The sequence below is a fragment of the Truepera sp. genome (assembly GCA_032027045.1).
Classification (GTDB): Bacteria; Deinococcota; Deinococci; order Deinococcales; family Trueperaceae; genus JAAYYF01.
This window is the reverse complement of record JAVSMU010000001.1, coordinates 337877-395126: the sequence shown is the minus strand read 5'-3', so window position 1 is coordinate 395126 and position 57250 is coordinate 337877. Positions and strand designations below refer to the sequence as shown.

Here is a 57250-nt window from a genome sequence, read left to right as displayed (position 1 = left end):
CACCCACACACCACGCGCGACGCTGGTGTTGTCACCGGTCATGCCGAGCAGGACCGTCGCCGCGCCGATGAGCGCCTCCAGCACCACGAGAGCGAAGCCGAAGCCCGCGTAGGCCGCGAGCCCCGGGTTCTCGCGGCGGGTCCTCAGGGCCCTCGTCAGGAGCCACGCCCCGAGGATGAGGACACCAGCCGACAGGAGGCGGTGGCTGAACTCGATGATCGTGCCGGCAGATGGGTCGAGCGGCACGACCTGGCCGTTGCACGTGGGCCAGTGGCTGCCGCAGCCGGCGCCCGAGCCGGTGCTACGCACCACGGCGCCCTGCAAGATGACGACACCGTTACCTATCAAAGCCGCCCAGGCAAGGTGCAGACTGCGCAGATTCACCCTGAACTACTACCTACTTTCTGTGGGCCCGTGCTGTGGACCCTTTCTGTGGGCCCTGGTCGGAGGCACCGGCCGCTCGTGCCCGCTGCGGTTGGTAACCGGAAGGGTTCCGACGAACTGTCGGCGACCGGCCCATGCTAGCAAAGTAGGCCGCAAGGCACTAGCCGCTGGCCGAGGTACGTTGCGCTGGCCAAGGCACACGGCGCTCTCACACATTTTGGCGATGATGAAGCCCGTTGAGACGCAGTGGAGCGACAACACGTCGGCCACCTGCTTTCGGCCGCTAGCTGCGGTGTTAGACTCGCGGCACCGAATAAGGTCTTCGGAGGACACGTTGATCAGCTTCAGGCTCACAAGCACCACTCTGTTGAGGTACGCGGTCACCGCGCTGCTGGTGGCATTCGCGAGCGGGGCGTTCGCGCAGGACGCCGAACCCGCCACGCTCGACGCCGCCACGTTGATCGAGAACGGTGCCTTCTACCTCGACCGTGGCGATTGCGCGCTAGCGCAGTTCTTCTACCAGGAGGCTCTGCGCACCGAGCCCAAGAACGCCGCGGGGCTCGTGGGCAAGGGCCGCGCCCTGGCGTGCCAGGGGGCGTACCCGGCCGCCATCGAGGCGTTCCAGGCCGCCCAGGCGGCCGACCCGAACTTCGTTGACGCCCACATCTACTTGGCGATCGCCTACCAGAACCAGTACCAGTCCGATCCGACCGCCTACTCCGGCCGGCTCGCCGATGCCCTCGACAGCATCCAGCGCGCCGAACGCCTCAAGCCGGACGACTGGCGGGTTCAGAACACCAAGGGCGTGATCCAGTACCTGCTCGGCGACCTCGCGTCGGCCCGCACGACGCTCGAGCGCGCCTCCACCCTCGTGGCCGCCGACACCTCTAGCGCGCCCCTTGCCGCCAACGAGAAGAGCACGGTTCAGGTCAACCTCGGGCGCGTCTACCGCGACCTCGACGAGCTCGAGCTGGCCCAACAGGCCTTCCGGCGCGCCGTCGTCCTCGACCCGTCCAATGCCACCGCGCACAACAACCTTGGCAACATCGCCTTCCGGCTTGGCGACTGCGCCACCGCCGAGTACGAGCTATCGCAGGCGGCCAGCCTCTCCCCGGACTCGGTCTCGGCCGTGTCTCAACTAGGCATCGCGCTCTTCGAGTGTGGCGACGTGGCCGGCAGCGTGCCGAAGCTCGAGGCAGCCATCGCCCTCGACGGTGCCGTGTTCCTTCCGCCCCTTTACACCTACCTGGCCCGCGCCTACATGAGCGTCGGCCGCGTGGACGACGCCGTCAAGTACGCCCAGTACGGCGCGCTGCTACCGCCCCCGAGCGCCGACGCCTACTACTGGCTCGGCAAGGCCTACCAGCGCCGCGGCGCCAGCGGCGACACCGACAACGCCAAGCGTGCCTTCGAGCGGGCCCTCGAGCTCGACCCGAACTACGCCGACGCCCGCAAGGAACTCGGCCAGTAGCCCCGCACTACTCGCTGTCCTCGTGCGGGCGCCCGAGCCGAAAGGCCGGGCGCCCGCCCCTTTGCGCACTTCACCGCTCAGGCGGCTGGACGAACCCACGCCGCGGCCTGTATACTCGGTAGGTTTGGTCGGCGGCAGCGGGATGTCCGTCATCACCAGAGCGATAGCTGGGCGCAGCCGGGGGATCCCCCCAGCCACCGAGGTGGCGCGGCTCACCGATATCGACCTCAACATCCCGCCATGGAGGAAAAGTGTCTTACCTTGGAATGAAGCAACTGCTCGAAGCCGGCGTGCACTTCGGCCACGAGACCAAGCGCTGCAACCCGAAGATGAAGCGTTACATCTTCGCCGAGCGCAACGGCATCTTCATCATCGACCTGCAGAAGACCCTCGTCGAGAGCGAGAAGTCGTTCGACTTCCTGCGTGACCTCGCCGGCCGCGGGGGAATCATCCTCTTCGTCGGCGCCAAGAAGCAGGCGCAGGAGATCCTAGCGGCCGAGGCGAAGCGTTGCGGCATGCCGTACATCAACGAGCGTTGGTTGGGCGGCCTCCTGACGAACTTCAAGACCATCCGCACGCGCGTCGAGCGCCTGCGGGAACTCGAGGCCATGTTCGAGGACGAGTCGATCCTGCGGTTCACCAAGAAGGAGCAGATCGACCTCGGCAAGGAGCTCCAGCGCCTCCAACGTTACCTGGGCGGCATCCGCGACCTCAACCGCCTGCCCGACGCGCTCTTCATCATCGACCCGGCCAAGGAGGCCATCGCCGTCAAGGAGGCCAACAAGCTCGACATCCCGGTAGTGGCCCTTGCCGACACGGACTCCGACCCCGACGTCCTCGACTTCATCATCCCGGGCAACGACGACGCCATCCGCTCCATCCAGCTGGTGACCGCGCGCTTGGCCGACGTGATAATCGAGATGCGCGGTGGGGAGGACGTCGCGGTCGCCCCCACCACGGAAGACCGTGCGACGCTCCGCATGCCCATGTCGGGCCCGGAACGCGCCATCCAAGAGGCGGCCGCCGCGGCCGAGGGTGATGGCAGCAGCGCTGAAGGCACCGAGGGCGGCGGGGCACCTGCTGCCACCAAGGCCGGCGAGGGCGACGCGCCCGCGGGTGCAGCCGCCACCGAAGTTGCAGCAGTCACTGAAGCCGCAGCCGCCGGCGAGAGTGCCGAGAGCACGACCACGGCGAGCACGACTCCCGAGGGCGGCGACGCGGAGGGCGGCGCCGAAGCCGCAGACGCCGAGGAAGCCTGAGGAACCGCGGGAGCCGCCAAGGCACCCGATTTCGAAGTCAATAACCGGTGAGGACGGCCAACAGACGGCTCCTCGACCGGCACGTTCCGCCGCCAGGCGGTACCGAAGGGAAGATGCGAGATGGCAGTTTCCACCGACCTTATCAAGCAGCTGAGGGCCATGACCGGCGCCGGCATGTTGGATGTCAAGAAGGCCCTGGAGGACACGGACGGCAACCTCGAGAAGGCGGCCGAGCTGCTCCGGGAGCGCGGCATCGCGAAGGCCGACAAGAAGGCCGACCGCGCTGCCAAGGAGGGGCTCGTCGGCTCCTACGTTCACCATAACGGCAAGATCGCCGTGCTGGTCGAGGTGAACTGCGAAACCGACTTCGTGGCGCGCAACGAGGTCTTCCAGGACCTCGCGCGTAACCTCGCCATGCATGTCGCCATGGCCAGTCCCGCCTATACCCGCACGGAGGACGTACCCGAAGAGGTGGTCGCCGCCGAGAAGCACGCGCTGTTGCGCCAGGCGGCCGAAGAGGGCAAGCCCGCGAACGTGGCTGAGAAGATCGTCGAGGGACGCCTGCGCAAGTACCTCTCCGAGATCGTCTTGCTCGAACAGTCATACATCAAGGACGACAAGAAGACCGTTGACGAGGTCGTCAAGGAAGCCGCCGCGACCCTCGGCGAGAACATCCAGGTGGGCCGCTTCGCGCGCATCGCCATAGGCGAGTAGAGTCGGCATGAAGCGGGTCCTGCTCAAGCTCTCTGGTGAGTTCCTGGCCGGGCCGGGGGGCTTCGGCGTGTCGCCCGACGCGACCACTTCGTTGGCGGAGGAGATCGCCACGGCCCTGGGCCGCGGCGTGCAGATCGCCATCGTGGTGGGGGGCGGGAACTTCTGGCGTGGGGCGCAGCACGGCAAGCACATGGACCCTGCCACGGCCGATTACGTCGGCATGCTGGGCACCGTCATGAACGCGATGGCCTTGCAAGACGCCCTCGAGCGCAGGGGCGTGGATACCCGCGTGCAGACTGCCATCACCATGCAGGAAGTCGCCGAGCCGTACATCCGGCGTCGTGCCCTGCGCCACCTGGAGAAGGGTCGGGTCGTCATCTTCGGAGGCGGTACCGGCAACCCGTTCTTCACGACCGACACCACGGCGGCACTGCGCGCCCTCGAGATAGAGGCCGACATGGTCCTGATGGCCAAGAACAAGGTCGACGGGGTGTATGACGCCGACCCGAACCGCACCGCGGGGGCCCGCCGCTACCGCACCCTGTCGTACCGCGATGTGCTTAACGCCGGCCTGGCCGTCATGGACGCGACCGCAGTCAGCCTGTGCATGCAGCGCGACATGCCCGTCATCGTGTTCGACATCTTCCGCGGCGGCAGCCTCGGACGCCTGCTCGCCGGGGAGCAAGTGGGCACGCTCATCGCCTCCAACATCGCCACCGAGTTCGCAGACCAGTAGGCCGACGGCCCGCACCCTAGCGAGCGCGGTAGACTCTCCCCAGACGCCAACCTGCCCGGAGGGATCGGCCATGAACAACAGTCTCAACGACAGCCGCGAGCGCATGCAGAAGAGCGTCGACGCCTTCGCGACCAACCTTTCGACCGTACGCACGGGCCGCGCCAACCCGGCGGTTCTCGGGCGCGTCGTGGTCGAGTACTACGGGTCGATGACGCCGCTCACTCAACTCGCGAACATCTCGAGCCCCGACCCGCGCACGTTGCTCATATCCCCTTTCGACAAGAGCATCTCCAAGGGCATAGAGAAGGCCATCCTCGAGGCCGATCTCGGCTTCAACCCCAACAACCAGGGCGACAGCATCTTCATAGTGGTGCCACCACTGAACGACGAGCGGCGCCGCGACCTCGTGAAGTCCGTCCACCAACTGGCGGAGGAAGCGCGCGTCGCCATCCGGAACATCCGCAGGGACGCCCTGAGTGACCTTCGCGCCCAGGAGAAGGATGGTGACATCGGCGAGGACGAGCTGCACCGGGCCGAGGCCGACGTGCAGAAGCTCACCGACGAGTTCATCGCCAAGATCGACGCGCGAACCAAATCGAAGGAGTCGGACATCCTCGCGGTGTGAGACCCTTGGCGCCCGACAACGCCGGTGCTGCCGAGCCGACCATGGGCGGCGGCTCCCCGGAGGCTGACGGCGCCAAACAAGGCGCGCGCCGTCGGCACCTGCCCCGCATCGCCTCGGCACTCGTCGCGTTCGCCATCACGCTGCTCGTACTCTGGGTGGGCCTACCGCTCCTTGCGCCCGCCTACCTGGTTCTCACCCTGATCGCGATCCAGGAATACACCTCCCTCATGAACCTGCGCGGCATTCCCATCCGCAGGCGCAGCCTGTGGGTGGCCACCGTGTTGACGCTGCCTGCTTCATTACCCATCAGTTATCCGGGCATGCAGCCGCTCATCGCCGGGGTCAGTTGGCGCGAGGCCATGATCGGCCTCTTCGCGCTCTACTTGGTGGGCCTCGAACTAGCCAACCCGAACCGCAACTCCTTGCAGGCCGTGGTCTACTCGCTCTTCGGCTACCTCTACATCCCGTGGCTCTTCGGGTTCATCATCACGCTGCGCTACACCCCGGACGGCGTCCTTGGCCTCTGGTACTTGACCCTCCCCGCGCTGGCGGTGGTCGCCACCGACGTCGGCGCGTACACGTTCGGCACCCTCTTCGGCAAGCGCAAGTTGGCGCCGGCGATAAGCCCCAACAAGACGGTCGAGGGCTCCATCGGCGGCCTGATACTCGCCGCGGCGGTCGTCGGCGGGGCGCTCGTCTTCCTCGAACACCGCACCGGCCTACACGTGAACGTGTACGACGGGCTCCTTTTCAGCCTGCTGGTGTCGAGCGCCGCGCAGCTGGGCGACTTGTTCGAGTCGCTCCTGAAGCGTTGGGCGGGCGTGAAGGACGCCGGCGTCTTCCTGCCGGGCCACGGCGGCGTGCTGGACCGAATCGACAGCGCACTGATAGCTTTTCCGGTCACCTACTTCTTCGTGACCCTCGTCATCTTGCGCTGAGGGCGCGCCCAGGGGAGGCCCCGGGGTAAAGTGGTGCCGGTCTCACGGTGGCGCTGGTGATGCACCCCGCTCCCACCGGACCACCCTAGGAGCCTAGCGATCGTGGAAGCCCTTCCAAAGCCGCGAGTACCCGCGTCCGACGACGAACGGACCGTGAGCCCGAACTTCATCACCGACATCATCGACCGCGACATTGAGAGCGGCGCCGTCAGCCAGGTCGTCACGCGCTTCCCCCCAGAGCCAAACGGTTACCTGCATATCGGGCACGCCAAGGCCATCTGCCTCGACTTCGGCATCGCGCGCGATTACGGCGGCATCACGTTCCTGCGCTACGACGACACCAACCCGGTTACCGAGGACCCCGAGTACGTGGCGGCAATAGAACGAGACGTGCGTTGGCTCGGTTTCGAGTGGCACGACGTTCGCCACGCCAGCGATTACTTCGGTCAGCTGTACGACTTCGCGGTACGCCTCATCGAAAGCGGCGACGCCTACGTAGACAGCCTCGACGAGGACCAGATCCGCGACTACCGCGGCACCGTCACGGAGCCCGGGCGCAACAGCCCGTTCCGGGGCCGGAGCGTGGAGGAGAACCTGGACCTGTTCTCGCGCATGCGTGACGGCGAGTTCGGCCCCGGCGAGCACGTTCTACGCGCCAAGATCGACATGAGCGCGGCCAACATGAAGCTCCGCGACCCGATCCTCTACCGCATCGTGGACGCGGTTCACTACCGCACGGGCAGCGAGTGGCCGATCTACCCCATGTACGACTTCGCGCACCCACTGTCCGATGCCATCGAGGGCGTATCGCACAGCCTCTGCACCCTCGAGTTCGAGAACAACCGCGACGTCTACGACTGGGTCCTCGATCACCTCGTCGAAGGACCACGGCCGCACCAGTACGAGTTCGCTCGCCTCGTCCTCGACCACACGATCGTCAGTAAGCGCAAGCTCATCCGCTTGGTCAGGGAGGGCGTGGTAGCGGCCTGGGACGATCCGCGCATGCCCACCCTCTCGGCGTTGCGCCGCCGCGGCGTCAGGCCCGAGGCGATCCGCGAGTTCACCAACCGCGTGGGCGTGGCGAAGGCGAACAGCCGCACGGACATGGCGCTCCTCGACTCGAGCATCCGCGACGACCTGAGCCCGCTCGCGCCGCGCGTGATGGCGGTCCTCGAGCCCCTCAAGGTGGTGCTGACCAACCTTGCGGAGGACACCGACGTCCAGCTCGACGCCCCCTACTGGCCCCCCGACGTACCCGGTGAGGGCAGCCGCGAGGTACCCCTCACCCGCGAGGTGTTCATAGAGCGCTCCGACTTCGAGGAACACCCGCCCGCGGGGTTCAGGCGCCTGGCGCCCGGCCGCTCGGTCCGGCTCCGCCACGGCCCCGTCATCCGCCTGGACGAGGTAGTAACGGACGCTTCGGGCGCGCTGCTGGAGTTGCGGGCCCATGCTTTCGACGAGGAGCTGGGCGCCAACCCTGAAGGTGTCAAGGTCTGGGCCGCCATCCACTGGGTGTCGGCCACGAAGGGCGTGCCCATGACGGCGCGCCTGTATGATCGCCTGTTCTCGCCGGCCGACCCCGAGGCAGCGGAGGGCGACCTCCTAGACCACGTGAACCCGGACGCCCTGACCGAGGTGCGCGGCTTCGTGGAGCCTAGCGTGGTCGAAGACCCCCTCGACCAGCGCTACCAGTTCGAGCGCCTCGGCTACTTCTGGCGTGACCCCGCCGACGGCCGACTTCCTGGCAAGCCCGTGTTCAACCGCATAGTGGCCCTCAAGGCCTCTAGGTCCAAGCCTGCCGGGCGCGGCACCCGGCACCCGGAGCCTGCCGCCATCGAGCCCGCGGCGCCGGTCGGCGTCGGTAGTGAGCCGGCCGCCCCTGAGTTCGACCCCGCCGAGCTGGAACCGGTTGCGCGCCGGCGCTATGACTCGCTGACGGCGAACCAGGGACTCCCTGACCACGACGCCGCCATCCTAGCTCGGCACGACGACCTGTACGAGTTCTACGCCGCAACGACCGACGCCGGGGCCGCGCCGGGGACGGCCGCCAACTGGGTCATCAACGACGTGGCGCGGGCGCTGAAAGCTCAACCCGAGTCGCGCTTGACGCCCACCGCGCTCGCCGAACTGTTGCGCCTGGCGGATGACGGGACGATCACGAACCGCGTGGCCAAGGAGCTCTTCGAAGAGGTGGCGAGCGCGGGCAGCTCGCCCGCGGCCCTGGTGAGGGAACGCGGCCTGGAGACGCTCGCCGACGAAGGCGCCTTGCGCGCGGTCATCGGCTCCGTGCTGAGCGCCCACCCGGCAGAACTCGCGGCGTTCCGCGGCGGCAAGCTCGGACTGAAGGGCTTCTTCATGGGCCAAGTCATGCGGGCAACCAGCGGCCGCGCCGAACCAGAGTCGGTCCGGCGCCTGTTGGACGAGGCATTGGCGGGCTAAGGGCGCAGACCGCCGCTCAGCACGACCCGGGCACCGCTCAACGCAACCGGCGGCCCGCCACGTACACGTCCTGCACCCGCAGGTCCGCGCCCAAGACGACCAGGTCGGCGCGCCTGCCTACGGCGAGCTCGCCCCTGTCGGCCAGACCCAGGTAGCGCGCGGGGACCCCGGAGAGGGCCCGGCTGGCGGTGGGCAGGTCCACGCCGCCGAACTCCACGGCGTTGCGTAGCGCCTGATCCAGCGTCAGGACGCTCCCCGCCAGGTTGCCGCTTTCGAGCCGCACGGCGCCGTCTTTCACCATTACCCTCTGCCCCCCCAGTTCACTGACGCCCTCGGCCATGCCACAGGCGCGCACCGCGTCGGTGATCAGGTGGAGATGCTCCGGTTTCGCGGCGAGCGCCGCGCGGAAGCTGGTCGGGTGAACGTGGTGCAGGTCGAGTATCAGTTCGGCGTACGCTTCCGCGTCGGCCAACGCGGCGCCCACCGCTCCCGGTTCGCGGCTGCCGAGCTGGCTCATGGCGTTGAACAGGTGGGTGAACCCCACGGTGCCGCGGCTGCCCCGCACGACCTCGGTGACGAGAGCGACCTGCTCGGCCGTGGCGACCGTGTGCCCGAACGACACGCGCACGCCCGCGGCGGCGAAGCGGGCGGCGGCCGTGGAAGAGTGCTCGAGTTCGGGAGCCAACGTCACGAGCCGCACCACCCCCGTTTCCAGCACTTCGTCGACCAGGTCGGGCGTGGGCACGAGCGCGAACGGGGGTTGCGCGCCAAGCCGGTGCGGGCTGATGAAGGGCCCCTCCAGGTGGACGCCGGGCAGGTCGGGCATGACGTGGCGGCTCCCACCTGCCTTGACCTCTGCCACCCCCGCGAGAGCACCCATGACCTCTCTCCACGGGTTGGTGATGGTCGTGGGCAGCAAGGTGGTCACGCCGTGCCTCAGGTGGAACAGCGCCATGCCGGCCACGCCATCGGCTCCATCCATGGTGTCGAAGCCACCGCCGCCATGCACGTGGGTATCCACGAAGCCCGGCAGGATGAACGGCAACGCACCGCCGCCCTCGGCTTCGACTTCCACCGCCTCTATCGAGGTGCCGTACTCGATGACGCCGCGGAAGAGTCCGTGGCGTAAGACGAGCGTCCCGCGCAGCTCGGTCATCGCCTGGTCCTAGCTGCCTTCATCGCGTCCAGGACATTAGTACCGGGCCTCGTGTCCCTGTACGGGCACGGCCCGCCACTGGATACTGGACGACGAAAGGGGCTGAGGAGCATGGCTAACAGCAAAACCACCTTCTACCCTGAACCGCGGATCAGCAAGTTCGTATTTGCGTCGAAGTACATGGCGCCCTTCTGGACGGTCGTCAGAGTCTACCTGGGTTGGCTCTGGTTACAGGCCGGTTGGCACAAGGTTACGGACCCCAAGTGGGTCGGGGCCGACGCCGGCACGGCGATCTCCGGTTTCCTCAGGCGCGCCGTCGGCCTGTCGCAGGGCGAATCCCCCAGCGTTACGGGCTGGTACGCCTGGATGATCGAGAACCTGTTCCTGCCCATGGCGACCTTCATGTCTTACGTCATCGCGTTCGGGGAGCTGCTGGTGGGCATCGCGCTCATAGTGGGCTTCCTCACCGGCGCCGCGGCCTTCTTCGGCGGTCTGATGAACGTGGCCTTCCTCCTGGCGGGCACCCTCTCCACCAACCCGATCATGTTCTTCCTCGCCACCTGGCTCGTGCTGGCCTGGCGCATAGCGGGCTACTACGGCCTCGACTACTGGGTGCTCCCTTACCTCGGGGCGCCGCGGGGTGACTTCGATGACGACAGCGAGGGCCGCAGGACGGTGCCGAAAGCCGTCAAGGTCTGACGAAGGTCGGCGGCTACCCAGGCAGGCATGCGCCTGACCGACTCCACCGACCAACTCCACTGACCAACTCCACTGCTCAACAGTGCGCGGGCCCGAATACCGGGCCCGCGCTGCACGTTCAAACGATTGGTTCGTCCTCGCCCTGGCTCAGTAACGCTCCCTGCGACCCCCACCGCGGTCGTTGCCGCCTCGCCCCCGCGAGCCGCCGCGATCGTTGCCGCCACGGCCGCGGTCACCGCGGTCACCACGGTCGCCTGGTCCCCGGTCGCCGGGGCCGCGGTCACCGGGAACGCCGGTATCGAAGGCACGATGGCCAGCCGACGGTCGGTCGCCGAACGACCGCGGTTCGCGGCCACCGCGGTCGCCCGCGCCCGGCCGCGGCGCCGCGGCGCTCGTGACCACGACGTTCTGAGCCTGCGGTCCTTTCTGGCCCAGTTCGACGTCGAACGAAACGACGTCATCCTCGTTGAGGGACCGGTAGCCTTCTCCCCTGATGGCGGAGAAATGCACGAACACGTCCGCCCCGCCATCGTCTTGTGCGATGAAGCCGTAGCCCTTCTCGCTGCTGAACCACTTGACCTTGCCTGTAGCCATTGCCATCCCTACTGGCCCGCCCCGCGTCGGGGTGAGGGCTCTCAGTTGATACCGGGCGCGGACGAGTGGCTCGCCCTTGACCCGGAGCCGCCGGTGTCTCTTCGGCACCTTGGTCGGACGACTGAAGTTTAGGGCCTGGAGGCCCGGGCCGCAAGATGGTCCGCGGATGCTTTGTGCAACAATCGGCTGCAAGCGTAAACCGAGGTGACGGGTATGCGGCAACCAGACCACGAACGAGACCCCGAAGGAGTTTCCGGCACCGCGTTGGCGCCCGACCTGCGGGCCCGCTTCGAGCAACTCGAGCGTGTGCTCGGGGGCCTCGAGGCGCCCAGTGGAGAGACCCTCGACCCGGGCGAGGACGCCGTGCCGGGGAGCTTGGCCGTGGTGGCGTACCCGCTCGTACCCGGTGGTGACCAGTCGGACGTGACGGTGGCTTACCGCCCGCACGAAAGGTTCCCGTCGGCCAGCACCATAAAGGTTTACGTCTTGCAGGCCCTGCTCGAGAAGGTGGCCGCCGGCGACGCCGACCTGGACGACGAGTTGCCGGTAGCCGCCGAGGACATGGTTTCGGGCTCGGGCGTGCTCAAGACCCTCATGCCGAACCGCTACCGGCTGCGCGACTTGGCCACCCTCATGATCGTGGTGAGCGATAACACCGCTACCAACGTGCTCATGGAGTTCCTGGGCGTGGACGTCATCAACGCCTCCGTCTTGGCCCACGGGTGGACGGGCACGCATAGCGCGGGCAAGCTCCAGGTGGCCCAGACGGTCGGCGAGGGCAAACGCGTCGCTTCGAGCACCACCGCGGCCGACCTCGCCGACTACTTCGCCCGATTATGGCGGGGCGAGCTGTTGCCGCCACTCCTGACCGAGGAGGCCCGGGCCATATACCGCAAGCAGCAGTACGGTGAACTCGGCCGGAGCATCGCCTACGACAGCTACCTGGCTTCCATCGGTGAGGCGCCGTGGCGCATAGCCTCGAAGAGTGGCTCCATAACCGGCGTGCGCAACGATGCCGGCGTGTTCGAGCCCCTGGCAACGGCCCGCGCCGGTGCCGCCCCCTTCGTGGTTTCTATCATGACGAAGGGCTGCGTCGACGGCCGCTTCCACTCGGAGAACCTTGGCGCGAAGGTGGTCGGCTGGGCCGCCGCCGCCGTGTTCGAGCGGCTCTCCTGAGTCACGAGGCTTGCGGCCGTGAACGGATCATGCCGACAGCGTTCTCTCGAGTTCGATGCGTACGAGCATCTCGTCGCCCATGGGCAACACCCACCAGCGCCGCGCCATGGCGTGGAAGACGCCGGCATTGCTCCTCACCTCCAGCGCGTGGCCCGTGCCGCACAACTCGATCAGTCCGAGCAGTTCCGTGACCTGCACGGCCGTCTCCCACATAAGTCCTCGTTCCTCGTCTACGACGAATACTCCTTGCCGGCCTCCGACCGTGGCTTCCTCAGGTATGGCGTCCATGGACCCAGGATGGACCGGAGAGGCGCGCGGTGTGTTCGCGCCCTAGGCTGCTGCCTAGTGGGAGTCGGTATGACCCCGGCGAAAGTGTCCCCGGCGCCGTGAGCGTCATAGGTTCGCTCAACGAGTCGGCGCTGCACGCTGAGCTCAAACGCCTGAGCGCCCCGCCAGGAAGCGCCTTCGAGGTGCAGGTCGGTGGTTACGTGATCGACGCGGTGTGTGGCGGCCTCCTCATCGAGATCCAGACGCGCAACCTGGGCGCCATGCGCGAGAAACTGGCCGCTCTCCTGCCCGAGCACCGCGTGAGGGTGGTGTTACCCGTTGCCCACACGCGGTGGCTGGAGAAGCTCCACCCCGACGGCCGCGTCGAGCGACGCAAGTCGCCCAAGCGGGGCCGAGTGGAGCAGCTCTTCTCCGAACTGGTCTCTGCGCCCGGCCTCTTCGAACACCCCAACTTGGAGCTGGAGGTGGCCCTGGTCGAGGAGGTCGAGAGTCGACGCTTCGAGGCGGGCAAGGCCTGGCGGAGACGGGGTTGGGTAGTGTGCGGACGCCGGCTCGAGCGCGTACACGAGCGGGTCGCCTTCCGTGAGCCGGCGGAACTGCTCACGCTGTTACCGTCCAGCCTAGAGGAGCCCTTCACGACGGCGGAATATGCCGCGCACGCGCGCCTTCCACGCCGCCTCGCCCAGCAGGCCGCCTACTGCTTGCACGCATTGGCGCTCGTGGAACGTGTGGGAAAGTCCGGCAACGCCCACGTCTACCGACGCGTGACGCGCGGCGGCTAGCCGGGTCCTCCGAGTCCGGCGCGTTCGAGGGCGTCGGCCAAGTCATGCGTCCGGGGTTCGATCAGCCGGCCGTGCCGCAAGAACACCAGCCGGCCGCGAGGCCGCACTCCCAAGGCCCTCTCCGTCGCGTTCAGGTAGTGCCCCAACTGGACGTAATACCGCTCGGGTGCCAAAAGCTTGTCCGTCTTGTAATCGTCCAGGTACCACTCGCCGTCTACCTCGTAGAGGCGGTCCACGACGCCCTCCCAGACCGTGCCACCGAGGCTGACGGCCAGCGGCAGCTCGGCGCGGTCGACACCTCGGTCACCCAGCGCCGGTAAGGCCTGCCCCAGCATGCCCCAGTAGTGACCCAGCAGCTCCAGCACCTCCTCCACCAACTCGGTCTGTTGCGCCCGGTCGAAGGGCGCCAGCACCTCCTGCGCCAACAGGGTGCTCCTCGTTGAGGGATCGTCCGGGCGCCAGTCGTGGCCGATGGCGAAGTGCGTGAGCGTGCCGCGGGCCCGGCCCCAGCCCACGCGGCCACGCTCGAGTTCGTCCTCACCGGCGCTGCGCTCTGCAGGCGATAACGGCTCGTCGGCCTCGTATTCCATGTCAGGCCGGTCGACCCTGTCGGTCCCGTCGCCGTCGGTGACCCCGGTGACCTCGGTGGCCTCACCGGTCTCGGTGGCATCGGTCGCGCGCAGCCGGGCCAGGGCGGAGGGACTGACGACGGGCGGCAGCGCGGACTTCTCGCGCCGGGCGTCCAACCACGGCGCGGGGGGAAGCGCCCCCACCGGCACCTCGGGTTCGCCGGCCATGAGAACTTCGGGCGGCGAGTAAGGCAGCCGTTCCAGCGTCACGCCCGGCAGTGCGCCCGCGCCTTCCAGACCGAGCTCGAGTAGGGTGGCCAGCCACACGCCGGGGCGCCGGCCCATGCTGGCCGTGAGCACGAGCGCATCGCGGGCGCGGCTCGCGGCCACGTACAAGAGGCGGAAGGACTCCTGTTCATCCCTAAGCCTGGCCTCCTGCTGGGCCTGCTCGAAGTCCGGCGAGCCGGCCAGGCGCACGGCGCCGCTCCCCGGTTCGACCAGGAGCGTCGAGTGACGATTGGAGCCCCAGGCGCCGGCATCGAACAGTCCGACCACCCGGAACTCGAGTCCCTTGGAGGCGTGGATGCTGAGCAGCCGGACGCCCTCGCCACCCTGTGGAACGTCGCCGGCCTCGGCCTGGCGCGCCAGGAGGTCTAGGCGGTCCAGGAAGAGCGCCACGTCCCGCGGCGGCTGGCCGGCCATCTCGAAGAGCAGCGCGTCGACGTTCTCGCGACCGCGCCGCGTCAACAGTTCCTGGAACCGCTTGCCGCCCAGGAGCGGCTCGCGCAAGATGCCCTTGAGGGCCTCCAGGGGCGTGGCGCGCGCCAACCTGGCAAGCCGCGCCATGCGCCCCGCGACGGCCGGGAAGCGCTCGATGAGCCGAGTCAGCCACTCGCTGGGGTCCAACCGCGCCAGCTCGGCCATCTCGGGCAGGGTGAGGCCCGCGAACGGGCCGCGCAAGAACGGCAACAGGCCCGCACCCAGCGGGCCGGCGCCGACCGCCAGGGCGTGGCGCAGGTCGCGGACCTCGCTGCGCTCGTAGTAGCCGCGCCCCTGTACGACGAACGCTGGCACTCCCCTACCGCGAAGCGCCGCGGCCACCCTGGTCAGAGCACCGTGGCTCCTGGCGAGCACCGCCATCTCCTCATAAGCCACGCCGCGGCGGAAGTGTGCCTCCAACCGCTCCGCCAACACTTCGGCCTCGCGGTCTCGCAACACGTCCAGTCGTTCGCCACCCTCGATCACGACCAGCTCCACGCTGCCAAGAACGTCGGCCTGGTCACCGGCGCCCGTCACGCTCGGGGCCTCGCGCGGCGAGAAGCCCAGGTCCTGCTCGGCCAGCTTGGCGGTTAGACGGTTGAGGAAGGCCACTGGGGCGCGCGCGTGGCGGCGGCTTTCCCGGAGCGGCGGCTGAAGGTCACCGGCCAGCTCGGCGGCGTCCAGCGCGCGACGGAACACCGCCACGTCGGCGTTGCGGAAGCCGTAGATGGACTGTTTCGGGTCGCCCACCAGTCCGAGTCGCGCGCCCGCAGCGGCCAACCTCTCGAAGAAGGCGCCCTGGAGGGGGTTCACGTCCTGGTACTCGTCCACCAGGACGTGCGGGAAACGCTCGATCAGGCGCGACGTCGCGAGCTGCCGGTCCAGCATCTTCAGCGCGCGCCGCTCCACTTCCCCGGGCGCCAGGCTCGTTGCCCCTAGCCTTGCGTCGTACCTGGTCAGTGCCGCACGGTACATGGCTTCGAGCGCCGCCTCGGTGGGCGAGCTTCCGAAGACCAGCTCGGGACCAAGCGAACGCTTGGTGAAGAGCTGCAGCAACAGTTCCGCCGCCGCGCCGCCCAGGACGGCCGCCGCCTCGTGAAGCGGATGCCCCCGTTTCTCTGCCAACATGAGAAGGCCCGCGCACTCCTCCTCGAAGAGGGCGGCCGCCTCCCACTCGCCCAGCAGCGCGAAGTCGGGGTCGAGGCCCAGGTTGGGAGCGTTGAGGCGCAGCCCGGCGATCATGAAGCCGTGGATGGTGCTGAGGACCGCCCCCTCGAGCTCGTTGTGGGCGCGCTCGAAGAGCGCCCGGTCGCCCGCTGGGGCGTAGTAGCTTCCGAGGAAGCTGCCGCGTTCCAGCACCTCCTCGATGCCGCTCGCCACGCGCTGGCGCAACTCGTCCGCGGCGGCGCGCGTGAACGTCACTCCCGCCACCCGGCCGAGGGGCACGCCCGCGTCGACAAGCTCGAGGTAGCGCTTGACCAGGCTCGTCGTCTTGCCGGTGCCGGCAGAGGCGACGCGAACCTTCACGCGGGCACCATCAGCGGACGCCCTCGCGGCAGATGTCGAAAACAGGGCAGGTGCGGCAGATGAAACCAGGGTTGGGGCGCACCTCTCCCCGGCTGAACGCGGGCAGGGTCTGCGCTACCAGGTGCCGCTTGGAAGACACGCGGCGCCACCCCCGCTTCACCCCAGATGGGGCTATGTCGATCGGCGCCGCGCCGATGGGCCATACGACCACGTGGACCTCGTCCACGTTGAACGCGGGTTGCGCGAAGAGGGCACCCACCGCCCAGTACTCGCTCCAGCGGTTCGCCAGGGCCTGCTCGGCGCTCTCCGCGTCCCACGCCGCCGACCACGGCACGAAGCGGTAGATGGTGACCCGGAACCGGCCGCTCGGCAGCACGGCCTTCTCCGTGGCGTGCAGGTACGCGGCGGCGAAGCCCTCGCGCCCGCCCAGTACCACCCCGTACGTAAGGCGCGTGAGCGCGGTCGCATGCTCGTTCAGCCAATCCGCGTAGGTGGGGTGGTCGCCGGCCAGTTTCCAGAGGCTCGTCCGTGTCCACCGGCCGCCCCTTTCGCGAAGCAGGTCCGAGCGCAGCCGGCCCGCCTCGTCCTCTACGGCTTGCAGCAGCCCGGCGGAGCGCATGACCCCCTCGCCCCAGAGGCGGAACGAGCAGTCGTGATAGCGCCTGAGGCTCTCGACGTAGGGCTCGCCGAAGTCGACGTTGGAGAGGTCGGGTTCGAAGGGGACGCGCTCCGCCAGTTCGAGCCGGCTGCCGGCGGGTACGGGGGGAAGCTCGGGCGGCTCGGCGGGGCCGAACAGCGCCTCGTCCAGCACCAGCTGGCCCGCCTGATCGGCCCTTGGGGCCGTGACGACGAGGCGCGTCGCGCGGTGCAGGAGTTCCTCTGCCACGCCCTCGCCGCGGCCCTGAAAGCGCCGCGGGAGGCCCAAACGCTCGAACGCTTCGGCCAGCTCCACGCGGGCTTCCTCTGGCAAGAAGTAGTCCTCGCGCTCACCGGCACCGTACGCGCCCTCCACGGCGCCGACGACGTAGGCCTTGGCGTAGCGCCGGCCCGAGACGAGCTTGGCGTCCAACAACGCCACCCCGGCACCCTCTCGCCGCGGCTGGCGTGAGTCGAGGAGGAGCGCCTTCCACCAGGCGCGGAACCCGTCGCCCGCACCGAGCCTGGCGGCCTCCTGAGCCTTGGCCAGGGCCCGCTCGACGACCTCGAGCGGCGCTTCCGGCAGCGCCTCCCGAATCAGGTCGCGCGCCCACTCGACCGGGTCGCCCCGCACCTGCAGGCGCTCCCGCCACCTGTTCCAAACGTCGAGGAGGTACACCTTTCGGCGCGCGAGCTCCGTGACCGCCTCGCCGCCGGCCACGCCGGCCTCCAGCGTCAACCGTCCGAGTTCGGCCAGTTCCGGCACCGCGAGGAGCCGCGTCGGGGTCGGCTGCTCGGGCAGCTCCAGGAGATCGACGAGCACGCGGCCGGGCCCCTCGTCCGCCAGGGCAAGCGGCGTCTCGTCCATCAGTGGCACGCCGTACTCCTCGGCCAGCGCGACCAGGGCGCGGGCGCGGCCGGGAGGGGCAACGATGGCCAGGTCGAGGGGCTCCATGCCGCCGGCGAAGAGGTCCTGTTTGACGGCGCGCATGACCCACCGCCCCTCCTCCACGGGGTTGGCGGCGGCGTAGCGCTCTACCCTCACGTCGTCCCTGCGTGGCAGGACCTCGTCGGCACTTACGCCCGGCGGAAGGTGGGGCAGGCTGAGGCGGAGGGGGACGTGCCGCGAGAGACCCCGCAACAGCCGGAGCTCCAAGGGGCCGACCTCACGCAGGCCGTCCACGATAACCAGGTCGGCCTCGACGACCACCTCGTCCGTGGAAACGAGGTCGACTGCCGCCAGCCGCGCGTCGTCGTAGTCCCACACGCCGTGCATATCGTCCTGGTACGCCCGGTACACGCGCGCGAACCGCCGTTGCTCATGGTCCGCCGCGAGGAGTTCGTAGTCACCTGGCGTCACGGCGAAGCGCTTGGCCTCGGCGATGGCGGCCGCGAACAGGCGCGCCTCCCCTGGCGTCGGGAACGCGTGGTTGACCTGGTGGAGGGCCTCGACCACGCGCACCAGCCTCGCCGTGCCCACCACGAGAGGTTGCAGCGTCGTCGCGGCGCTCAGCAGGCGGTAGTAGAGCTGTTGCGCGCTCATGAACTCGAAGCCGAGCGCGGCGTAACCGTCCGCGGTCAGGCGCCTCAGGAGGTGGGCGCGTTGGGAGGGGAGGCCGACCCACCAGACGCGCCCGCCCGAGTCGCACACCTCCCTGGCCTCCGCGAGCAGCCGGGTGGTGCGGCCGGAGCCAGGTGGACCGATGATGACCGCTAGCCCCACCCGGTCATCATACGGTCGGCCTCTCGTTGTGGACGACGTTCGGCTGGCCTACGGCCGTGCCGCGGTCGGCGCCCCGCTCAGAACAGCGGCCGGCCCCACGGGATGGCGGCGAGGACGATCAGTAGGCCGATGGTGTAGAAGATGGCGGCCTGAAGCGGCGCGTCCTTGCGCTTGCCGCGCGCGGCGCCGATGTGCACGACGATGGCTGCTATGACCATGCCGACCAGGTGCTCCGCCACGTAGAAGCGGATGGCGGAGTCCTTCATCGCGGCGCCCATGTCGGAGAACGCCGCCCGCGTGATGGGGCTCAAGAAAGCGTACAGGACGATGCCGACCAGGACCTGCAGGTCGAAGACGCCCGTGAAGAGCCGTCCGAGGTTGCGTTGCGGGGGCGTCCAGCGGGCCTTCGACGCCACGCCGGCCCACGCCATGATGATGGCCGCCAGCCCGACGATGAGCACGATCCAGCGAAGGTAGTTGTGAAGTGTGAGTACGAAGTCGTACATGGTCCTCCAGGGTCGAACCGCGCCCAAGTTACGTGCAAGCGGCGGCGACAGCGCCTTCAAGCATCGGCCACCGGCACCGCGGGTGTCAAACTTGACACGTTCGAGCCTCCGGGTAGGAACTACTTTCGAGCCGACACGCTTGAGCCGAATCCTGCGCCGAGTTGTTCCGCCAGTTGCCCAGCGGTACTTACCGGAAGGCGGCACGCCCCACCCTCACACACGAACGCCTCGGCGGCGCCACGCTCCAGTGCGCCCAGGCGCCCCTCCGCGAGCGGCAGGGCCGCCAACTCGCCACCGGAACCGTCCAACACGAGGATGAGCAAACCGCGCGACCGCCCTCCATGCACCTCGGCCAGCATGGCCTCCAGGGCGGCCTCACCTCTCCGGCCCACCACGACGACCTCCCGCGCCGGAGAAGCCTGGACCTTCAGTAACGAGAGGCTCGAGGCGAAAGCCTGCGGCGCCTGGGCGATAGCCTCGCCCATGCCGGCCACCGCGGCCTCGGAGGCGGCCAGCGCCTCCCCGTCGTCGCGGTAGCGAGCCGCCCACCAGACCAGTTCGGCGGCGGCCGCGTTCTCGCTTGGCGTGGCGGCGTCGATGAAGCCCTTCGGCCGCACCAGCAACGGTTCCGCGTCCACCGCGGTGCTGAAGTAGCCGCCCTCATCGGGGTCGCCGAAACGCTCGCTGACGGCGTCGGCAAGGCGCAGCGCCCACCGCAAGTGGGCCGCGTCGAAGGTGGCGCGGTAGAGGGCCAGAAGGCCAAGGCCAAGGTAGGCGTAGTCCTCCAGCAGGCCCTCGACCCTGAGCTCCTCGCCCCGTCGCGAGTGCCACAGGCGCCCGTCCACCCAGGCCGTCGCCCTCAACGATGCGGCCGCTGCGCGGGCCAGTTCGAGCAGGCGGGGCTCGCCGAGGCCCACGCCGGCGTCGGCCAGGGCCCCTATCATCAGCCCGTTCCAAGACGAGAGGACCTTGTCGTCGGTACCCGGCCTCACGCGCCTCGACCGGCTACCCAGGAGGCGGCGCGCGGCTTCCTCGACCACCAGACCGACCTCGTCGACGGGGCGGTCATTCGCGCTAGCCAACTCGGCGACCGTGGCCGCGACGCGCGGCACGCTCGCGCCGTCCACGGGGCCCACGGCCCGCACGCCGAAGTGTTCCGCCGCCAAGCGCACGTCGGACTGGGGCATGCCCTCCAGCACGGTTTCGAACTCCGTGAGCGTCCAGACGTAGTAGCGGCCCTCCTGCCCCTCCGACTCGGCGTCCAGCGCGCTGTAGAAGGCGCCGTCAGGGGCCCTCATCTCCCGCACGAGCCAGTCGACGATCCGCCCCGCCGTGACCGAGTAGCGCGCCTCGCCAGTGATGGCGTAAGCCAGGGCGTATGCCCGCAGCAGGCCAGCGTTGTCGTAGAGCATCTTCTCGAAGTGAGGCACCTGCCAGGCGGCGTCGACGGCGTAGCGGAAGAAGCCGCCGCCGAGCTGGTCGCAGATCCCGCCCCGGCTCATCGCGTCCAGTGCCCGGAGGGCCACGCCCTGCGCAGCTTCCTCAGGCGACTCGAGCAGCAGCCGCAACGCCTCGTGCGAGGGGAACTTGGGTGCGCCACCCAAGCCGCCGTTGGCGTGGTCCTCTAGACGTGCGAGCCGCCGCAGTGCCTCGCCATACAGGTCTTGCACCGCCAGTGAGGCGCCGTCACCCTGAACGGGTGGCGCGGCCAGTCGCCGCAGGGCCGAACTCAGCTCGGCGGCGGAGGCCTCCACGTCGCTCCGGCGCGTCCGCCACGCAGCGACCAGCGACGTGAGCACGCGAGTGAACGACGGCGTGCCGGGGCGGTCGTTGGGCGGAAAGTACGTGCCGCCGAAGAAGGGCTCGCGGGAGGGCGTCAGCGCCATGGTGAGCGGCCAGCCGCCGCTCCCGGTCATCGCCTGCAGGGCCGCCATGTAGATGGCGTCGACGTCGGGGCGTTCCTCGCGGTCCACCTTCACGTTGACGAACTCGCGGTTCATGAACGCGGCAACTTCCGGGTCACGGAACGACTCGCGGGCCATGACGTGGCACCAGTGACAGGTCGAGTAGCCGATGGAGAGCAGCACGGGGCGGTCCCCCGCGCGGGCCCTCGCGAAGGCGTCCTCGCCCCACGGGTACCAGTCGACCGGGTCGTGGGCGTGTTGCCTCAAGTAGAGGCTGGGTTCATGCACCAAACGGTTCGGCTCGGCCATACGTCCGAGGGTAACGCCGGCGGACGCCGCACTCCTCCCCCGAAGAGACGGCGCCCGCCGCTGGGTGCTATGCGCCGGCAGGGTGAGCGCTGCAGAGTGACAAGGGTACGCAAGGAATCGCCGGCGCGCACGGCTACGTTAACAGGCAGTGACTGACCGGGCTCTGACTCGAGACGTTACGCGGCTAGAGTATACGCATGGAATTCGATGACCTTCGCCGCGCCTACCGAGCAGGCAGCCTGAGTAAGGCCGAACTCACCGCGGACCCGATCGACCTCTTCAGGGAGTGGCTGCAGCACGCCGTGGACGCCAGGGAACTGGAACCGAACGCGATGGCGCTCTCCACGGTCGGGGCGGACGGGCGCCCGAGCGTGCGGTTCGTGCTGCTCAAGCACGTGACGGCGGAGGGCATCACCTTCTTCACCAACTACCAGAGCAGGAAGGCGGGCGAGCTCGACGCCTCGCACGTGGCAGCGGCCGCGTTCTGGTGGCCACAGCTCGAGCGGCAGGTGCGCATCGAAGGCACCGTGGAACGCGTGCCCCGGAGAGTCTCCGAAGAGTATTTCCGGTCACGGCCATACGGCTCGCAGTTGGGGGCGTGGATCTCGCCGCAGTCGCAGCGCCTTGCAGACCGGGACGAGCTGGAGGCCCTCGCGGCCGAGATGCGTGGCCGCTTCCCCGAGGGCGCGGTGCCCTGTCCACCACACTGGGGCGGCTACCTTCTCAGGCCCGAGCGCGTCGAGTTCTGGCAGGGGCGCGAGGACCGGCTCCACGACCGCTTCCTCTACTCACTCGAGGGAGGTGCGTGGAGCGTCGGCCGCCTCGCGCCCTGAGCGCTTAGCGAGTAGGCAGGTTCTCGGGGTAGGTGATGACACCCGCGCCCTGCACTATCCCGTCGACGACGGCCTGCGTGGCCATAGCCACCGTGAACTCCCGGGCCGTGTCCTTGACTTCGTCGAAGGGCTTCACGCGCGCCAAGTGGTGGTCGTATACGAGCACGACGTGGTAGCCGAACTGGCTCGCCACCGGGCCTACGGCCTGCCCGATGGGGGCGTCGACCACGGCGGCCTGGAACTCGGGGATCATGTCGCCCAGCCCGAAGCAGCCGAGGTCGCCTCCCCTGTCCTTGGTCGCGTCGGTGCCGTACTTCGCTGCTAGTTCCGCGAAGTCCGCGCCGCCCTCGAGTTGCGCCAGCACTTCCTGGGCCACCGCCTCTTCGGCAACGAGGATGTGGCGGGCACAGTACTGCTCGGCCTCCGTGAAGCGGCCCCGCTCGGCGAGGTAACGCACGCGCACTTCGGGTTCGGTCACGGTCGCCGAGACCTCGGTTCGGATCTGCTCCAGCAGCTGGTTGATGACGTCGGATTCGGTGACCATCGAGCGCAGGGCGGCCTCATCGGGGAAGCCGGCCTCATGCACCACCGTCTCGAACTCCTGGCCCTCCGAGAGCCCGGCCTTGATACGCTCCATCGTCGACTCCAGCTTCTCCATGTCGGGAGTGATGCCCCTGCGCTCCGCTTCTGCCGTGAGCGCCACTTCCTGCACGCGCTGGTCTAGGTAATAGGGCAACAGGCTCCAGAGGCTGCTCTCGAACTCCTGGCTGTACGCCTGGCCCTGCTGGGCGGCCACGCCGCGCAGGGTCACCCCGAAGCGCCAGGCGATCTCGCTGGCCCGCTCCTCGTGAGAGCCGAGACGGATGACGACGGGGTCGGCGGCCGACGGTTCGGCGGCGGGCGCCGTGCCCGACTGTGCGAGGGCGCCTGGAATGCTCAGTAGTAAGGCGAAGGCGAACGCGAAAAACGCGCGCGCCCGGATGGCACGAGTTGCCGGTTGGAAAGTCATGGGAGGAAGGCTAACACTTGGGCGTTGACCCGCGTCGAAGGCGGCCTACGCGTTCGCCGGTCCGACGCGGCGGCCGGCGCGAGCTTCGTGGGAGTGACGGGCGAGCCGTCGTCAAGCGACGGGGGTGAGGTCCCGCAGCTTCTGGTACAGCTCGCGCTGGTCGGCCGTCAGCTCGCCGGGCACCTGCACCCGGACTTCGGCGAACTCGTCGCCCCTCTCGCCGCCCGCGCCGGGCCAACCCTGGCCGCGCAACCTCAGAACGCGCCCCGTGGAAGACCCGGGGGGAAGGGTCATGTCCACCTCGCCGTCGAGGGTGGGCACGCGCACGGTGCCGCCGAGGGCCGCCAGGTAATCGGGAACCCTGAGCTGCACGTGCACCGAGTCGCCCTCCACCCTGAAGGTGGGGCTGGGCAGGTGCCGGATCAGGAGGATGAGGTCGGCGCCCCCTGGCGCTTGCCCGCGCAGGCGCAGCTTGGCGCCGTCTCGGACTCCTCGCGGGAGTGTCACCTCGAGGCTCTTGTCACCCACGCGGATGGTGGTCGGCCCGCCCCGGAAGGCGTCTAGGACGCCAACGTCTAGGCGCGCCTGGACCGTCCTGGGGCGCGGGGTGCCGAAGTCGAACGGGTCCGCGCCGGCGGCGTGACCGCCCATGCTCGAGACCCGCCCGCCGAAGTCGCCTCTCACGCCGCCGAAACCGCCGAACAGCGACTGGAAGAAGTCGGAGAAGCCGGCGAACTCCTCGGGCGAGACGCTGCGGTATTGTTGCGCCCCCCCGGCCGCCGCGAAGGGCGGCACGTTGCCACTGGTCCCGTACTGGTCGTAGAGCTTGCGCTTCTCCTCGTCGGCCAGGACCGTGTAGGCCTCGTTGATCTCCTTGAACCGCTCTTCGGCGCCGGGGTCGTCGGGGTTGCGGTCAGGGTGATGCTTGGCGGCCAGCTTCCGGAACGCGCGTCGGATCTCCTCCTTCGTCGCGTCCTTGGCGACTCCCAACGTCTTGTAATAGTCCTTGTACGCCGCCACGCTAGCCTCCCACGGGCCCTACGGGCGCCCGACCCGGGAAGCCCGAGCCCAGCCGGCGCGAGGTCGGGGGCACGGGCCCGGGCCCTATCAGTCGCCCTCCTGGCCCGCGACTACTATCACTCGCGCCACGCGCACGAGCCGCTCACCCTTGACGAACCCCGGCTCGAATACCTGAGCTATCGTGCCGGGCTCCTTTCCCGGGGAGGGCGGCACGGTCGTAAGGGCCTCGTGCAGGTGCGGGTCGAAATGTTCGCCCACGAGACCGACGCGGTGGATGCCGAGGCCCGCCAGCTGTCGCTCGAGGTTCTCCTTCACGAGTTGGACCCCGGTGACTATGCTGGCCGGATCGTCGGACTCGGCGGCCACCGTTAGCGCCCGCTCGAGGTCGTCGTAGACGGCAAGCACGGGCATCAACGCCTCGTCGAGGCCGGCATCGCGCGCCTGCTCGACCTCCCCGATCAGCCGCCTGCGCATGGTGTCCATCTCTGCTCGTGCCCGCAAGAAGCGGTCGTTGGAGGCGGCCAACTCTTCCTCGAGTGCCTCGCTCTTCTCGCGCACGCGCTTGAGCTCACTTCGTAAGATGTCGGCCTCCGAATCCGCGCCCTCTTGCGGCGTCTCTACCTCCGCGGCCGTGGGCGCGACGTGGTCTTCGAACGGGTCGGTCGGCGCTTCGGTGTCGATGGTGGGGGCGCCGGCGCCCGCACCGGCATCGCCGCCCTGCCTGGAGCGCTCGTCGTCAGTCGTGTTCGTCATAAACGTCCTGGTTCCGGCCCGGGCGTGCGGGCGGTGCGACCGCCCTCACGCCCCGCGGGCCTGGCGTCAACCGGCGTGTCAACCGGCGGGCTTGAACTCCGCGTCGATCACGTCGTCGTCTTCACCCGCTGGCGCCTGTGGGCCGCCATCGTCCTGGCCCTGCTGCTCGGCGGCGCTCTGTTGCTCCGCTGCGACGCTCTGGCTGAACGCCTGTAGCTTCTCCGCCAGGTCCTTGGCGATGCTCTCGAGTCGGTCCTTCGTGGTCAGTTCGGAGTCGAGCGCCTGCTGCGCCTCGCCGATCAGGTCCTCCACTGGCTTCTTGTCCTCGGCAGAGGCGCCGGCGGCTTCGTCCAGGGCCTTGCGGGCCTGGAGCTTGAGCCCGTCCAACTGGTTCTTCGATTCGGCCAGTTCCTTGGCGGCGCGGTCCGTCTCTGCGTTGGCGGCGGCGTCCTTCACCATCCGGTCGACCTCGTCCTCGCTCAAGGTGGTGGTGTTCTGGATGGTGATGCTCGCGGCCTTGCTGGTGGACTTCTCCTTGGCGGTCACGTGCAAGATGCCGTTGGCGTCCATGTCGTAGGTGATCTCGATCTGTGGCACACCGGCCGGCATGGGTGGGATGCCGTCGAGCTTGAAGCGCCCGAGCGACTTGTTGTGAGCCGCCATGGGCCTCTCACCCTGCAGGACGTGCACTTCCACACCCGTCTGGTTGTTGTCGGCGGTCGAGAAGACCTCAGACTTTCTTACCGGAACCGTAGTGTTGCGGTCGATCAGCTTGGTGAAGACGCCGCCCTTGGTCTCGACCCCTAGGCTCAGCGGCGTGACGTCGAGGAGCACTATGTCGTCGACGGTGCCGGTCAGCACCCCGGCCTGCACCGCGGCGCCCAGCGCCACGACCTCGTCGGGGTTGACGGACTGGTTGGGATCCTTGCCGAGGATGTCCTTGACGATCTTCTTGACGGCCGGCACGCGGGTGGCGCCGCCCACCAAGATGATCTCGTCGATGTCCTTGGCGCCCAACTTGGCATCCTTGAGGGCCTGCTCGAGGGGGCCGCGAACGCGCTTGAGCAGCGGGTCGATCAGCTCCTCGAACTTGGAGCGCGTCAGCTTGGTGTCGAGGTACAAAGGCGTGTTCGACGCCGGATCCATGGAGATGAACGGCAAGGAGATGGTGGTCTCGGGCAGGCCCGAGAGTTCGATCTTGGCCTTCTCGGCCGCCTCGATGAGGCGCTGCAAGGCCTGCTTGTCCTTGCGCAGGTCTACGTCGTACTGCTTCTTGAAGTCATCTGCCAGCCACGCGACGATGGCGTAGTCCATGTCGGAGCCACCCAGGTGGGTGTCGCCGCTCGTGGAGCGGACCTCGAAGACGCCGTCGCCGACCTCGAGCACGGACACGTCGAACGTGCCGCCGCCCAGGTCGAAGACCAGGACCGTCTCGTTGCCCTTCTTCTCCAGGCCGTAGGCCAGGGCCGCGGCCGTCGGCTCGTTGACGATGCGCAGAACCTCGAGGCCCGCGATGCGGCCGGCGTTCTGCGTGGCCTCGCGCTGCGAGTTGTTGAAGTAAGCGGGAACGGTGATCACCGCCTTGGTGATCGTTTCGCCCAAGCGTTCGCCCGCGTCCGTCACGAGCTTGCGCAACACCATGGCCGAGATCTCCTCGGGCGTGTACTGCGTGCCCTCCACGACGAAGCGCACGCCGCCGTCGTCGCCGCGCACGACCTCGTAGGGCGCGCGCTCGGCCTCATCCTTGATCTCGTCCCAGGTGCGGCCGATGTAGCGCTTGATCTCGAAGAGGGTGCCCTTGGGGTTGAGCACCGCCTGGCGCTTGGCCACCTGTCCTATCAGGCGCTGTTCACCCTTGAAGGCGACGACTGACGGCGTTGTGCGGTTGCCCTCGGCGTTGACCAACACCGCCGGCTCGCTGCCTTCCATCACCGCGATGACACTGTTCGTGGTTCCGAGGTCGATACCTACGGCTTTTGCCATGTTCTTGGCTCCTTAAGGGGGTCCGAGCCCTGGCCCCTGGGCGGGTTGATCCGATGGGTCGCCCGGCGACGCGGACGCCTGACATCTTGTAGCATGAAACTTGAGCAGACCAGGCGCAGGCTCGTCACTAACCACGAGTATAGCGGGAGAATCGCTTCGTTGTCAAGAGATATGAGCGTGGTCATATCAACTTTGTAGTCGCGGTGGCGTGGGCGGGTCCGCTACAAGGCCGCGGTTCAGGCCGGCCGCCGATCGAGCCAGCGCATCGCGTACTGAACGGCGCTTGGCGGCCCGCCAGCCACACCCGGCGCGCCGCCCACGAACCGCCCGCTTTCCCAGCCACCCGACCCGTCCACCAACACGAACTCGCCCGCCGGCAAGAGGGCAACGCGGCCGTTGGGGGTGGCCTGTTCCCCCACCAGGGCGATGAGCGCAGCGCCGCTCCGAACCAGCTCCAAGCGGCCCCATGGCTCGCCGGACTCGTAAACACCGGCCAGTCGCCGGGTGGTGGGCTCATCCAGCACAGTGCTCGGGGTCCCGAAGGGCGGCTCATCGAGGGGCCGCCCCAGGTAAGCGTTCACGGCCGCATGCCAGAGCCGCTTGACCGGTACGTCGTCAAGGTTGGCAAGCACCGCCACGCCCAGCCCGAGGTCGGGCACGCCCCCCAGGTGAGACGACACGCCCTTGAGCGAGCCGCCGTGGCGCCACAGCGAGTGTCCGCGGTAATCCTCCCGCAGCATCCAGCCCAGGCCGTAGGCCGTGAGGCGTTCGGCCCAGGCGCGGGGCCTGAAAAGCTCTCTCAGCGACGCGCTGCCGACGGCCGGACGCCCCTTCACCGGCCATAGCAGGTGCTTCAGGTAGGCCTCGAGGTCGCGCGCGCTCGCCTTGAGGAACCCGGTGGCCAGGTAGGCGGGCGCCTCCTCCCACTTGGGCGAGTGGATCACCTCACCCTCCGGGGTCGCCGTGTACAACTCCGTCAGGTTGCCTCCCGCTCGCAGTCGCTCCGTGAGGAAACCCGCCCCCGACAAACCTAGTGGGCGCAGGACCTCTCGTGCCACTACTTCGGGGTAAGGATCGCCCGTGGCCGCCTCGACGACTGCCCCCAGTAACGCGAAGCCCTCGTTGGAGTAGCTGAGCACTGCCCCCGGACCGCCCAACGCCGGCCGCTCCCCCTCCGCCAGATAGGCGAGCAACGCCTGGTGGTCGTTCAAGGCCGGCGCGCCGCCGTAATCGCGGCCATTGAACTGCTCGGCCGGGTCGCCCGCCTGGCTCGGCCTGATGGCGTAATCGAGGCCGCGAAGGGGCGGCAGTCCGCTCGTATGACTGGCCAGGTGCCACAGCCGCACCGCCTCGCGGGTAGCCAGACCCGGGTAGGAGAAGCCGGGCAGGAACTTGGTCACCGGGTCTTCCAGGCTCAAGGCGCCTCGCTCCTGCAACGCGAGCAAGGTGATTGCCGTGAAAGACTTGGTGAGAGACGCCAGGCCGAAGAGCGTTACGGGCGTTACGGGCTCGCGGCCCTCGAGGTTCCTGAACCCGCAGCCGCGCTCGTACGCCGTCTCGCCGTCCTTCACGATGGCCACGGCCGCGCCAGGCACCTTGTGCCGTTCGAGGAAGTCGGCCGCGAACGCGTCGAAGCGCTCGAGCCAGCCGGCCGCGGGCCTCTGCTTCTCGGCTGTCACGGCGCCTGCCCGCTTGGGGGGAGTCCGCCGCGTAAGTCGTCGCCCATGGACGAGGAGTGTAACCTCTGAGGAAGCGTACCGAACGGCCTCAAACAGGCGCCCGGGATAGGCGCAATGGGAGGAAACATGCTCTACCTGATCGTGGCTCACGACGGCACCGACCCGGAAGCGCAGGCGCGGCGTGCTGCCGTCCGTCCCGCTCACCTCGTTGGCGCCAAGCAACGCGCGGACGCCGGCCTCATGCCCCTGGGCGGCGCCATCTTGAACGCGGCCGGCAAGATGGTGGGCTCGGCCCTCGTGGTCGAGGCCGAGACCGAGGCGGCGGCCCGTGCGATCGTCGAGAGCGACCCGTATACGGAGTCCGGCGTGTGGGTCAGGTACGAAATCTGGCCCTTCAAGCGGGCCTTCTGATCGGCGCGCCAGTCGGCCGCGCCCAGGCGGCAGGCAGAAGGGCCTAGGCGCCGGCGCTGAAGGGCACCAGCCTGCGGGCAGTCACGTCCACCAGGCCCAGGTCCGTCAGCCGCAACTCGGGGATGACCGCCAGGCCCAGGAAGCTCAGGGCCATGTAGGGCGAGGGCAGCTCGCAGCCGAGCGCGCGAGCCGCCGCGTCTAGGTCATCGAGCAAGTCGCGCGTTTCTTCCAGTGACAGGTCCGTGAGCAAGCCGCCGATGGGAAGCGGCAGCTCCGCCAGGACGGCGCCCCCCTCGAACGCCACCAGCCCGCCGCCCAGCTCCCGCAACCTCGAACAGGCACCCAGCATGTCGGCGTCGGTGGCGCCGACGCACATCAGGTTGTGATGGTCATGACCCACGCTGGAGGCGAGCGCTCCCCGCCCCATGCCGAAGCCGCTCACCAAGCCCACGCCGACGCCGCCGCCCTTGCCGTGGCGCTCCACGCAGGCGAGCTTGAGCAGGTCTCGGGCGGGATCGGCCACCACGAGGCCCTCCTCTACTGTCGGTAGCGCCAACTCACTGCGCGTCAGGATCTGGTTGGGGATAGCGCGTATGACGCGCACCTCCCCCGCCGGGACGCTCAGCCGGAAGGACTCCTCGCTTAGCCGCGCCGGCCGCACGCTGCGAAGGAGCGCCGCGGGAACAGCCTCCCCGGCACCCCAGCGCGCGCCCCCCGGACCGCCTTCCAGCGGAACCCCATCGCGAGCCACCAGGACACCGTCCTTGAACACCAGCTCCGGCGTGGCCGTGAGGTCCTGGCAAACGGCCAGGTCAGCGAAGTACCCGGCGGCGACGGCTCCCCGGCGGGGCAGGCCGAAGTGGTTGGCGACGTTGTAACTGGCGCACCGCGCGGCGTAGGCGGGGTCCGCGCCGGCCTTCACGGCCCGCTGCACCAGCAGGTCCACACCGCCCTCGAGCAGCAGGTCGTGAGGCAGTCGATCGTCGGTGACGAAGCCGACGCGGTCGCCGTTGCGGGGGTCGACGAGCGGCATGAGGGCGTCAAGGTCGCGCGTGACCGAGCCCTCCCGGATCATCAGGAAGGCGCCGGCACGAAGCTTCTCGCGCCCTTCTTCCAAGGTGGTGCTTTCGTGATCGGAAGCTACCCCACTGGCGAGGTACGCCTGCAGCCCCGCTCCGAGCAGGGACGGTGCGTGGCCCTCGACGCGCAGCCCGCGCGCCTCGCCAAGGAACGCCTTGCCGAGGACCTCCTCGTCCCCGGCTATCACGTCGGAGAAGCTCATGAGCTCGGCCACGCCGACCACCCGCGGGTCCTCCATAAGGCGCTCCATGGCGGCAGGACCGAACTCCCCCCCGATGGTCTCGAAGGGGCTGCTGGGGACGCAGCTGGGTACGGTCACCCACACGTCGAACGGCAGCCGGGCACTGGCGTCCAAGAGCCAACGCACGCCCTCCTCGCCGGCAACGTTGGCAAGCTCGTGAGGATCACACACCACGCCGGTCACGCCGCGGGGCAGGAGACAGCGGGCGTATTGGGCCGGCGTCACCAAGGAGGACTCGAGGTGCACGTGACCGTCGATATACCCGGGTCGCAGGAGGGCACCGCCCAGGTCGTGGACCTGCTCTGCCTCGGGGTAACCACCGGGCACGCGCGTGAGCACGGCGGCGATGAGGCGGCCGGCCAGCAGCACTTCTCCGTCGACGAGCTCGTTGGTGAACACGTTGACGACGCGTGCGTGCGCCAGGCGCGCCGTGGCGGCCGAAACGCCCATGGCCACCTCGATCGCTCGCCGGATCTCCGACGGGCTGACGCCGGCCGCGCCCGACGGATCGTGACCGCTCAGGGTCCGCGCCCCCGGTGGCCGTCGAGCCTAGGAGTCGTCATCCACCTTGAAGACCGCATGTTCGAACCTTAGACCGAAACGTGAACGGCGCAGGCCAGGTGCCCTTGCCCGGCCCGTGGGTGGTCAGCCCAGCGGCGTCTCCGCCTGCCTTGCATCTCGCGCGTAGAACGGGTTCTCGCCGGTCTCGTGGTCGGTGGCGTCCACGACCCCACGGATCTCTGGCACCTGTTCCTTCAGGATGCGGTCGATGCCCTGTTTGAGGGTGAGGTCGGCCGCGCCGCAACCGTGGCAGCCGCCGCCGAAGCGGATGATCGCCACACCCTCATCGACGCCCTCCAAGGTCACGTTGCCGCCGTGCCCGGCGACGCCGGGGTTTATCTGGCGATCGATGACGTCTTGCACCTTCTGGGCGACGGGATCGTCCCAACTGGGGCTAGGGTAATAGACCCTGAAACCCGACTGCATGACACCTTCGACGAAGTCTACAGTTGCACCGTCTAAGTTGCCGGCGCTCAGCGGATCCAGGTAGACGTCGAAGCCGCCGACCGTCTGCACCCGGTCGTCGGGGCGCTTGTCCTCTTCCTTGACTAGCCAGAGACGCTGCTCGCTGCGGTTCCCCGCGATCCGCAATGCGCGAACCCCCTGGCTGCGTTGTGCCTCCACGAAGTGGAGGACGCGTTCCTTGGCTACGTCCGTGAAGTTCAACATTTGGCCCCCAGCCTACCCCAGCGCTGCGCCCCCTGCCGCTGACCACTACACCGAGCGTTGTGGGCGGCAGGGGGCGCAGCAACGGGCATCTCGGGAAGCGGGTTCCGCTTAGAGAACCTGCATGACGTAATGGTCTGTAGCGCGTTCCAGCCCGGCGAGGTCGGCGACGTAGACGCCTCGGGTGCCGGAGAGCGCGCCCTCGTTCCTCAACTCGCCGAGGATACGCGTGATAGTCACACGGCTTGAACCGGTGAGGTCCGCCAGGTCTTCGTGCGTGAGCGCGAGAGGCAGCTTGATGCCGCCCTCCTGGTCGTCGGCCGGCAGGCCGAACTGCTTCGAGAGGCGCAGGAAGGCGCGCGTGACGCGTGCGCCGACGGGCATCTCGGCCTCGTCGAGCATCTCGCGGCTACGCCGCAGTTGGCGGGCAAGGCTTCGGAGCACGTAGTCCCTCAGGCCGCGGTCGTTCATGGCCTGCTGTGGGTCGATGGGGGTGAGGCACGCGTCGTGAACCGCCACGACCGTCTCGGCGTGATTACCGCCGTCGAGCGCGGACAGACCCAAGACGTCACCGGGGCCGTAGAGGTCCGCTATCCGGTCTCGGCCCAGGCTGGTGGGCACGACTGCCTTGAGGACGCCTTGATTGACGACGTAGAGGCTGCTTGCCTCGCGATCGGCTTCGTAAAGCACCTGTCCGGGCTCCAACGTGCGTGTGGGCAACGCAAGTGCGGAGGGGACGATATCGGACGGTCGGCAGGTGCTCGGCGTATCGAGTTGTTCGAACGTGTCGAGCATGATGTGTCCTTTCGAGTGCGCGGGCCACCGCGTGGCTACGAATGACAGAACTACGCGCAACTACAAAAAGTATAGCAGCGGATCGTGAGAAAGTCTATAGCGTCCCCGGTCGGTGGCAAGGCCATTAGTTACGTCCTGGACGTGCCCATGGCGGTAGGGTGCGCTCATTGACAAGCCACCACCCCGCACCTTAGTATTTAAGGTAGCCATGAGCGAGTCGTCCACTCAACGTCCACTTCCACCGGCCCAGGAACGAGTCTACCGGCGCCTCGTGGAGCACCAGCGCCGCACCGGATCCCTGCCCGACCTGGCGGAGTTCTCCCGCGCCCTCGGGATCCACTACGTCTCGTTGCGGCAACACTTGGAGGCCCTGAACGACAAGGGTTACCTCCGCTTCGAGGGCCGCGGCCGGGGTCGGTCTCCGGTTCTCGAGCTCCCAGCGGGCGCCACGGGCGTTCCCGTCTTGGGGGACATCCCGGCCGGGCCGCTCTCGCTGGCCAGCGCGCACGCCGAGGCGTACCTGCCTGCAATGGCTGCGGGTGGCCACGCAGAGTCCTCGTTCGTGCTGCGCGTTCACGGCAACTCCATGGCCGACCTCATCCAGGACCAGGACCTGGTGCTTCTCGCCCAGCGGCAGCCCGAACGCAGCGGCCAGATCTGTGCCGTGCGCGTCGACGACGAAGAAGTCACCCTCAAGTACTTGGACCGGTTGGGTAGCGGCCTCTTCGCCTTGCGGCCACACAACCCCGACTACCCCACGCTCGAGGTGGAGGGTGAGCGGCTGGTGGTTGATGGCGTATACCGCGGGCTCATCCGCGGCAGCGTCGCCGAGGCGCTACTACACTACTAGGTCACCAGGTCGCGTCACCACTCACTCACCCCGCTCGGGTGCGGGGCCGGCGGCTCCCACCACGCCTGCCGTTATCAGGTCCTCCACCTCTACTTCGCTGAGGCCCAAGTCGCGCAGTAGCACGGCACGCGAGTCCTCGCCTAGCATCGGCGGTACGGGCGCCGCGCCGTCCAGTGGCGCCGCGCCGATAGCCTCACCGCTCGGCCCTCGCGCATGCCACAACGGGCTCGCCACCATGGGCAACCGGCCGATCGACGGGTGTTCGCCGCTCACGACCATCCGCCTCGCCACCGCCTGCCCGTCGGCTAACGCCTCGGGCAGGGTTGCCACCTTCGTGGCCGGGACGTTGGACGCGTTGCAGGCGGCCAGGAACTCGCCGGCGTCGCGGACGCCGATCCTGGCCGCCAGGAGGGGCACGAGCTCACTCCTGTTCGCCACCCTGTCGTCGTTGGTGACGAACCGTGGGTCCCCGGCCAGGTCTGGGGCCCCCAAGAGCGCGCAAAGGCGGGCGAACTGGGCGTCGTTGCCGACCGCCACCACCACCGCGGCGTCAGCGGCCTCGAACGCTTGATACGGAACGATGTTCGGGTGAGCGCTGCCCAACCTGGGTGGCGCCTCGCCCGTGAGGAGCGCGTTCTGGGCCTGGTTGACCAGGCTGGCCAGCGCCACGTCGAAGAGGGCCAGGTCCAGGTGCGCCCCCTCCCCCGTCCTCTCGCGCCTGTGCAGCGCCGCGAGGGCGGAGGTGGCGGCATGCACCCCGGTCAGCACGTCGATCCAAGCCACTCCCAGCTTGACGGGCGGACCACCCGGCTCGCCCGTCATGGCGAGCAGCCCGGACTGCGCCTGCATGGCGGCGTCGTAGCCGGGCTCCTTCGCGCGCGGCCCGTCTTGGCCGAAACCGGTGATGGACACGTAGACGACGCGCGGGTTCACGGCCGCCACGGAGTCGTAGTCGAGGCCGTAACGCGCCAGGTCACCCACCTTGAAGTTCTCGACCACGACGTCGGCCTTCCGGGCCAACTTTCGCACGAGCTCGCTGCCGCGAGGGTCCTTCAGGTCGACGACCAGGCTCTCCTTCCCACGGTTGATCGACAGGTAATAGCCGCTCTCGCCACCGGGGTAAGGGGGTCCCCAGCGCCTGGTGTCGTCCCCGGCGCGAGACTCGACCTTCACGACCCGCGCGCCCAAGTCGGCGAACAGCAGGGTGCAGTAGGGCCCGGCGAGGACGCGGCTGAGGTCCAGTACGAACAGGTCATCGAGCATGCCCATGGTGCCTCGAGCCTAGCCTCTCCAAGGTGCCCGGCGCATGGCCACTCGAGTTGCCAGGCCTGCCGCCAGGTAGGTGGGGTCCCGCGGGAGCTCGCGCATGCGCCGGCTCAGGGCCGCACGAAGCCCGGCACGAGGGAGGCGTCGAACGGTCGACCGAGGAGGGCGAGCGCCCTGTCGGGCCGGTCGGTGATGATGCCGTCCACACCCATGTCGAGCAGCCGCTGCATCTCCGCGCGCTCATCGATGGTCCATACCTCGACGCGAACACCGCGCGCGTGCGCCGCCGCGACGAAGTGGGGTGTCACGACGGTGATGTTGCCTTGCTTCACCGGCACTTGGAGCGCGGCGAAAGGCGGCGTGTAGACGGCGCTCAACCTGGCGGTCGCCAGGACGAAGAAAAGCGTGACCTCGTCGCGGGTCGCCGAAGTCGCGACGCCGGGGCAGGCTCGGCGGAACGCCTTGATGGGGGCAGAGTTGAACGACGCCACCATCACCCGCGCCTTGCTGCCCGTAGACTCGAGCACCGAACAGAGGGCGGTACCGGCGTCTTCGACCGACTCCTTGATCTCCACGTTCACCGCCATGTCGGGGAAGCGCGTGAGGACGTCCTCGAGGGTCGGGATGGCGGTGCCGGCACCCCGGTAGCGGTAATCGGCTTCCGGCGCATCGGAGGCCGGCCCGTCGGGGGTCCAGCGGTAACCGGCGTCCAGCTCCTCGATCCGGCTTCCCGGCAGCTCGGCTACCGCGCCCGCGCCATCAGTCGTGCGCTCGACCGTGGCATCGTGGATCACGCGGAACACGCCGCCCGCATCGCGGCGCACGTCGAGTTCGAGGACGTCCGCGCCGAGCGCGGCCGATCCCTCAAAGGCCGCCAAGGTGTTGTCGGGCCAGAGCCCTTGGCCGCCGCCGTGGGCAAGCACCACGCTGCCGTCGAACCTCGCGTAGTAGTCGTGCTCGGGTCTGGGCCTGTTCAGCAGCGCGAGCGCCCCATAGACGGCGGCCAGGACGACGACGATTGCAAGGAGTACCCGCAAGATCCGCATGTGATGACCACCCCCGGGTTGGAAGTTGGCGCGAGTCTACCTGGTCTCACCACGGTTCACATGGCGGCCACCCGGGGCCGCGTCACCGCAGGTCGCGGGCGCCGCTCCGGGTGGCCACGGGCTTCGGGTCCTCAGTCCAGGAAGTCGCGCAGCTTGCGCGTGCGGCTCTCGTGATACTTGAGCTTCCGCAACGCCTTGTTCTCGATCTGCCGGATGCGCTCGCGCGTGACGCCGAAGTGGCTGCCCACTTCTTCGAGGGTGTGCTCGCGGCCATCTACCAGGCCCTTGCGCAGCTTGAGCACCATCGCCTCTCGCTCGTTGAGCTTGTTGAGCGCCTCGTCGAGTTCTTCGCTGAGGATGTTCTTCGACGCCTCCTCGACGGGCGACTCGATGTTGTCATCCGGGATGAAGTCGCCGTAGAAGCTGTCCTCCTCGTCGCCGATGGGGGTCTCGAGTGAGAACGGCTCGCGCGTCAGCTTGAACGCTTCCTCGACCTTCTCGGCGTTCCAGTCCGGTCCCATGGCGTCGGCGATCTCGGCGAAGGTGGGTTCGCGTGAGAGCTCCTGCTGGAGCCGGCGGCTGGCGCGCGTGAGCTTGTTGATCGTCTCCACCATGTGAACCGGGATGCGGATGGTGCGGGACTGGTCGGCGATCGCGCGGTTGATGGCCTGCCGGATCCACCACGTGGCGTAGGTGGAGAACTTGTAACGGCGGCGGTACTCGAACTTCTCTACCGCGCGGATGAGGCCCTGATTGCCCTCTTGGATGAGGTCGAGGAAACTCATCCCGCGACCATTGTACTTCTTCGCGATGCTGACCACGAGCCGCAAGTTCGCCTCGATGAGGTGCTTGCGGGCGAGGTCGCCGTCCTCGACGATGCGTTGCTGCCGGCGACGCTCGCGCTCGGGGCCTTGGGGGTCCCACTCGGCGAGGAGGGCACGCGCCGCCTCACCGTCTTCTATGCGCCGGGCCAGGTCGATCTCCTCGTCGAGCGTCAGGAGCTTCACGCGGCCGATCTCCTGCAAGTACTGCCGCACCGGGTCGTTCGTCTTCGGCCGCGCATCGGCCAGCGCCTCCGCGCGCGCCTCCATCTCCTCGCGGTCCAGCTCTTCGCCTGACTCCTCGTCGAGTTCCTCGTCGTCGATATCGTCGTCGTCGAGTACCTCATCCTCGGCCAGGTCCACCACGGCGACGCCTTGCGCCTCGAGGTGCCCGATGAGGTCCTCGAAGTTCTGCTCCTCCGGATCGAGCCCCGCGTCGTCTACGGCGCGCTTGAAAGCGTCGGCTATCTCCTCCGTATCGAGTTGGCCCCCGCCCTCCTTGCCGCGCGCCACGAGCGTCTCGATCACCGGTGACTGGATCCACGCGCTACCCGCAGTAGCAGTAGCCGCCGGCGCTGATCCCGCTTCCGCCTTGGCGGCAGGCTTGGACTTCTTGCCGGCCGCCGCCTTGGTGCCGCCTGCCTTCGTGGTCTTGGTCGCCGCTTTCGCCACCGGCTTGGGTTCAGCCTTGGACGCGGCCTTCTGCACCTCCGCAGCCTTGGACGCGGCCTGCTTGGGCGCAGGCTTCTTCTTCGTGGCGGTAGTAGCGGCCTGCTTGGCCGCTGCCTTCTTGGCCGCAGTCTTCTTGGTGCCGGCGGCCGGTTTTGGCGCAGGCTTCTTGGCGCTGGTGGCCGGCTTCGGCGCAGGCTTCTTGGCGCTGGTGGCCGGCTTCGGCGCGGGCTTCTTGGCGCTCGCCTGCTTTGGCGCCGTGCCCTTCAGCGCTGCCTTCTCGGGTTCCCGGTCCGCCGGCGTTGCGGTCTTCGGCCCAGCCTTGGTCGCTGCCTTCTTGGCCGCAGTCTTCTTGGGCAACGACTGTTCCGCCTTCGCCTGGCTTGGCGCAGACTTCGCGGCGGCGGGCTTCTTGGGCGCCACCTTCTTCGGGGCCGTCTTCGGTTCCTTCTTCGGATCCTGCTTCGCGGCAGCGGCCGCCTTGGCGGCGGGCTGCTTCGCCTTCGACTTGGTGGAAGCGGCCTTCTTTGGCTGGGCAACCTTGGTGGCCGCGGCTACCTTAGCGACTGCAGGTACCCTGGTGGCCGGCTTAGCCGCTTTGGTGGCCGGCTTGGCAGCTTTGGTGGCCGGCTTGGCCGGTTCCTTCTTGGCCGTTGTCTTGGTGGTCGTCTTGGCGCCGCTCTTGCCGGCAGACTTGTTGCTCACGGCACCTTTCTTGGTGCCAGCGCCGGTCTTCGCGGTCGGCGCCTTCGCCGCAGCGATCCCGGTGGTACGGGCCGAAGGCCGCGCTTTCGCGCTGCTCGTCTTGGCGGCGCTCTTGGTCCCGGCCGCCACAATCTTGTCGGTCTTGCTCTTGTTGGCCACCATTACCTCCTGGGAAGTCGCAGCGATGGCTTGATCACGAATGGTCACGAGCCAAGACGAGGCCTCCTGCACGGCACGCACGTCCGCGCAAGCCTAAGCGCCTTTTGGCTCCTCGAAAGAGTTCCTACTCAAGTCACCTACTCGTTGGGTTCGCCGCCCTAACGGGCCCAGCGCCGACGTTCTCGTGGAAGAAAGGTCCTCGAGGCGCCCGCGGCGCGATACCCGCGAAAAGCGAGTCTAGCATGTTTGACTTGGGGTGACGGGTCTTACGCGTCACGTCCACTGGACGGCGGCGGCCGGGGCGAGAAGGCCCGGCCCCGGTCCTCCGGCGATCGTCACTCCCACAGCAGCAGGTCGTTGAACTTCACGTCAGGCTCGGCATCGGCAGACTCGTAGGCCACCGGCACATGGGACGTCGCCATGGCGGCTCCCGCAACCTCCGGGAGGCCGCGGCTCGCTGGGATCTCTCGAACGCCACCCAACGAATGCCAAACGCCCGAAGCGGCCTCCTCGTTGGACCGCTCCTGGCGCTCCTTGTCGACGCGCGCGCTCTTCAACTCCATGGTCACCCGCCGCAAGAGCTGCTCCGCCTGGGCCGGCTGCATGGGGCGCGAGAAGAAGTAGCCCTGCGCGAGGTCTACGCCCAGACGGCGCAAGAAGTTGCGCTGGAAGGCCGACTCCACGCCCTCGGCCACTATCTCCTTGCCGAGCTTGTGCGCCATGGCGGCGATGGCCTCCACGATCGGGCCGGCGCCAGGAGCGTTCCCGAAGACGGCGCTCGGCCGCACTCCAAGGCGTGAAGAACTGTTGAAGACGACCGCGTCCGCGTCGAGCCCCGACCCCGTGGCACGTCCGGCGTGCCCGGATGCTCGAAGCGGATGAGGGACCAGCCCCTGAACGAACGACTGGTCGATCTTGAGGGTTCGGATCGGCAGACGCTGAAGGTACGCGAGCGACGAGTAGCCGGTGCCGAAATCGTCGAGCGCTATGCGAACACCCAAACGCCTTAGTAGGCGCAACGTCTTCACGGCCAGTTCCTGATCACGAACGAGAACGCTCTCCGTCACCTCGATCTCGAACAGTCCGGGATCGACGCCGGAGTCCGCCAGTGCGCCCTTGACCGTATCGAAGAAGCTGGGTTGATGGAACTGCAGGGTGGATACGTTCACCGCCATCCGGACGGGGGCGTAACCCAGCCGCTGCCACGCCCTTTGCTGCATTGCGCTCTCGCGCAGCATCCAGTGGCCGATGGAGGCTATCAGTCCGGCGTCCTCGGCTACCGGCACGAACTCGGCCGGGGACACCATCCCGAGTTCCGGCGAGCGCCACCGCAGCAGCGCCTCGAAACCGACGAGGCCGCCGTCCGAGAGACGCACTTGCGGTTGGTACACGACCTCCAGTTGGTTCTCGGGCAGGGCGTTCCGGAGCTTGCGTTCGAGTTCCAAGCGGCGGCTCAGCCGGGTGCGCACCTCCACCGTGCTGAAGTGAAAGGAGTTCTTCCCGCCCTGCTTCACCTGGTACATGGCCGAGTCGGCAGAGTGCAGGAGCGACTCGGCGTTGGTGCCGTCACGTGGGTAGAGCGACACTCCGATGCTGGCGGAAACCTGCAACTCACGACCCTCGACCGTGAAAGGTGCGCTGAGTTCTCGAACCAGAGACCGGGCGATCTCGGCGGCGGAGTCCTCGTCACGCACACCGGGCAGGGCGACCATGAACTCGTCGCCACCGACTCTTCCCACGAGGTCGTTGGTGCGCACGTTGTCGCGCAACACCTTGCCCACGGCGGTCAAGAGCTTGTCGCCGATATCGTGGCCGTAAGTGTCGTTGACGAACTTGAAGCGGTCCAGGTCGACGAAGAGCAGGGCGAGCCCGCCGTTGCCCTCGGCCGCCTGCTCGAGCTCCTTCCGCAGGCGTTCCTCGAATGCGGAGCGCACCAGGGCGCCGGTGAGTGGGTCGACCATGGCGCGCTGCGAGACGGCGCGCTCGTGTCGCAGGTTGCGTTCGAGCTTGCGGAACCACCCGATGACCAAACCGGTACCTGCATAAGCCACGAACGCGAAGCTCTGGTCGACGGCGAACAGGTCGAGGGGCTGCCAGGCGGAGATGCCAAGGCCATACGCTCTCACCTGCACGGAGAAGTAGCCGACGATGCCGGCCGAGAGTCCGCCGATCGCGCCCCACATCCAGCCGCTGAGGGCCACGAGCCCCAGTCCGACGAGAGGCGCATAATCACCCGCCGCGTCGCTCACCTGCTGATAACCGAGCAGGAAGGCGGCCCACGTCACCAGGGGCAAGAGTCGTCGGAACCACGAAGCCATGTTCATCTGAGCTTAAAGGAGCGTTGTGACAGGCTTCTTACGCGGTCGTGCGAACGTTTTCACGTCGGGCCCCGGGTTGGGAACCGGTGGGCCGATTCATGGCTGCCATAGGGCCCTCGAGGCCCGCCGGACGGGAAAGCGTCGCTACCGGCACGCGGCTTGACCTACCGAGTAAGCGCTAACGGTTAGCATGAGCCGCAACTCTAGCGAGGCGCGGAGCGTAGTGGGGGGCCGCGTCGGATCGAGGTCGCCTCACGGAACCCACCTGGCGCAAACACGAACCGTTCCTGGGCCCCGTCCGGGCCCGACCCACAAGGAGGCAGTGCATGAAAGTCCGATTCCTACTACGCGCGCTGACGCCGTTGGCCGCCGCGCTTCTGCTCGGCGCCGCCGCCTCGGCGCAGACCTTGACCCTGGCCATGAGCGCACAGCCGGATACTCTCGACCCGCAGGTCACGGCGGCCACCGCCGCGTTCCAGATCGACAAGTCCATCTATGACGGTCTCGTGGAGGTCGACCAGAGCGGCCGCATCGTGCCCGCACTGGCGAAGTCCTACGAGATCGCCGACGATGGGCTCAGTTACACGTTCCACCTCAACGAAGCCACCTTCCATGACGGCACGCCGTTCGACTCCGCCGACGTCATAGCCACGCTCGAGCGCATTCGTGCCGAGGCCACCGCCTCGCCCAAGGCCAGCGAGTTCGCGAACATCACTGCGGTCACCGCAGTAGACGAGCACACCGTCACCGTTTCGTTGGCGAAGCCCACCCCGGCGCTCCTCGCGTCGCTGGCCTCCGGCTGGGGTGCCATGCTGCCCAGCGAGAAGCTCGCCGAGGGCCATGACTTCGGCAACGAGCCAGTAGGAACCGGACCGTTCAGCTTGAAGTCGTGGGTCCGTGACAACGCCATCACCCTCGTTCGCAACGACTCGTATTACCAGGGCGCCCCGGCGCTCGAGCAGGTCGTCATCCGCTTCGTGTCCGACTCGGCCGTTCAATACCAGGGCCTCGTCACCGGCGAGTTCGACATCATCGACACGGTGCCACAGGCCCAGCAGGCGGACGTGGAGTCCAACCCGGCCTTGGACCTCGTGCGCGTGCCCTCGGGACTCGTGCTCGTGGCTGGGATCAACGCCCGCCGCCCGTACCTCGACGACGCCCGCGTGCGCCGCGCCCTCAACATGGCCGTCGATACCGAGGTCGTCCTGGACGTCGCGTACGGCGGCGGCACGCAGGTCGGCACGTTCATGGAGGCCGGCAGCCCCTGGTACCCCGAGTCCGTGAAGCCGTACCCCTACGACCCGGAGAAGGCGAAGGCGCTCCTCAAGGACGCCGGGGTGCCCGCAGGGTGGACCATCCAGCTCGTGCTCCCGCAACCGTACCCGCAGCACATCCAGGCGGGGCAGATCGTGCAGGACTTCCTTGGCGAGGTCGGCGTGAACGCCGAGATCTCCATCGTCGAATGGGGCGTCTGGCTCTCCGAAGTGTACGGCGGGCCGCACAACTTCGACATGACCGTCGTCGGCCACACGGGCAAGCTCGACCCCTCCGGCCGCCTCACTGGCCTCGGCACCGAGAAGTACTACACGGGCGTGATAGACCCCGAGCTGGCCGACTGGATCGCTACCGCCAACGTCACCGCCGATCCCGACCTGCGCCACTCGCTTTACTCGCAGGCGCTCATCCGCATCCACGACGACGCGCCCTTCATCTTCTTCGGCACGCCCGACGGCGTGTACGCGAAGAAGGCGAGCGTCGCGGGCTTCTGGATCACGCCGCTGCTCGACTCGTTCGACTTCCGGACCGCTCACTTCGAGTGAGCCGGTACGGCCGCCGTGAAGGCGCAGAACGCCTCATCGCCGCACGCGGTAGCATCTGATCAGTCGACTCATGCGGGTGGGGTAGCCGGGAGGCACCCCACCCGTCGCTAGCTTGCGCCTCGCTCCAGGACGGGGATCCGGCGCAGACCGAAGAGGAAGCCGTGCCCCGGTACCTACTGATCCAGAGCCTGTCCTTCATCGTCACCCTCTGGGCGGTGCTCACCCTGGTGTTCCTGGCCATGCGCGCGCTGCCGGGCGACGCCGCCACCATCATGGGTGGCATCGACGCGAGCGAATCACAAGTGAGCGCCATCAGGGCCCAGCTAGGGCTAGACCGCTCCTTGCCCGCGCAGTACGTGACCTACTTATCGGACGTCGTCCAGGGAGACCTGGGTAACTCCTTGCGTGAGCGCCGCCCCGTCGTGAACGTACTGGTCGACCGCTTCCCTGTGACGCTCACGCTGGCACTGGTGGCGTTCGCGATCTCGCTCGTGCTCGGCCTGGGGCTGGGCCTATTGGCCGGGCTCAGGCCCGGCAGCACGGTGGACCGCCTCACGCTGCTCTTCACGACTATCGGCTTGGCGCTGCCCGAGTTCTGGTTCGGTTTCCTGCTGATCCTGCTGTTCGCGGTCAAGCTGGGTTGGTTCCCCGTGTTGGGCCTGCCCCCCGAAGGCCTGACCCTGGCGGCCAGTTGGACCCTGCTGCTCCCGGCGGTCACGCTGGCCATCCCGCGTGCCGCGCAGCTGGCCCGGTTGGCGCGAGCCAGGGTGCTCGAGGAGCGCCGCGCGGATTACGTGCGCACCGCCCGCAGCAAGGGCCTCACGGCCACCGCCGTCGGGCGGCACATAGCCAGCAACTCGCTCCCAGGCACCATCCCACTGCTCGCCCTCGAGCTGGGTGGCTTGCTGACCGGCACCATAGTCGTAGAACAGGTGTTCGGGCTGCCCGGCCTGGGCGCAACCATCCTCGGCGCCATCTACGCCCGCGATTATCCCGTGGTGCAGGGCGTGACCATCCTCGCGGTCTCCGTCTATGTTCTCGTCAACTGGCTCGCCGACGTCACGCAACTCATGGCCGACCCGCGCCTGAGGGTCTCGTGAACCGCGCCGGCTTCGGTGTCCTGCTGTTCGTGCTCATCGCCCTGTCGGCCGTGTTCGCCCCGCAGCTCAGCGGTTACGACCCCAGGAAACCCAACTACCGTGCGCTCTACGCGCCGATGAGCGCCGAGCATCCCCTGGGCACCGACGGGCTCGGCCGCGACGTGCTCTCCAGGTCGTTGGCAGGCGGCCGCGTATCGCTCCTCATCGCCCTTTCGGCGAGCGTCCTCGCCCTCGCGCTGGGCGCCGGGCTGGGGGTCGTCGCGGCGGGCATCGGGGGCGCAACCGACACCGTGATCTCGCGCGTCTTCGACGCCCTACTGGCGTTCCCGGGCTTCTTGCTGATCCTCCTGGTGGTGGTGAGCCTTGGTGGAGGCTCACTGCAGACCCTGATGGCCATGGGGGTGGCCGGCTCGCCCGTGTTCTTCAGGTTGGCGCGGGCCTTCACGCGCGCCGAACTAGGATCGGAGTACGTGACGGCCGCTCGCGCCTTAGGCGCGAGCCGAACCCGGCAGCTGCTAAGGCACGCCGTTCCCAACTTCCTGGGCAGCATCGTGGTTCAACTTGCGAGCACGGCGGCGGCGTTCTTGCTGGTCGAGGCGTCCCTGTCGTTCCTCGGCCTTGGCGTCCCGCTGCCGACGCCCAGTTGGGGCAACGTCCTGCAAGACGCGCGTTCGTATCTCACCACCCAACCGTGGGCGGCGGTGGGGCCCGGGGTCTTCCTGGCCGCGGCGTCCTTGTCGTTTCAGTTCATGTCGGACGGGCTGCGCGACGTTCTCGATCACCGCTCCTAGGCGGTGGCCTTATGATTCCCTGCATGTGGATCTACACGCTCGACGATCGCGTCTTGAACTCGGCCCTCATCGAGTGCCTCGAGCTCATCGAAACCTTCCCGGAGGGCACCGACCTCGATGAGGCCGCGTCCGACCTGGTGGAGGTCGACTTCTACGAGATCGTCGCCACGCTGGGCTCGGGCGACGAGGCCCTGCTGCACGCCTGTGAGGACCCCGAGGAGGCGTACCTCGTGTACGAGTTGCTGGCGGACACCCTCGCTCGCGGGGCGTTCCGCGATGGCACGGCGATCCTCGAACCGGTCTCGGTCCATCTACTGCTGGAGCGAGAGCGTCAGTCGCACAACTGACCCGCGCCCCTGGGGCGCACGGCAGCGGGCGCACCTAGAACCTTGAACCCTGGCCCACTCACGCGGCCAGTCGAGCCGCAAGGCCACGCCGTCAGTCGAGCCGCAGGGTCACGCGGTCAGTCGAGCCGCAGGGGCGGCAAGGCGTTCGTCTCCTCCACCCGACCCACTCGGGTCGTGCGCGGGAAGCGCGCCACGAGGTGGGCCTCCACCGAGTCGGCCCGTTCGGGCGCCACGGCCAGCAACAGCCCGCCACTCGTCTGCGGATCCACCAGGGTCAGCAGGGTGATCGGGTCGAGCCCCTCCAAGCCGCTCACGCGGTCTGCTACGTATCGCTCGTTCGTCTTGTGCGCCTTCGTAAGGCTGCCGGCCGCCAAGGCCTCGCGGGCACCCGCAAGGAGCGGCACGCGCTCCGGAAACAACCGCAGGCCGACTCCCGAGGCGTTCGCGACGTGCATGGCGTGGCCCAGGAGCCCGAAGCCCGTCACGTCGGTGGCCGCATGCACAGCCTCATGCAGGTCGTCGGGCAACTCGTGGCGGTTCACCAGGCGCATCGAGGCCACGGCCTCGCTGATGTCGGACGCAGCGACTTCGCCCGCCTTGAGGGCGGCAGACAAGGTGCCCGTGCCCAGGGCCTTGGTCAACAACAAGACGTCCCCGGGCAGCGCCCCCGCGTTGGTCCAGATGTGCTCTGGGCGTGCCAGGCCGGCCACGCTGAAACCGAGTTTCAAGGTGTCGTCCTCTATGGAGTGTCCGCCGACCAGCACCGCTCCCGCGGCGGCCACCACCTCGGCGGCGCCCGCCATCAGTTCGCCGAGGACCTCGTCAGGGAGGATCCCGAAGGGATAGGCCAGGATGGTTAGGGCGGTGATGGGGCTGCCGCCCATGGCGAAGACGTCGGAGAGCGCGTTGGCCGCCGCCACGGCGCCGAAGTCTCGCGCATCGTCGAGGATCGGGGTGAAGAAGTCGAGCGTCTGGATGAGCGCCAGGTCCGGGCCGAGGCGCCACACGGCGGCGTCGTCCAGGTGCTCCGTGCCGACCATCAGGTCGGGATGGGAGGAAGACGGGAGACCTCGCACCAGCTCCGCCAGCGCGCCGGCGGCGATCTTCGCCGCGCAGCCGCCCTTCTTCACCGTACTGGTCAGGCGCACCGGCCCCGGAAGACCGTTCACCTCGGCGTCGTCAACCATGCGGCCACGTCCTCGTCGGATTCGTCAACCATGCGGCCACGGCCTCCTCGTCGCCGGCGAACACCACCGGCCGGTCCAGCTTCGCCAGCGCGCGGCGGTAGAGCGGGTCGTAATGCTCGCGCAGCAGGGTCCCGATCCACCCCTCGTGCGCGCTTTCGTCGGCCCACGCCGCCTCACTCCGGGCCAGTTCCGCCACGCGCGTGGAGACCGCCTCGTAAGTAGAGGCACCGAGGCGCCGACCGAGGTGCTTGGTCGAGGCGATCAGGTCCGCCGCAACGGCCTCTCGGCCGTGGGCTGCGGTGGGACCCGCCACGTATTCACAGTAGATGGCGCGCGAGCGCATGGGCAGGTCGGCGTCGAGCACCACGAGAGGCGCCCTGGTCATGGCGCCGTAGAGGGACTCGGGAATCGTGCGCTTACCCACGAACCGCGATTCGTCCTCGAGCACGACGCGCGCCGAGGCGCTCAGGACGAGCTGCGCAGCCAACGCGTTCTCGAACGTCTGCTGGGCGGGCTGCGGCTCGGTGACGTGCCCGAAAGCGCTGCCCCGGTGCCGCGCCAACCCTTCCAGGTCGACGACTTGCAGGTCGGCTTGCAGGTCGGCCTCCGAGGCCGCGAGGCGGCGTAACAGGCGCGTCTTGCCGGCGCCCGTCAGGCCCGTGAGGACGACGAGGTCCTTGGCGGCGAGAGCCTGCGGCATGGCCCCCATGAGGTGCGCTCGCAGCGCCTTGTAACCACCCTCCACGCGCACCGCGCGCTCGTCGTCGACGAACTCGACCACCAGCCGGCTCCTCAACCCGCCCCGCCAGCAGGCGACCGCCGTGCGGCCGGCGGCGTCCGCCACCGCGCGCCTCCACGCCTCGACCCGCCCCGGAAGCGTGTGTTCGAGCAGGTGGTATCCGAGCTCCACGGCGGAGCGCTGGCCGGCCTCCTTGTAGCGCACGCCCACCAGGTGCCGCTCCTCGTTGGTGAGGAGCGGCAACGACAGGGCCCCGGGCAGGGCGCCCCGCTCTACCTCGATAGGTGCGCGAACATCGACGACTTGGACGGGCTGGTCCCCGCCACCTGCTGGGAAGACGTCGCCGGGCGCGAGAGTCATGACCACCACGATACGCCTGGGGCAAGAGCCGAGACGTTGGCGCCCGGCTGCCGGGCCGGGGCGCGAGTGCCGGAGGTACCATGGCAGCCACCGGCGCGCCCTAGCGCCACGCGGGAGGGAACATGCCACACAACCAACAAGCACCCCGTCTGGGCCTGCCCGGGCTGGCAAGCAGCGAGGTCGTGAAGGGCGCCATCCAAGACTTCTCGGCCGACGCCATCGTCGTCAACCTCTTCGCCGGCGTCTCCACACCTGGCGGCGCCACGGGCGCCGTCGACGCGGCACTGGGGGGCGCGATCAGCGCGCTGATCGAAGGAGGCGACCTCACGGGCAAGCTGGGCGAGGTGGCCGTCCTCTACCCGACCGGCGGCGTGAAGGCGCGCCGCGTGCTCGTCGTCGGGCTGGGAGAGCGCGACAGCTTCGGCCCCGAGGCGGTACGCCGCGCCTCCGCGGCGGCCGCCGTGCGCGCCCGTGACCTCGGGGCGCGTACGTTGGCGACCATCACTCACGGCGCGGGCATCGGTGGCCTGGACCCCAGCACGGCCGCTCAGGCCACTCTAGAGGGCGCACTGCTCGCCACCTACAGCTTCGGTGGTTGGCGCCGGGCCGGCCGCGAGCCTGGGAACGAACTCGAGCTGATCACCTTGGTGGAGCTGGGCGAGGCGCACCACGCGCAGGTGTTGGAAGGCGTCCTGGCGGCGCACGCCGTGGCGCGCGGGGTGGCACTGGCCCGCGACCTTGCCAACCTCCCGCCGGTCTACGCCACCCCCGACTACCTGGCGCGGACGGCCCTGACGTTGGCCGAACGCACCGGCCTGAAGGTCGAGGTGGGTGACCGCGCCTGGGCGCAGGAGCGCCACATGGGCGCCTTCCTCGCGGTCGCCAAGGGCACTGCACAGGAGCCGCGATTCATCGAGCTAGGGCACAACGTGGACCGTATCGACCTTTCCCTGGTCGTGCTCGTCGGCAAGGGCGTCACGTTCGACTCGGGCGGACTGTCGCTCAAGTCCCGCGACGGCATGATTCCCATGAAGGCGGACATGTCGGGCGCCGCCGCCGTGCTCGGCACCATGCAGGCCGTCGCCGAATTGGACCTCCCCGTGCGCGTGATCGGCTTGTGCCCCTGTGTGGAGAACATGCCGGACGGCGCCGCCTTCAGGCCGTCCGACGTGCTGGTAGCAAGCAACGGCCTGTCCATAGAGGTCCTGTCCACCGACGCCGAGGGCCGCTTGGCGCTGGCCGACGCCCTCGCGTACGCCCAGGAGCTGAAGCCCGCGGCAGTCATCGACATCGCCACACTCACCGGCTCGAGCGTCACGGCGCTGGGCGCGGGCGTGGCGTCCTCCCTCTTCAGCAACGAGCCGACCCTCAGGGCGCGCATCGAGACGGCCGCGGACGCCACCTTCGAGCGCGTCTGGCCCATGCCGCTGTTCGAGGAGTACCGCGAGGCGATCGAGTCGAAGGTCGCCGACCTGAAGAACTCGGGCGGCGCGCGGGGCGGCGTGGGCACTGCAGCCGCGTTCCTCCAGGCGTTCACCGATTACCCCTGGGCGCACATCGACATGGCGGGCATGGAGCTGGTCGAGTCGCCCAAGGGCCGGCCCTACCTAACGCACGGCGCCACGGGCTACGGCGTGCGGCTGTTCGTGGAGTTCCTGCGCGACTGGGCATGATGCCGCGTAAGGACTACAGTTGGACCATGAGCGAGAACCTCTCCACAGCGGTCTTGGCAGGTGGCTGCTTCTGGTGTCTGGAAGCCGTCTTCGACGAGCTGGAAGGCGTCACCGGCGTGCAATCGGGCTACTCGGGCGGGCACGTACCCGACCCGAGCTACGAACAGGTGTGCACGGGCAGGACGGGGCACGCGGAAGTCGTGAGGGTCGAGTTCGACCCCAGCGTCTTGTCCTACGCCGACCTCCTGCGCGTCTTCTTCACCACCCATGACCCCACCACCAAGGACAGGCAGGGCAACGACGTCGGCCACCAGTACCGCTCCGCGATCTTCTATCAGGACGAGCAGCAACGAGAAGCGGCCGAGGCCGTGATGCGCGAGGTGAGCGAGCAGGGGATCTACGATGCCCCGCTGGTCACCGAGCTGGCGCCGCTCGGCGCCTTCTACCCGGCCGAGGCCTATCACGACGACTACTTCGCCAACAACCCCAGGCAGCCGTACTGCACGGCCGTGATCGCCCCCAAGGTGGCCAAGTTCCGCAAGTCGTACCGCGAGAGGCTCAAGCGGCAGGTGGTCTGAGCCTGACCTCGGAGCCGACGGCCGCCTAAGGCTTCAGTCAGGCAGGCCGCCGAACAGCTCGAACAAGCGTTTGGTCGCCGTAACGCTCGAGGCGAAGTCGCTAATACGAACGTTCTCGTTGGGACTGTGCGCGCGTGAACCGGGGTGGCTGCAGCCCAGCCCGACCACGGGCAACCCCACGTGCTCCAGGAACGGGTGCATGGGCCCGGAGCCCGCGCTGTTCGGGTAGACGACCGGCTCCACACCGTAGGTCTCGCGCAGGGCGTCGATGGTGGCCCGCACGAAGGGGTGGTCCGCATCGGAACGCGCTGCGAACTCGCTGGTCTCGAGCTCGATCATCCGAACGTCCGCGAAGCCCAGCTTGTCGAGGTGTGCCCGCAATGCGGCCATCACCTTCGCCGGGTCCTGGCGCGGCACGAGCCGCAAGTCGAGCTTGGCGCTCGCCGTGGCCGGCAGTACCGTCTTCGACCCCGGACCGTCATAACCCGAAGTGAAGCCGTTGTAGTTGACGTTCGGTTCCGTCAGCAAGACGCGCTGGAACTCGACCCCCGTCACGCCCCCCAGGTAACCGTCCACGCCGTAGACGGCGGCCAGCTCGGACGCCTCGTCGGGAAGCGCCTCCAACAACCGCTCCTCCGTCGGGGTCAGGGCGACGACGTCGTCGTAGAAGCCCTCGACGAGCACGTGCCCAGTGTCGTCGCGCAGGGACGTCAGCGCCCGCGCAAGGCGATAGATGGGGTTCTCGACCACCGCCCCGAGCGACGAGTGGAGGTCGTGCCCGGCGGTGCGCACGCTGAGTTCCAGGCAGACAATGCCCTTGAGCCCAAAGTAGGTCATGGGCGCCCCGGTCGCGGTCACGCCGCCGAACTCCCAGATGCAGCCGTCGGCCTCGAGGAGCGCCGCGTTCTCCTCCACGTACTGGCGGAGGTTCGGGCTGCCGACTTCCTCCTCGCCTTCCACCACGAACTTGAAGCCGAACGGGAGCGAGCCGTGCTCGTCGCGGTACCACTTGAGCGCCGCAAGCCGGGAGACCAGCTCGCCCTTGTCGTCGGACACGCCTCTGCCGTACCAGACGCCGTCCTTCTCCGTAAGGCGGAACGGTTCGGTGCGCCACTCCTCCAAGGGAGCGGCGGGTTGCACGTCGTAGTGGTTGTAGAACAGGATGGTCGGGCGCCCCGGCTGGGGCGGGTGCTCGGCGTAGACGACGGGAGCGCCGGCCGTGGTGTGTAGTTCGGTGCGCGCTCCGAGTTCGGCGAGGAGTTCCGTTACGAGCGCTGCCGCCTCCGGCAACCCTCTAGCCTCGGCAGACACCGAAGGGATCTCGACGAGGCGCTTCAAGGCCTGTCTCGCATAGGTATAAATGGCGTCAGGAAGTCTCATGCGGCATCTAATCACGGCAACACGACCTGGGCGGTGCTCACGGCCGTGTGATGAGCCACGTGACGAACGGACCCGGCACCACCTTAGCGCCGGGTCCGTGTACTCGCTGGGCGGGCGTAAGGCCGCCGCGAAGCTCTACTTGGTGCGGGTGAAGTGGATGAGCCGCTTGTTTAGGTCCACGCCGTCGACTTTCCAACCGGCCGAGATCCACGCGAGTGCCTGTGAGTGCGACTCGGTGTTGGCCCACCAGGCGCGGTGATCCTGTGCGGACTGGGGAAGGGGCGCACCCATCACGGTGGTGATCTCGTCGAAGCTCATCTCGTAGGCCTTGAGGTCCTTGCTCACGTTCGCGAGGTGACGGTGCAGCGGTGCGTAGCGGCTGCTGGGAGAGAGGGTCGGAGGGGCACCGTTCGCGGCGCGGCGCCTACCGCGGGGCGCGGCCGACTCGTCCACCAAGTTGGCACCACCCATCCAGGCGCCAACCACGCGGTAGAAGTCGCCGACACGGTCTTCGGGTATGAGAACGATCACTTCGGTCAATGCCATCGGGGGTCTCCAATCCCGGGGGGAATCTTGCGGTTCACAGTGTAACGGCAAGAAGGCCCGGGGTAAAGTCTCGGTTACATAGTACACCCTCGTGGAGCATGGGGTAGGCGACTACTAATAGGTGAAACTTCGAAAACGAATAGGCTTCAATGGGTGCCCTGGCGCCGCCGGGGTCCGTTCTTCAAGGTGTATTCGGCCCGAACCGCAAGCATCGGTACGTTCGGCGATGGACCGCAGTTGGGCAACGGTATCGTAGCCTCGTTTAGGAGGCGAACATGGACCTTGGACTGGCGGGTAAACGCGCTCTCGTGCTGGCAGGCACCAGCGGCCTGGGGCGGGGAGCCGCGACCGCCCTGGCCGCCGAGGGCGCCCGGGTGGCTCTTTGCGGCAGGGAGCTTGGCAGGGCGGCGGGGGTGGCGAAAGAGATCTCACAGGTCACGGGCAGTCAGGCGGTCGAGGGTTTCGCTTGCGACGTCTCGAGCGCGAACGACCTCGAGGCGCTGGTCGAGAACGCGGTCGCCTTCCTGGGTGGACTGGACGTGCTGGTCGCGAACGCCGGGGGTCCGAGCGCGGGTGGCTTCGACGCCCTGGACGACGACGCCTGGTCGACCGCCTTCGAGTTGACGCTCATGAGCGTGGTCCGCTCGGTCAGGCTGGCGCTCCCCCACATGCGCGCCGCTGGGGGCGGCTCGATAGTCGCCATCGGCTCCTCGAGCGTCCGCAAGGGCGTCTCGAACCTCACACTCTCGAACACCTACCGGCCGGCGGTGCAGGCCCTGTGCAAGGACCTGGCCACCAACCTGGCCCCCGAGGGCATTCGGGTGAACGTGGTCTCGCCAGGACGCATCGAGACCCCTCGCATTCGCGAACTGGATGCGAACACGGCCCACAGGCTCGGGATCAGCCCTGCCGAGGCCCGGGCCCGCAACGTCGAGTCCATACCCATGGGCAGGATCGGGAATGTGGAGGAGTTCGGTAACGTGGTCGCCTTCATCGCGAGTGACGCCGCGTCGTACGTGACCGGCACCAGCTTGCTCGTCGACGGTGGCATGGTCACCTCGATCTGAGGACCCCCCAGGGAGCCGAAGTAGGTGCGGCCCACGGAACGTTCCGTGGGCCGCGCTTGCTTCTAGCCTGATCCGGCTCGTTGCTCAGTGGTTGTCGATGGCGATCTTGCGCGCCTTGGCCTCCGCGGCCTTCGGCATCGTGAGGATCAGGAGGCCCTGGTCCACCCGCGCCGTGATGCGTTCAGGGTCCACCCCGGCCGGAACGGTCACGTTCCGCTGGAACTCGCCCCGGACGATCGCCTTGGACCAGTAGCGGCGTCCGCCGTCCTCGGACTCGTCGGTCTCGGGCAGGGTGCCGCGGATGCTCAACTGCCGACCCTCGAGGCTGATGTCGAGTTGCTCGGGCCGCAGACCGGGAACCGCCATCTCAAGCACGACGTTGTCGCCGTCCTCGTACAGGTCGATGGGGTACGGGTTGGCGAACAGCGCGCCCTCGGCGCGGCTGCTTACCGGCTGCAGCAGGCTCTCGAACTGCTGGAAGAAGTCGTCCATCGTGCCGCCTTGGCTCAGGTAGCGCGCCAGTGGACGAGTGCGTACGTTACTGCTCTTGACTAGTGGCATGACTCACCTTTCCGTGGCGACGTCCGAAGGGTGATCGGTGTTGTTTGCACAGGGTTCGGGTGCTGCGCACGTCGACGCCACCACCATCGCCGACATCATAGAATCTGAGTCGTGCGTTGTCAAGTTTACTGCGCTCACACTTCTCTTAGGGGCCCCGGTTCGAGGCTGCGCCGGCGGCGCCTCAGCGAATGAAGTCCACCGTGCCCCTCACGATGATGAGCAGCACTCCTACCGCGGCCAGGGTGGCCAGCGAGCGCGAGACCAGCCAGATGCGTTTCGAGCCCAAGAGCCACTCGAACAAGTAATCGTGCCCGCCGTCGTCGCCCAGCCAACGAGCAAGCATGGTGAGTGGGCACTTGCCCCCGAAGCCGACGTAGATCGTGGCCTCGACGCCGACGGCCACGAGACCCCAAACCATGAGTGCGTTGCGCGTGCCGGTTACGCCGCAGTAGATGAGGTAGCCGGCGGCGGCCGCGAAGACGAGCACGGCAAGACTGTGCAGAGCCTTGACGGCGACGCGCGAAGAGACCACGAGGGGGTTCGGCCGCGGCCTAGGTAGGTACCACTTCGGTTGGGACAAGAACGCCTCCCTCCAGAGCCGAATCTGCCGGCAGTCTACTGCCTCGATACACCAAGTCGGCCACCCTACATCGCATGCCGCCATGACCCGGTGCGAAGGTCCGGTCGCGCGGCGGCGCCCCGCACATTGTAGGCACCTCCCTCATGAACCCGTGCGACAGTGGCACCATGCCGAAACGAGCGGCCGGGCCGTATGAACGAAAGGCAGCAGCCGGTGGCGCGGGGAAGCCCGGGACGAGAACACTCACGACGATCGCCGGCCTCGAACTCGAGGTCGTGAGGAAGCGGGTCAAGCGGCTGAGCCTTCGCGTGTACCCGCCCGACGGACACGTGCGTCTCACGGTGCCCACCCACGCCAAGCAACGAGAACTGGAGGCTCTGGTAAGGGAGCGCTCGGACTGGATCGAGCGTCACAGGAGGCGCTTCCGGACGCTGGCCGCGGCCGGAGAGGCGCGCTACGTTGCCGGCGAGACCCACTACCTTCGCGGTCGTCCGTACCGATTGGAACGGAGCACCGTGAACGCCCGGCCCGGCGCAGCGGGGCGCGCGAGCCTGGAGTTGAACGCCGGGTCTCTCCTGCTGCGCGCGCCCGAGGCGAGTACCGAAGAAGACCTGCGGCGTGCCTTCGACGCCTTCTACCGCCGGACATTGAAGGCCGACCTGGACCCTCTGGTCGGCCGTTGGGAGGCCCACCTCGGGCGCAACGTAAGCAGCTTCGGGATCAAGCGCATGACCACGCGCTGGGGAAGCTGCAACCCGCGGGCCTCACGGATCTGGCTGAACCTGGAGCTCGCCAAGAGGCGCCCCGAGCTGCTCGAGTACGTCGTCGTGCACGAACTGGCCCACCTCTACGTGCCGAACCACGGCGCGGACTTCAAGGCGCTGATGTCACGGCTGCTCCCGAGCTGGCGCGAGCTCGGCGCGGAACTCGACGCCTGGCCGATCTGGGCGCGCCTCCCCCCACCCGACCCTCCGGACTGAGGTTCATCGCAGTCAGCTGCCACCGAAAGCCTCCCACTCGGTGGAGGGCAACCCCACCGCCCGGCGCGCCGCTGCCCGCCCCAGGACCGCCCCGATGACGTTACCGGTGCCGTTGTAGGCGCCTAGCGCCCACACCCCGGCGCGAACTTGCTCCGCCACTGGCAATACGCCATCGACGTAGCCCACCGTCGCCGCCCAGCGGTGAGTGATGGGCGCCCGCACTCCCAGCGCGTCATGCAGATAGCCCTCCAGCAGCTCCTGGACGGGCCCGCTAGGCTCGGGGTCGTCCGTCCACTCGGCAGCTCCCCCACGGTCACGAAAGCCCCCGAGCGCGATCCTGCCGAGCGGGTCCTGCTGGTAGTACTCGAACCCGTAGCGGCGATAGACGGGCCGCTGGAAGCGGACCTCGTCTGTCGGCGCGGTGCCGAGCATCTGTAGGCGCACGTCCCTCACCCTGCCGGACAGCTCCGGCAGCAGACGCGCTAGGTGCCCGTCGACGGCCACTATGGCCGCACCACACACTACCTCGCCGCGCTCGGTACCCACCCGCGTGCCGCTCAACTCGGTAACGCGGCTCCGCTCGAACAGCTCCGCGCCCCCGGCCAACGCCGCGCGAGCCAGCCTCCGGCAACGCTCCAAGGGGTTGAAGACGGCGTCCTCCTCGAACAGGAGCCCGACTCCCTCGGGACCCTCGTACCTCTCCACGGGGAGGCCGTCCTCGCGCATGGCGGCGTACTGGGCTTCGCAGTCAGCACGTTCTCCCTCGTCGGCGGCCACCCGCAGCGAACCCACCCGCCGGGCCGTGGGCCCTGCAGCCGCCAGCTCGTCCGTTACGCCCTGCCGCGTGAGTTGATAGAGGTGGTGGGCCCGCTCGGCGCCCAATGCCCTTCGAGCGTCGTGATAGAAGGCGGCGGTGCCCGCCAGCAGCAACCCGCCGTTGCGGCCCGCCGCCCCGGCGGCCACGCTTCCGGCATCGAGCCCCACCACGCTGACGCCCAGGCGCCTTAGTTCGAGCACGGCCGCCAGGCCCGAGCCGCCCAGGCCGACGACGCACACGTCGGCGAACCTGGTCCCTTCGAGGCTTCCGAGTTCTCGCCACGACCCCAGTTCCCAGAGGGGCACGTTGCCACCGGGACCCATGGAGGGGTTCACGTGAGCCGCCTGTCTCGCGGCAGCAACCACGTAAGCAGGCAAACCCCGGCGCTGATGACGAACACCCCCACGTACACGGTGTGAAGGCTGGAGGCGAGGATGGCCAGCGTGCCGGCGTCGACCGCCGCAGGGTTGCCGCCAGGCTCGAGAAGCGCCTGGACCTGCTGCAAGACGTCGTTGTCGCCACCTCCGGCGCTGCGCGAGAGGGAGAGGTTAAGTACCGCGCCTAGGGCGGCGGCCCCGACCGAGTTGCCGAGCAAGCGCATGAGCATGTTGGCGGCCGTGGCGGCGCCGCGCCTCGACCAGGCGACGGACGACTGGATGGTCACGATCATGGTGGTCATGATGAACCCCAACCCCACCCCGACGGCAAGCGACGAGAACGCGACCCACCACGGCCCCCGTTCCGGCGTGAGCAAGAGGTAGAGGAAGCCGCCGAGGGCCGCGGACACGCCCCCGATGCGCCCCGATATGGCGGGGCCGAGCGGCACTATCAGCCGGCCTGCCACCAGCGATGCCAGGGTCCACCCCACCGACATGGTCGTGAGCGTGAGCCCCGCGACGGTGGGCGAGTAGCCCATGACCCCCTGCACGTACGTGGGCGAATAGGTGATCAACCCGATCATCAACATGCCGCCGGAGAAGGTGGCGGCGTCGGCCAAGCGGATCAGCTTGTCGCGCCAGAGGTCGATCCCTATCAGGGGCGTGGCGCTGCCGAGCTGCCGCCGCACGAAGACGACCCCGGTCGCGAGCGACAGCGCCGCCAAGGCGCCGGCGGGAGCGGGGCCCCACTGCGGCCCCTGCGTGAGGAGAAGCATGAAGGAGCCGATGGCCAGGAACATGAGCACGGCGCTCGTAGTGTCGAGGCGCTGGTCCGTCCGCTCGATCGACTCGTGCAAGAAGAGCGACAAGCCCACCATCGCGGCGATGCCGAACGGGACGTTGAACCAGAACACCCACGCCCAGTGGGCGTTCTCGACGAGAGCACCGCCGAGCAGGGGACCCAGCACGGCGGACACGCCCCACACGCTCGACAAGTACCCCTGCGCCTTGCCGCGTTCGTTCACGTCGTAGAGGTCGCCCGCCAGCGTCGAGACGGTCGGATAGACCGCGCCCGCCCCAAGCCCCTGGATAAGGCGGAAGGCCACGAGCATGGGCATCGTGGTGGCGAAGCCACACAGCGCCGAACCGACCAGGAACACGCTGATGCCTACGAGCAGCACGGGCTTGCGGCCATGAACGTCCGCCAAGCGGCCGTACAGCGGCGTGGAAGTCGCCTGCGCGAGGAGGAAGGCGGCGAACACCCAGGCGTAGTACTCGAAGCCGCCAACGCTGGCGACGATGCTCGGCATGGCCGTTGCGACGATCGTGCCCTCGATCGAGGCGAGTGACATCGTCAGCATCAGGAAGCCCATCACGACCCCACGCCGTTGGCTGGTGGACGTGGGCGGTAGACCGGGGGCAGCAGGCATGTGCGCAAGATCATAAGCTGGTTGCTCATCCAACCAAAGGCTAGAGTCGCAGTGTCGTCAAGTGTTGCTGCTCCGCAGATGCCGACCGGCGTCGCGTGCGGGCAGCCCGCTCGACGCGTGAACAAGGGCCACGTAAGTGACGGATCTTCGTTGCCCCGTGACCACGCCGGTCTAGAGTCCGTCCACGGATTAGCAGTGGCCCGCCGATCCTGGGGGGAACCAGAGGTTGTCATGTCGATCCCCGACGCTGCCCGTTCGCGATTCACAGCCAACTGCCGTTACCGCTTGGCGTTGCCCGGCGAGCCTGTCGGGTTTCCGAACTCCTCGACCGCTCAAACCTGCTTGCCGGTACAGTACTGTTTGGGAGTGGGCGCCTGATGCGATCGAAGTTCGACTTGACAGTGGCAGGGTTGACCCTTCTCCTGCTCTCTCCCCTTCTAGGCCTGGTCGCGTTAGCGATCCTGGCCGAGCGGAAGGGGCCCGTGCTGTTCAAGCAAGTTCGCGTCGGTCATCTTGGCCGGCCCTTCGACATCTTCAAGTTCCGGACCATGGTCGTGGGTGCCGAGAGCCTAGGTAGCAGCGTGACCGTCGCGGGTGACCAGCGCGTGACCCGCTTGGGACGATTCCTCAGACGCACCAAGCTCGACGAGCTTCCTCAACTGTGGAACGTAGTACGAGGCGAGATGGCCCTCGTCGGGCCTCGCCCGGAAGTCCCGGAGATCGTTGCGTACTACACACCCGAGATGCGGCGAATACTGACCATACTCCCCGGCCTCACATCGGTTGCCAGCCTTGATCTATTCGACGAGGAGGGACTGTTGGCAGGCGCAAACGACCCCGACGATTTCTACATCAAGG

The 57250-nt window shown here is 68.4% G+C and carries 50 protein-coding genes and 1 pseudogene (2 of these 51 cut by a window edge); 23 read left to right on the top strand and 28 right to left on the bottom strand.

Annotation, left to right across the window (positions count from 1 at the left end; all coding sequences use genetic code 11):
• Window positions 1-384: the 5' portion of a COX15/CtaA family protein gene (locus ROY82_01690; protein MDT3681178.1), read on the bottom strand. 588 nt of this gene lie to the left of the window's left edge; the window shows 384 of its 972 coding nt (coding positions 1-384); it begins with the start codon at window positions 382-384; its stop codon lies beyond the left edge, outside the window.
• A gap of 334 nt (window positions 385-718) precedes the next feature.
• On the opposite strand from ROY82_01690, the gene ROY82_01685 reads away from it, so the two are divergent.
• The 7 genes from ROY82_01685 to ROY82_01655 all read left to right on the top strand — a co-directional run bounded on the left by ROY82_01685 (window position 719) and on the right by ROY82_01655 (window position 8566).
• Complete coding sequence (locus ROY82_01685) at window positions 719-1855, top strand: tetratricopeptide repeat protein (protein ID MDT3681177.1); 1137 nt, start codon at window positions 719-721, stop codon at window positions 1853-1855.
• A gap of 251 nt (window positions 1856-2106) precedes the next feature.
• Window positions 2107-3114: a 30S ribosomal protein S2 gene (gene rpsB / locus ROY82_01680; protein MDT3681176.1), complete on the top strand. Its 1008-nt coding sequence runs from the start codon at window positions 2107-2109 to the stop codon at window positions 3112-3114.
• Window positions 3115-3234: 120 nt separating this feature from the next.
• Complete coding sequence (tsf, locus tag ROY82_01675) at window positions 3235-3828, top strand: translation elongation factor Ts (protein ID MDT3681175.1); 594 nt, start codon at window positions 3235-3237, stop codon at window positions 3826-3828.
• Between the two features lie 7 nt (window positions 3829-3835).
• Window positions 3836-4564, top strand: coding sequence for a UMP kinase (gene pyrH / locus ROY82_01670; protein ID MDT3681174.1), 729 nt, complete (start codon window positions 3836-3838; stop codon window positions 4562-4564).
• Window positions 4565-4634: 70 nt separating this feature from the next.
• A complete protein-coding gene (gene frr / locus ROY82_01665) occupies window positions 4635-5189 on the top strand; it encodes a ribosome recycling factor (protein MDT3681173.1) in 555 nt (184 codons plus the stop codon).
• Window positions 5186-6127: a phosphatidate cytidylyltransferase gene (locus tag ROY82_01660; protein MDT3681172.1), complete on the top strand. Its 942-nt coding sequence runs from the start codon at window positions 5186-5188 to the stop codon at window positions 6125-6127. The genes frr and ROY82_01660 overlap by 4 nt, the downstream gene beginning before the upstream one ends.
• Window positions 6128-6229: 102 nt before the next feature.
• Entirely contained in the window at window positions 6230-8566 is a 2337-nt protein-coding gene (locus ROY82_01655; GenBank protein ID MDT3681171.1) for a glutamine--tRNA ligase/YqeY domain fusion protein, read from the top strand.
• A 37-nt stretch (window positions 8567-8603) separates the two neighbouring features.
• On the opposite strand, the gene nagA is transcribed toward ROY82_01655, so the two are convergent.
• Window positions 8604-9722 (bottom strand): N-acetylglucosamine-6-phosphate deacetylase, encoded by a 1119-nt coding sequence (nagA, locus tag ROY82_01650; protein MDT3681170.1) that lies wholly within the window; start codon window positions 9720-9722, stop codon window positions 8604-8606.
• 111 nt (window positions 9723-9833) lie between these two features.
• Here nagA and ROY82_01645 point away from each other — a divergent pair, with 111 nt between their 5' ends.
• A complete protein-coding gene (locus ROY82_01645) occupies window positions 9834-10421 on the top strand; it encodes a DoxX family protein (protein ID MDT3681169.1) in 588 nt (195 codons plus the stop codon).
• 402 nt (window positions 10422-10823) lie between these two features.
• Here ROY82_01645 and ROY82_01640 read toward each other — a convergent pair.
• Window positions 10824-11015 (bottom strand): annotated as a pseudogene (locus ROY82_01640) (cold-shock protein).
• Between the two features lie 213 nt (window positions 11016-11228).
• Between ROY82_01640 and ROY82_01635 the strand changes: the two are divergent.
• Window positions 11229-12191, top strand: a complete 963-nt coding sequence (locus ROY82_01635) for a serine hydrolase (GenBank protein ID MDT3681168.1) — start codon at window positions 11229-11231, stop codon at window positions 12189-12191.
• A 27-nt stretch (window positions 12192-12218) separates the two neighbouring features.
• Here ROY82_01635 and ROY82_01630 read toward each other — a convergent pair whose 3' ends face one another.
• A complete protein-coding gene (locus tag ROY82_01630; GenBank protein MDT3681167.1) occupies window positions 12219-12479 on the bottom strand; it encodes a hypothetical protein in 261 nt (86 codons plus the stop codon).
• A gap of 98 nt (window positions 12480-12577) precedes the next feature.
• Here ROY82_01630 and ROY82_01625 point away from each other — a divergent pair, with 98 nt between their 5' ends.
• Window positions 12578-13261, top strand: coding sequence for a hypothetical protein (locus ROY82_01625; protein MDT3681166.1), 684 nt, complete (start codon window positions 12578-12580; stop codon window positions 13259-13261).
• On the opposite strand, the gene ROY82_01620 is transcribed toward ROY82_01625, so the two are convergent.
• The 4 genes from ROY82_01620 to ROY82_01605 form a co-directional block, all read right to left on the bottom strand.
• Complete coding sequence (locus ROY82_01620; protein ID MDT3681165.1) at window positions 13258-16116, bottom strand: UvrD-helicase domain-containing protein; 2859 nt, start codon at window positions 16114-16116, stop codon at window positions 13258-13260. The two genes, ROY82_01625 and ROY82_01620, sit on opposite strands and share 4 nt — an antisense overlap.
• A 10-nt stretch (window positions 16117-16126) precedes the next feature.
• On the bottom strand, window positions 16127-18475 hold the full coding sequence (locus tag ROY82_01615; GenBank protein MDT3681164.1) for a hypothetical protein: 2349 nt from the start codon (window positions 18473-18475) through the stop codon (window positions 16127-16129).
• 77 nt (window positions 18476-18552) lie between these two features.
• Window positions 18553-18981: a hypothetical protein gene (locus tag ROY82_01610; GenBank protein ID MDT3681163.1), complete on the bottom strand. Its 429-nt coding sequence runs from the start codon at window positions 18979-18981 to the stop codon at window positions 18553-18555.
• Window positions 18982-19100: 119 nt separating this feature from the next.
• The gene (locus ROY82_01605; GenBank protein ID MDT3681162.1) at window positions 19101-21194 is read right to left on the bottom strand and encodes a thioredoxin domain-containing protein; all 2094 of its coding nucleotides are present in this window, start codon (window positions 21192-21194) and stop codon (window positions 19101-19103) included.
• Window positions 21195-21391: 197 nt separating this feature from the next.
• Here ROY82_01605 and pdxH point away from each other — a divergent pair, with 197 nt between their 5' ends.
• Window positions 21392-22027 carry a pyridoxamine 5'-phosphate oxidase gene (pdxH, locus tag ROY82_01600; protein ID MDT3681161.1) on the top strand — a complete coding sequence of 212 codons (636 nt, stop codon included), beginning with the start codon at window positions 21392-21394 and terminating at the stop codon, window positions 22025-22027.
• Between the two features lie 4 nt (window positions 22028-22031).
• Here pdxH and ROY82_01595 read toward each other — a convergent pair whose 3' ends face one another.
• From ROY82_01595 to ROY82_01575, 5 genes are all read right to left on the bottom strand, one after another.
• A complete protein-coding gene (locus tag ROY82_01595) occupies window positions 22032-23036 on the bottom strand; it encodes a peptidylprolyl isomerase (GenBank protein MDT3681160.1) in 1005 nt (334 codons plus the stop codon).
• A gap of 111 nt (window positions 23037-23147) precedes the next feature.
• The gene (locus ROY82_01590) at window positions 23148-24056 is read right to left on the bottom strand and encodes a DnaJ domain-containing protein (GenBank protein ID MDT3681159.1); all 909 of its coding nucleotides are present in this window, start codon (window positions 24054-24056) and stop codon (window positions 23148-23150) included.
• Window positions 24057-24143: 87 nt separating this feature from the next.
• Window positions 24144-24809, bottom strand: coding sequence for a nucleotide exchange factor GrpE (locus tag ROY82_01585; GenBank protein ID MDT3681158.1), 666 nt, complete (start codon window positions 24807-24809; stop codon window positions 24144-24146).
• 78 nt (window positions 24810-24887) lie between these two features.
• Window positions 24888-26792: a molecular chaperone DnaK gene (gene dnaK, locus ROY82_01580; GenBank protein ID MDT3681157.1), complete on the bottom strand. Its 1905-nt coding sequence runs from the start codon at window positions 26790-26792 to the stop codon at window positions 24888-24890.
• Between the two features lie 236 nt (window positions 26793-27028).
• Complete coding sequence (locus ROY82_01575) at window positions 27029-28471, bottom strand: serine hydrolase domain-containing protein (protein MDT3681156.1); 1443 nt, start codon at window positions 28469-28471, stop codon at window positions 27029-27031.
• Between the two features lie 126 nt (window positions 28472-28597).
• On the opposite strand from ROY82_01575, the gene ROY82_01570 reads away from it, so the two are divergent.
• Window positions 28598-28882 (top strand): YciI family protein, encoded by a 285-nt coding sequence (locus ROY82_01570; GenBank protein MDT3681155.1) that lies wholly within the window; start codon window positions 28598-28600, stop codon window positions 28880-28882.
• Window positions 28883-28925: 43 nt separating this feature from the next.
• Here ROY82_01570 and ade read toward each other — a convergent pair whose 3' ends face one another.
• From ade to ROY82_01555, 3 genes are all read right to left on the bottom strand, one after another.
• Window positions 28926-30653, bottom strand: a complete 1728-nt coding sequence (gene ade / locus ROY82_01565) for an adenine deaminase (GenBank protein ID MDT3681154.1) — start codon at window positions 30651-30653, stop codon at window positions 28926-28928.
• A gap of 195 nt (window positions 30654-30848) precedes the next feature.
• Complete coding sequence (locus tag ROY82_01560; protein MDT3681153.1) at window positions 30849-31433, bottom strand: NifU family protein; 585 nt, start codon at window positions 31431-31433, stop codon at window positions 30849-30851.
• Between the two features lie 108 nt (window positions 31434-31541).
• Entirely contained in the window at window positions 31542-32225 is a 684-nt protein-coding gene (locus ROY82_01555) for a Crp/Fnr family transcriptional regulator (protein ID MDT3681152.1), read from the bottom strand.
• A 208-nt stretch (window positions 32226-32433) separates the two neighbouring features.
• On the opposite strand from ROY82_01555, the gene ROY82_01550 reads away from it, so the two are divergent.
• On the top strand, window positions 32434-33075 hold the full coding sequence (locus ROY82_01550; protein MDT3681151.1) for a S24 family peptidase: 642 nt from the start codon (window positions 32434-32436) through the stop codon (window positions 33073-33075).
• A gap of 21 nt (window positions 33076-33096) precedes the next feature.
• Here the strand turns inward: ROY82_01550 and ROY82_01545 are convergent, their stop codons facing one another.
• The 3 genes from ROY82_01545 to rpoD all read right to left on the bottom strand — a co-directional run bounded on the left by ROY82_01545 (window position 33097) and on the right by rpoD (window position 36736).
• On the bottom strand, window positions 33097-34344 hold the full coding sequence (locus ROY82_01545; protein ID MDT3681150.1) for a CoA transferase: 1248 nt from the start codon (window positions 34342-34344) through the stop codon (window positions 33097-33099).
• Between the two features lie 107 nt (window positions 34345-34451).
• Window positions 34452-35387, bottom strand: a complete 936-nt coding sequence (locus ROY82_01540) for a glycerophosphodiester phosphodiesterase (protein ID MDT3681149.1) — start codon at window positions 35385-35387, stop codon at window positions 34452-34454.
• A gap of 131 nt (window positions 35388-35518) precedes the next feature.
• A complete protein-coding gene (rpoD, locus tag ROY82_01535; GenBank protein MDT3681148.1) occupies window positions 35519-36736 on the bottom strand; it encodes an RNA polymerase sigma factor RpoD in 1218 nt (405 codons plus the stop codon).
• On the opposite strand from rpoD, the gene ROY82_01530 reads away from it, so the two are divergent.
• Window positions 36708-37775 carry a hypothetical protein gene (locus ROY82_01530; GenBank protein ID MDT3681147.1) on the top strand — a complete coding sequence of 356 codons (1068 nt, stop codon included), beginning with the start codon at window positions 36708-36710 and terminating at the stop codon, window positions 37773-37775. The genes rpoD and ROY82_01530 overlap by 29 nt on opposite strands.
• Window positions 37776-38076: 301 nt before the next feature.
• Here ROY82_01530 and ROY82_01525 read toward each other — a convergent pair whose 3' ends face one another.
• A complete protein-coding gene (locus tag ROY82_01525) occupies window positions 38077-40059 on the bottom strand; it encodes an EAL domain-containing protein (GenBank protein MDT3681146.1) in 1983 nt (660 codons plus the stop codon).
• A 326-nt stretch (window positions 40060-40385) separates the two neighbouring features.
• Between ROY82_01525 and ROY82_01520 the strand changes: the two genes are divergently transcribed.
• The 4 genes from ROY82_01520 (at window position 40386) to ROY82_01505 (ending at window position 44117) form a co-directional block, all read left to right on the top strand.
• The gene (locus ROY82_01520) at window positions 40386-41879 is read left to right on the top strand and encodes an ABC transporter substrate-binding protein (GenBank protein ID MDT3681145.1); all 1494 of its coding nucleotides are present in this window, start codon (window positions 40386-40388) and stop codon (window positions 41877-41879) included.
• Between the two features lie 161 nt (window positions 41880-42040).
• Window positions 42041-42979, top strand: coding sequence for an ABC transporter permease (locus tag ROY82_01515; protein ID MDT3681144.1), 939 nt, complete (start codon window positions 42041-42043; stop codon window positions 42977-42979).
• Complete coding sequence (locus ROY82_01510) at window positions 42976-43770, top strand: ABC transporter permease (protein ID MDT3681143.1); 795 nt, start codon at window positions 42976-42978, stop codon at window positions 43768-43770. The genes ROY82_01515 and ROY82_01510 overlap by 4 nt, the downstream gene beginning before the upstream one ends.
• A 23-nt stretch (window positions 43771-43793) precedes the next feature.
• A complete protein-coding gene (locus tag ROY82_01505; GenBank protein MDT3681142.1) occupies window positions 43794-44117 on the top strand; it encodes a hypothetical protein in 324 nt (107 codons plus the stop codon).
• 116 nt (window positions 44118-44233) lie between these two features.
• Here the strand turns inward: ROY82_01505 and selD are convergent, their stop codons facing one another.
• Window positions 44234-45304: a selenide, water dikinase SelD gene (gene selD, locus ROY82_01500; protein ID MDT3681141.1), complete on the bottom strand. Its 1071-nt coding sequence runs from the start codon at window positions 45302-45304 to the stop codon at window positions 44234-44236.
• Window positions 45297-46403 carry a tRNA 2-selenouridine(34) synthase MnmH gene (gene mnmH / locus ROY82_01495; protein MDT3681140.1) on the bottom strand — a complete coding sequence of 369 codons (1107 nt, stop codon included), beginning with the start codon at window positions 46401-46403 and terminating at the stop codon, window positions 45297-45299. Before mnmH ends, selD begins: the two co-directional genes overlap by 8 nt.
• A gap of 122 nt (window positions 46404-46525) precedes the next feature.
• On the opposite strand from mnmH, the gene ROY82_01490 reads away from it, so the two are divergent.
• The gene (locus tag ROY82_01490; protein ID MDT3681139.1) at window positions 46526-48076 is read left to right on the top strand and encodes a leucyl aminopeptidase; all 1551 of its coding nucleotides are present in this window, start codon (window positions 46526-46528) and stop codon (window positions 48074-48076) included.
• A 26-nt stretch (window positions 48077-48102) separates the two neighbouring features.
• Window positions 48103-48654 carry a peptide-methionine (S)-S-oxide reductase MsrA gene (gene msrA / locus ROY82_01485; GenBank protein MDT3681138.1) on the top strand — a complete coding sequence of 184 codons (552 nt, stop codon included), beginning with the start codon at window positions 48103-48105 and terminating at the stop codon, window positions 48652-48654.
• Window positions 48655-48687: 33 nt separating this feature from the next.
• Here msrA and ROY82_01480 read toward each other — a convergent pair whose 3' ends face one another.
• Window positions 48688-49992 carry a M20/M25/M40 family metallo-hydrolase gene (locus tag ROY82_01480; GenBank protein ID MDT3681137.1) on the bottom strand — a complete coding sequence of 435 codons (1305 nt, stop codon included), beginning with the start codon at window positions 49990-49992 and terminating at the stop codon, window positions 48688-48690.
• A 177-nt stretch (window positions 49993-50169) separates the two neighbouring features.
• Window positions 50170-50580 carry a hypothetical protein gene (locus ROY82_01475; protein ID MDT3681136.1) on the bottom strand — a complete coding sequence of 137 codons (411 nt, stop codon included), beginning with the start codon at window positions 50578-50580 and terminating at the stop codon, window positions 50170-50172.
• Between the two features lie 275 nt (window positions 50581-50855).
• On the opposite strand from ROY82_01475, the gene ROY82_01470 reads away from it, so the two are divergent.
• A complete protein-coding gene (locus tag ROY82_01470) occupies window positions 50856-51647 on the top strand; it encodes an SDR family oxidoreductase (GenBank protein MDT3681135.1) in 792 nt (263 codons plus the stop codon).
• Between the two features lie 84 nt (window positions 51648-51731).
• On the opposite strand, the gene ROY82_01465 is transcribed toward ROY82_01470, so the two are convergent.
• Both ROY82_01465 and ROY82_01460 read right to left on the bottom strand, forming a co-directional pair.
• A complete protein-coding gene (locus tag ROY82_01465; GenBank protein MDT3681134.1) occupies window positions 51732-52208 on the bottom strand; it encodes an Hsp20/alpha crystallin family protein in 477 nt (158 codons plus the stop codon).
• 181 nt (window positions 52209-52389) lie between these two features.
• Entirely contained in the window at window positions 52390-52695 is a 306-nt protein-coding gene (locus tag ROY82_01460; GenBank protein MDT3681133.1) for a hypothetical protein, read from the bottom strand.
• 260 nt (window positions 52696-52955) lie between these two features.
• Between ROY82_01460 and ROY82_01455 the strand changes: the two genes are divergently transcribed.
• Window positions 52956-53768 carry a SprT family zinc-dependent metalloprotease gene (locus ROY82_01455; protein MDT3681132.1) on the top strand — a complete coding sequence of 271 codons (813 nt, stop codon included), beginning with the start codon at window positions 52956-52958 and terminating at the stop codon, window positions 53766-53768.
• 12 nt (window positions 53769-53780) lie between these two features.
• Here ROY82_01455 and ROY82_01450 read toward each other — a convergent pair whose 3' ends face one another.
• Window positions 53781-54920: an FAD-dependent oxidoreductase gene (locus ROY82_01450; protein ID MDT3681131.1), complete on the bottom strand. Its 1140-nt coding sequence runs from the start codon at window positions 54918-54920 to the stop codon at window positions 53781-53783.
• Window positions 54917-56392, bottom strand: a complete 1476-nt coding sequence (locus ROY82_01445) for an MDR family MFS transporter (protein MDT3681130.1) — start codon at window positions 56390-56392, stop codon at window positions 54917-54919. The genes ROY82_01450 and ROY82_01445 overlap by 4 nt, the downstream gene beginning before the upstream one ends.
• Window positions 56393-56769: 377 nt before the next feature.
• Between ROY82_01445 and ROY82_01440 the strand changes: the two genes are divergently transcribed.
• Window positions 56770-57250 carry the 5' portion of a sugar transferase gene (locus ROY82_01440; protein MDT3681129.1) on the top strand. It continues 209 nt past the right edge of the window, so the window shows 481 of its 690 coding nt (coding positions 1-481); it begins with the start codon at window positions 56770-56772; its stop codon lies beyond the right edge, outside the window.

Bases quoted from the DNA above. Each gene is read 5' to 3' on its own strand.
- ROY82_01635 (MDT3681168.1), top strand. From the start codon at position 11,229: ATGCGGCAACCAGACCACGAACGAGACCCCGAAGGAGTTTCCGGCACC.
- ROY82_01630 (MDT3681167.1), bottom strand. From the start codon at position 12,479: ATGGACGCCATACCTGAGGAAGCCACGGTCGGAGGCCGGCAAGGAGTA.
- nagA (MDT3681170.1), bottom strand. From the start codon at position 9,722: ATGACCGAGCTGCGCGGGACGCTCGTCTTACGCCACGGACTCTTCCGC.
- selD (MDT3681141.1), bottom strand. From the start codon at position 45,304: ATGGTTGACGACGCCGAGGTGAACGGTCTTCCGGGGCCGGTGCGCCTG.
- mnmH (MDT3681140.1), bottom strand. From the start codon at position 46,403: ATGACTCTCGCGCCCGGCGACGTCTTCCCAGCAGGTGGCGGGGACCAG.
- pdxH (MDT3681161.1), top strand. From the start codon at position 21,392: ATGGAATTCGATGACCTTCGCCGCGCCTACCGAGCAGGCAGCCTGAGT.
- ROY82_01465 (MDT3681134.1), bottom strand. From the start codon at position 52,208: ATGCCACTAGTCAAGAGCAGTAACGTACGCACTCGTCCACTGGCGCGC.
- ROY82_01445 (MDT3681130.1), bottom strand. From the start codon at position 56,392: ATGCCTGCTGCCCCCGGTCTACCGCCCACGTCCACCAGCCAACGGCGT.
- ROY82_01505 (MDT3681142.1), top strand. From the start codon at position 43,794: ATGTGGATCTACACGCTCGACGATCGCGTCTTGAACTCGGCCCTCATC.
- ROY82_01645 (MDT3681169.1), top strand. From the start codon at position 9,834: ATGGCTAACAGCAAAACCACCTTCTACCCTGAACCGCGGATCAGCAAG.
- ROY82_01585 (MDT3681158.1), bottom strand. From the start codon at position 24,809: ATGACGAACACGACTGACGACGAGCGCTCCAGGCAGGGCGGCGATGCC.
- ROY82_01520 (MDT3681145.1), top strand. From the start codon at position 40,386: ATGAAAGTCCGATTCCTACTACGCGCGCTGACGCCGTTGGCCGCCGCG.
- dnaK (MDT3681157.1), bottom strand. From the start codon at position 26,792: ATGGCAAAAGCCGTAGGTATCGACCTCGGAACCACGAACAGTGTCATC.
- frr (MDT3681173.1), top strand. From the start codon at position 4,635: ATGAACAACAGTCTCAACGACAGCCGCGAGCGCATGCAGAAGAGCGTC.
- ROY82_01550 (MDT3681151.1), top strand. From the start codon at position 32,434: ATGAGCGAGTCGTCCACTCAACGTCCACTTCCACCGGCCCAGGAACGA.
- ROY82_01545 (MDT3681150.1), bottom strand. From the start codon at position 34,344: ATGGGCATGCTCGATGACCTGTTCGTACTGGACCTCAGCCGCGTCCTC.
- ROY82_01490 (MDT3681139.1), top strand. From the start codon at position 46,526: ATGCCACACAACCAACAAGCACCCCGTCTGGGCCTGCCCGGGCTGGCA.
- ROY82_01610 (MDT3681163.1), bottom strand. From the start codon at position 18,981: ATGTACGACTTCGTACTCACACTTCACAACTACCTTCGCTGGATCGTG.
- ade (MDT3681154.1), bottom strand. From the start codon at position 30,653: ATGGGCGTTTCGGCCGCCACGGCGCGCCTGGCGCACGCACGCGTCGTC.
- ROY82_01570 (MDT3681155.1), top strand. From the start codon at position 28,598: ATGCTCTACCTGATCGTGGCTCACGACGGCACCGACCCGGAAGCGCAG.
- ROY82_01595 (MDT3681160.1), bottom strand. From the start codon at position 23,036: ATGACTTTCCAACCGGCAACTCGTGCCATCCGGGCGCGCGCGTTTTTC.
- ROY82_01455 (MDT3681132.1), top strand. From the start codon at position 52,956: ATGCCGAAACGAGCGGCCGGGCCGTATGAACGAAAGGCAGCAGCCGGT.
- ROY82_01560 (MDT3681153.1), bottom strand. From the start codon at position 31,433: ATGTTGAACTTCACGGACGTAGCCAAGGAACGCGTCCTCCACTTCGTG.
- ROY82_01470 (MDT3681135.1), top strand. From the start codon at position 50,856: ATGGACCTTGGACTGGCGGGTAAACGCGCTCTCGTGCTGGCAGGCACC.
- pyrH (MDT3681174.1), top strand. From the start codon at position 3,836: ATGAAGCGGGTCCTGCTCAAGCTCTCTGGTGAGTTCCTGGCCGGGCCG.
- ROY82_01540 (MDT3681149.1), bottom strand. From the start codon at position 35,387: ATGCGGATCTTGCGGGTACTCCTTGCAATCGTCGTCGTCCTGGCCGCC.
- msrA (MDT3681138.1), top strand. From the start codon at position 48,103: ATGAGCGAGAACCTCTCCACAGCGGTCTTGGCAGGTGGCTGCTTCTGG.
- tsf (MDT3681175.1), top strand. From the start codon at position 3,235: ATGGCAGTTTCCACCGACCTTATCAAGCAGCTGAGGGCCATGACCGGC.
- ROY82_01605 (MDT3681162.1), bottom strand. From the start codon at position 21,194: ATGGCCGAGCCGAACCGTTTGGTGCATGAACCCAGCCTCTACTTGAGG.
- ROY82_01475 (MDT3681136.1), bottom strand. From the start codon at position 50,580: ATGGCATTGACCGAAGTGATCGTTCTCATACCCGAAGACCGTGTCGGC.
- ROY82_01525 (MDT3681146.1), bottom strand. From the start codon at position 40,059: ATGGCTTCGTGGTTCCGACGACTCTTGCCCCTGGTGACGTGGGCCGCC.
- ROY82_01555 (MDT3681152.1), bottom strand. From the start codon at position 32,225: ATGCTCGACACGTTCGAACAACTCGATACGCCGAGCACCTGCCGACCG.